This is a genomic window from Streptomyces sp. NPDC043427 (assembly GCF_056436655.1).
This window is the reverse complement of record NZ_JBWKCC010000001.1, coordinates 271,425-329,095: the sequence shown is the minus strand read 5'-3', so window position 1 is coordinate 329,095 and position 57,671 is coordinate 271,425. Positions and strand designations below refer to the sequence as shown.

At 70.4% G+C, this 57,671-nt stretch carries 51 protein-coding genes and 1 riboswitch (1 of these 52 only partly in view); of the genes, 36 read left to right on the top strand and 15 right to left on the bottom strand.

What is annotated here, in order from left to right; all coding sequences use genetic code 11:
- Together AC067M_RS01510 and AC067M_RS01505 are read right to left on the bottom strand one after the other, a co-directional pair.
- Window positions 1–465, bottom strand: partial view of a class I SAM-dependent methyltransferase gene (locus AC067M_RS01510; protein ID WP_478695342.1) — the 5' portion only. The gene continues 240 nt to the left of window position 1, outside the view; only the first 465 of its 705 coding nucleotides appear in the window; the start codon lies at window positions 463–465; the stop codon falls past the left edge of the window.
- Window positions 466–545: 80 nt separating this feature from the next.
- A complete protein-coding gene (locus AC067M_RS01505; RefSeq protein ID WP_478694922.1) occupies window positions 546–1,145 on the bottom strand; it encodes a DUF3043 domain-containing protein in 600 nt (199 codons plus the stop codon).
- A gap of 345 nt (window positions 1,146–1,490) precedes the next feature.
- Here AC067M_RS01505 and AC067M_RS01500 point away from each other — a divergent pair, with 345 nt between their 5' ends.
- From AC067M_RS01500 to AC067M_RS01475, 6 genes are all read left to right on the top strand, one after another.
- Window positions 1,491–2,261, top strand: a complete 771-nt coding sequence (locus tag AC067M_RS01500; RefSeq protein ID WP_478695341.1) for a PspA/IM30 family protein — start codon at window positions 1,491–1,493, stop codon at window positions 2,259–2,261.
- Between the two features lie 44 nt (window positions 2,262–2,305).
- Entirely contained in the window at window positions 2,306–2,584 is a 279-nt protein-coding gene (pspAA, locus tag AC067M_RS01495; protein WP_478694921.1) for a PspA-associated protein PspAA, read from the top strand.
- Window positions 2,585–2,752: 168 nt separating this feature from the next.
- Window positions 2,753–3,973, top strand: a complete 1,221-nt coding sequence (locus AC067M_RS01490; RefSeq protein ID WP_478694920.1) for a sensor histidine kinase — start codon at window positions 2,753–2,755, stop codon at window positions 3,971–3,973.
- Window positions 3,970–4,653, top strand: a complete 684-nt coding sequence (locus AC067M_RS01485; RefSeq protein WP_478694919.1) for a response regulator transcription factor — start codon at window positions 3,970–3,972, stop codon at window positions 4,651–4,653. The genes AC067M_RS01490 and AC067M_RS01485 overlap by 4 nt, the downstream gene beginning before the upstream one ends.
- 159 nt (window positions 4,654–4,812) lie before the next feature.
- Window positions 4,813–7,932 (top strand): efflux RND transporter permease subunit, encoded by a 3,120-nt coding sequence (locus tag AC067M_RS01480; protein WP_478694918.1) that lies wholly within the window; start codon window positions 4,813–4,815, stop codon window positions 7,930–7,932.
- A 119-nt stretch (window positions 7,933–8,051) separates the two neighbouring features.
- Window positions 8,052–10,274 (top strand): serine/threonine-protein kinase, encoded by a 2,223-nt coding sequence (locus AC067M_RS01475; protein WP_478694917.1) that lies wholly within the window; start codon window positions 8,052–8,054, stop codon window positions 10,272–10,274.
- Between the two features lie 30 nt (window positions 10,275–10,304).
- Here AC067M_RS01475 and nadA read toward each other — a convergent pair whose 3' ends face one another.
- A complete protein-coding gene (nadA, locus tag AC067M_RS01470) occupies window positions 10,305–11,489 on the bottom strand; it encodes a quinolinate synthase NadA (protein WP_478694916.1) in 1,185 nt (394 codons plus the stop codon).
- Window positions 11,490–11,730: 241 nt separating this feature from the next.
- Between nadA and AC067M_RS01465 the strand changes: the two genes are divergently transcribed.
- Window positions 11,731–12,090: an iron-sulfur cluster assembly accessory protein gene (locus tag AC067M_RS01465; protein WP_037669012.1), complete on the top strand. Its 360-nt coding sequence runs from the start codon at window positions 11,731–11,733 to the stop codon at window positions 12,088–12,090.
- 87 nt (window positions 12,091–12,177) lie between these two features.
- Here the strand turns inward: AC067M_RS01465 and AC067M_RS01460 are convergent, their stop codons facing one another.
- Together AC067M_RS01460 and AC067M_RS01455 are read right to left on the bottom strand one after the other, a co-directional pair.
- The gene (locus tag AC067M_RS01460) at window positions 12,178–14,328 is read right to left on the bottom strand and encodes a DNA polymerase III subunit gamma/tau domain-containing protein (RefSeq protein WP_478694915.1); all 2,151 of its coding nucleotides are present in this window, start codon (window positions 14,326–14,328) and stop codon (window positions 12,178–12,180) included.
- A 124-nt stretch (window positions 14,329–14,452) separates the two neighbouring features.
- Window positions 14,453–14,662 carry a hypothetical protein gene (locus AC067M_RS01455; RefSeq protein WP_478694914.1) on the bottom strand — a complete coding sequence of 70 codons (210 nt, stop codon included), beginning with the start codon at window positions 14,660–14,662 and terminating at the stop codon, window positions 14,453–14,455.
- A gap of 130 nt (window positions 14,663–14,792) precedes the next feature.
- Between AC067M_RS01455 and AC067M_RS01450 the strand changes: the two genes are divergently transcribed.
- Window positions 14,793–15,767: a carbohydrate kinase family protein gene (locus AC067M_RS01450; protein WP_478694913.1), complete on the top strand. Its 975-nt coding sequence runs from the start codon at window positions 14,793–14,795 to the stop codon at window positions 15,765–15,767.
- Here AC067M_RS01450 and AC067M_RS01445 read toward each other — a convergent pair whose 3' ends face one another.
- Complete coding sequence (locus tag AC067M_RS01445) at window positions 15,768–17,144, bottom strand: aminotransferase class V-fold PLP-dependent enzyme (protein ID WP_478694912.1); 1,377 nt, start codon at window positions 17,142–17,144, stop codon at window positions 15,768–15,770. It abuts the gene before it with no gap.
- 284 nt (window positions 17,145–17,428) lie between these two features.
- Between AC067M_RS01445 and ctaC the strand changes: the two genes are divergently transcribed.
- The 4 genes from ctaC (at window position 17,429) to AC067M_RS01425 (ending at window position 21,910) form a co-directional block, all read left to right on the top strand.
- The gene (gene ctaC / locus AC067M_RS01440; protein ID WP_478694911.1) at window positions 17,429–18,388 is read left to right on the top strand and encodes an aa3-type cytochrome oxidase subunit II; all 960 of its coding nucleotides are present in this window, start codon (window positions 17,429–17,431) and stop codon (window positions 18,386–18,388) included.
- Window positions 18,385–20,121 carry an aa3-type cytochrome oxidase subunit I gene (gene ctaD / locus AC067M_RS01435; RefSeq protein ID WP_478694910.1) on the top strand — a complete coding sequence of 579 codons (1,737 nt, stop codon included), beginning with the start codon at window positions 18,385–18,387 and terminating at the stop codon, window positions 20,119–20,121. Before ctaC ends, ctaD begins: the two co-directional genes overlap by 4 nt.
- Window positions 20,118–20,516: a cytochrome c oxidase subunit 4 gene (locus tag AC067M_RS01430; protein ID WP_478694909.1), complete on the top strand. Its 399-nt coding sequence runs from the start codon at window positions 20,118–20,120 to the stop codon at window positions 20,514–20,516. Before ctaD ends, AC067M_RS01430 begins: the two co-directional genes overlap by 4 nt.
- A 131-nt stretch (window positions 20,517–20,647) precedes the next feature.
- Complete coding sequence (locus AC067M_RS01425; RefSeq protein ID WP_478694908.1) at window positions 20,648–21,910, top strand: L,D-transpeptidase; 1,263 nt, start codon at window positions 20,648–20,650, stop codon at window positions 21,908–21,910.
- A 67-nt stretch (window positions 21,911–21,977) separates the two neighbouring features.
- On the opposite strand, the gene AC067M_RS01420 is transcribed toward AC067M_RS01425, so the two are convergent.
- The gene (locus AC067M_RS01420) at window positions 21,978–22,379 is read right to left on the bottom strand and encodes a response regulator (RefSeq protein WP_478694907.1); all 402 of its coding nucleotides are present in this window, start codon (window positions 22,377–22,379) and stop codon (window positions 21,978–21,980) included.
- A 178-nt stretch (window positions 22,380–22,557) separates the two neighbouring features.
- Between AC067M_RS01420 and ctaE the strand changes: the two genes are divergently transcribed.
- From ctaE to AC067M_RS01390, 6 genes are all read left to right on the top strand, one after another.
- Window positions 22,558–23,178 carry an aa3-type cytochrome oxidase subunit III gene (gene ctaE / locus AC067M_RS01415; RefSeq protein WP_478694906.1) on the top strand — a complete coding sequence of 207 codons (621 nt, stop codon included), beginning with the start codon at window positions 22,558–22,560 and terminating at the stop codon, window positions 23,176–23,178.
- Between the two features lie 77 nt (window positions 23,179–23,255).
- Entirely contained in the window at window positions 23,256–24,068 is an 813-nt protein-coding gene (gene qcrC / locus AC067M_RS01410) for a cytochrome bc1 complex diheme cytochrome c subunit (protein WP_478694905.1), read from the top strand.
- The gene (gene qcrA / locus AC067M_RS01405; RefSeq protein ID WP_478694904.1) at window positions 24,065–25,123 is read left to right on the top strand and encodes a cytochrome bc1 complex Rieske iron-sulfur subunit; all 1,059 of its coding nucleotides are present in this window, start codon (window positions 24,065–24,067) and stop codon (window positions 25,121–25,123) included. Before qcrC ends, qcrA begins: the two co-directional genes overlap by 4 nt.
- On the top strand, window positions 25,120–26,778 hold the full coding sequence (qcrB, locus tag AC067M_RS01400) for a cytochrome bc1 complex cytochrome b subunit (RefSeq protein ID WP_478694903.1): 1,659 nt from the start codon (window positions 25,120–25,122) through the stop codon (window positions 26,776–26,778). The genes qcrA and qcrB overlap by 4 nt, the downstream gene beginning before the upstream one ends.
- A 124-nt stretch (window positions 26,779–26,902) precedes the next feature.
- Window positions 26,903–27,967, top strand: coding sequence for an anthranilate phosphoribosyltransferase (trpD, locus tag AC067M_RS01395; RefSeq protein WP_478694902.1), 1,065 nt, complete (start codon window positions 26,903–26,905; stop codon window positions 27,965–27,967).
- 74 nt (window positions 27,968–28,041) lie between these two features.
- A riboswitch (SAM riboswitch) is annotated at window positions 28,042–28,158 on the top strand.
- 178 nt (window positions 28,159–28,336) lie between these two features.
- Complete coding sequence (locus AC067M_RS01390; RefSeq protein ID WP_478694901.1) at window positions 28,337–29,713, top strand: aminotransferase class V-fold PLP-dependent enzyme; 1,377 nt, start codon at window positions 28,337–28,339, stop codon at window positions 29,711–29,713.
- Between the two features lie 100 nt (window positions 29,714–29,813).
- On the opposite strand, the gene AC067M_RS01385 is transcribed toward AC067M_RS01390, so the two are convergent.
- The gene (locus AC067M_RS01385) at window positions 29,814–30,095 is read right to left on the bottom strand and encodes an Lrp/AsnC family transcriptional regulator (protein WP_037668979.1); all 282 of its coding nucleotides are present in this window, start codon (window positions 30,093–30,095) and stop codon (window positions 29,814–29,816) included.
- On the bottom strand, window positions 30,092–30,844 hold the full coding sequence (locus tag AC067M_RS01380) for a rhomboid family intramembrane serine protease (RefSeq protein ID WP_478694900.1): 753 nt from the start codon (window positions 30,842–30,844) through the stop codon (window positions 30,092–30,094). Before AC067M_RS01380 ends, AC067M_RS01385 begins: the two co-directional genes overlap by 4 nt.
- 202 nt (window positions 30,845–31,046) lie before the next feature.
- On the opposite strand from AC067M_RS01380, the gene AC067M_RS01375 reads away from it, so the two are divergent.
- From AC067M_RS01375 to AC067M_RS01355, 5 genes are all read left to right on the top strand, one after another.
- Window positions 31,047–31,286 (top strand): hypothetical protein, encoded by a 240-nt coding sequence (locus AC067M_RS01375; RefSeq protein WP_478694899.1) that lies wholly within the window; start codon window positions 31,047–31,049, stop codon window positions 31,284–31,286.
- A 37-nt stretch (window positions 31,287–31,323) separates the two neighbouring features.
- Window positions 31,324–32,667, top strand: a complete 1,344-nt coding sequence (locus AC067M_RS01370) for an NYN domain-containing protein (protein ID WP_478694898.1) — start codon at window positions 31,324–31,326, stop codon at window positions 32,665–32,667.
- A 223-nt stretch (window positions 32,668–32,890) separates the two neighbouring features.
- The gene (locus tag AC067M_RS01365; RefSeq protein WP_478695340.1) at window positions 32,891–33,928 is read left to right on the top strand and encodes a C40 family peptidase; all 1,038 of its coding nucleotides are present in this window, start codon (window positions 32,891–32,893) and stop codon (window positions 33,926–33,928) included.
- A 292-nt stretch (window positions 33,929–34,220) separates the two neighbouring features.
- Complete coding sequence (locus tag AC067M_RS01360) at window positions 34,221–35,231, top strand: C40 family peptidase (protein WP_478694897.1); 1,011 nt, start codon at window positions 34,221–34,223, stop codon at window positions 35,229–35,231.
- A 47-nt stretch (window positions 35,232–35,278) separates the two neighbouring features.
- The gene (locus tag AC067M_RS01355; protein WP_478694896.1) at window positions 35,279–36,469 is read left to right on the top strand and encodes a hypothetical protein; all 1,191 of its coding nucleotides are present in this window, start codon (window positions 35,279–35,281) and stop codon (window positions 36,467–36,469) included.
- 226 nt (window positions 36,470–36,695) lie between these two features.
- Here AC067M_RS01355 and AC067M_RS01350 read toward each other — a convergent pair whose 3' ends face one another.
- Window positions 36,696–37,934 (bottom strand): glycosyltransferase 87 family protein, encoded by a 1,239-nt coding sequence (locus tag AC067M_RS01350; RefSeq protein WP_478694895.1) that lies wholly within the window; start codon window positions 37,932–37,934, stop codon window positions 36,696–36,698.
- Window positions 37,935–38,037: 103 nt separating this feature from the next.
- Here AC067M_RS01350 and AC067M_RS01345 point away from each other — a divergent pair, with 103 nt between their 5' ends.
- Window positions 38,038–39,180 carry a glycosyltransferase family 4 protein gene (locus tag AC067M_RS01345; protein ID WP_478694894.1) on the top strand — a complete coding sequence of 381 codons (1,143 nt, stop codon included), beginning with the start codon at window positions 38,038–38,040 and terminating at the stop codon, window positions 39,178–39,180.
- 173 nt (window positions 39,181–39,353) lie between these two features.
- The gene (locus AC067M_RS01340) at window positions 39,354–40,970 is read left to right on the top strand and encodes a GMC oxidoreductase (RefSeq protein WP_478695339.1); all 1,617 of its coding nucleotides are present in this window, start codon (window positions 39,354–39,356) and stop codon (window positions 40,968–40,970) included.
- A gap of 22 nt (window positions 40,971–40,992) precedes the next feature.
- On the opposite strand, the gene AC067M_RS01335 is transcribed toward AC067M_RS01340, so the two are convergent.
- The gene (locus AC067M_RS01335; RefSeq protein ID WP_478694893.1) at window positions 40,993–42,789 is read right to left on the bottom strand and encodes an AMP-dependent synthetase/ligase; all 1,797 of its coding nucleotides are present in this window, start codon (window positions 42,787–42,789) and stop codon (window positions 40,993–40,995) included.
- A 359-nt stretch (window positions 42,790–43,148) separates the two neighbouring features.
- On the opposite strand from AC067M_RS01335, the gene AC067M_RS01330 reads away from it, so the two are divergent.
- The 6 genes from AC067M_RS01330 (at window position 43,149) to AC067M_RS01305 (ending at window position 48,416) form a co-directional block, all read left to right on the top strand.
- The gene (locus tag AC067M_RS01330) at window positions 43,149–43,904 is read left to right on the top strand and encodes a metallophosphoesterase family protein (protein ID WP_478695338.1); all 756 of its coding nucleotides are present in this window, start codon (window positions 43,149–43,151) and stop codon (window positions 43,902–43,904) included.
- A gap of 111 nt (window positions 43,905–44,015) precedes the next feature.
- On the top strand, window positions 44,016–44,456 hold the full coding sequence (locus AC067M_RS01325) for an SRPBCC family protein (RefSeq protein ID WP_478694892.1): 441 nt from the start codon (window positions 44,016–44,018) through the stop codon (window positions 44,454–44,456).
- A 250-nt stretch (window positions 44,457–44,706) separates the two neighbouring features.
- Window positions 44,707–45,879, top strand: coding sequence for an ArsA family ATPase (locus tag AC067M_RS01320; RefSeq protein ID WP_478694891.1), 1,173 nt, complete (start codon window positions 44,707–44,709; stop codon window positions 45,877–45,879).
- 57 nt (window positions 45,880–45,936) lie between these two features.
- Window positions 45,937–46,434, top strand: coding sequence for a DUF5304 domain-containing protein (locus AC067M_RS01315; RefSeq protein ID WP_478694890.1), 498 nt, complete (start codon window positions 45,937–45,939; stop codon window positions 46,432–46,434).
- A gap of 126 nt (window positions 46,435–46,560) precedes the next feature.
- Window positions 46,561–47,514, top strand: coding sequence for an ROK family glucokinase (locus AC067M_RS01310; protein WP_393624598.1), 954 nt, complete (start codon window positions 46,561–46,563; stop codon window positions 47,512–47,514).
- A 143-nt stretch (window positions 47,515–47,657) separates the two neighbouring features.
- Entirely contained in the window at window positions 47,658–48,416 is a 759-nt protein-coding gene (locus AC067M_RS01305) for an endonuclease/exonuclease/phosphatase family protein (RefSeq protein ID WP_478694889.1), read from the top strand.
- Between the two features lie 103 nt (window positions 48,417–48,519).
- Here the strand turns inward: AC067M_RS01305 and AC067M_RS01300 are convergent, their stop codons facing one another.
- Both AC067M_RS01300 and AC067M_RS01295 read right to left on the bottom strand, forming a co-directional pair.
- Window positions 48,520–49,140 (bottom strand): hypothetical protein, encoded by a 621-nt coding sequence (locus tag AC067M_RS01300; RefSeq protein ID WP_478694888.1) that lies wholly within the window; start codon window positions 49,138–49,140, stop codon window positions 48,520–48,522.
- Window positions 49,133–49,912, bottom strand: coding sequence for an alpha/beta hydrolase (locus AC067M_RS01295; RefSeq protein ID WP_478694887.1), 780 nt, complete (start codon window positions 49,910–49,912; stop codon window positions 49,133–49,135). The genes AC067M_RS01300 and AC067M_RS01295 overlap by 8 nt, the downstream gene beginning before the upstream one ends.
- A gap of 146 nt (window positions 49,913–50,058) precedes the next feature.
- Between AC067M_RS01295 and AC067M_RS01290 the strand changes: the two genes are divergently transcribed.
- The 4 genes from AC067M_RS01290 (at window position 50,059) to AC067M_RS01275 (ending at window position 53,943) form a co-directional block, all read left to right on the top strand.
- Window positions 50,059–50,847 (top strand): lysophospholipid acyltransferase family protein, encoded by a 789-nt coding sequence (locus AC067M_RS01290; RefSeq protein WP_478694886.1) that lies wholly within the window; start codon window positions 50,059–50,061, stop codon window positions 50,845–50,847.
- A 34-nt stretch (window positions 50,848–50,881) separates the two neighbouring features.
- Window positions 50,882–52,108, top strand: coding sequence for a MacS family sensor histidine kinase (gene macS / locus AC067M_RS01285; RefSeq protein WP_478694885.1), 1,227 nt, complete (start codon window positions 50,882–50,884; stop codon window positions 52,106–52,108).
- Window positions 52,105–52,782, top strand: a complete 678-nt coding sequence (locus AC067M_RS01280) for a response regulator (RefSeq protein ID WP_478694884.1) — start codon at window positions 52,105–52,107, stop codon at window positions 52,780–52,782. The genes macS and AC067M_RS01280 overlap by 4 nt, the downstream gene beginning before the upstream one ends.
- A gap of 132 nt (window positions 52,783–52,914) precedes the next feature.
- Window positions 52,915–53,943, top strand: a complete 1,029-nt coding sequence (locus AC067M_RS01275) for a 6-phosphofructokinase (RefSeq protein ID WP_478694883.1) — start codon at window positions 52,915–52,917, stop codon at window positions 53,941–53,943.
- Window positions 53,944–53,977: 34 nt separating this feature from the next.
- Here the strand turns inward: AC067M_RS01275 and AC067M_RS01270 are convergent, their stop codons facing one another.
- On the bottom strand, window positions 53,978–55,870 hold the full coding sequence (locus AC067M_RS01270; protein WP_478694882.1) for an anthranilate synthase family protein: 1,893 nt from the start codon (window positions 55,868–55,870) through the stop codon (window positions 53,978–53,980).
- A 127-nt stretch (window positions 55,871–55,997) separates the two neighbouring features.
- Window positions 55,998–56,063, bottom strand: a complete 66-nt coding sequence (locus AC067M_RS01265) for a trp operon leader peptide (protein ID WP_478695337.1) — start codon at window positions 56,061–56,063, stop codon at window positions 55,998–56,000.
- 94 nt (window positions 56,064–56,157) lie between these two features.
- Here AC067M_RS01265 and AC067M_RS01260 point away from each other — a divergent pair, with 94 nt between their 5' ends.
- Entirely contained in the window at window positions 56,158–57,510 is a 1,353-nt protein-coding gene (locus tag AC067M_RS01260) for a class II 3-deoxy-7-phosphoheptulonate synthase (RefSeq protein WP_478694881.1), read from the top strand.
- Window positions 57,511–57,671 lie beyond the last annotated feature (161 nt).

The following is a 57,671-nucleotide window of genomic DNA, read 5'->3' as shown; positions in this document are numbered from 1 at the left end:
GGTGTAGGACACGGTGTCGAAGGCGCCCAGGGTGCCGGCCCAGTCGCCGGACAGGCCCGGCCGCATCGCCAGCGCGTCGCCGTTGCGCACCAGCAGCGACAGCAGCCCGCCCGGGGCGAGCATCCGGGCCAGCCCTGCCAGCAGGGCGTCCGGCTCCTCGACGTACATGAGGACGCCGTGGCAGAGCACCACGTCGAAGCTGCCCGGCAGGAAGTGCACGCCGGTGTCGCGGCCGTCGCCCGCGATGATCCGCATCCGCTCCCGGATGCCCTCCGGCTCACCGGAGAGGGTCTCGCGGGCCGCGGCGATCATCTCGGCGTCCTGTTCGAGACCGGTCACCTGGTGCCCGGCCCGGGCCAGCCGCAGCGCCTGCGTGCCCTGGCCCATCCCCACGTCGAGCACGCGCAGCCGCTGCCCGACCGGATACCGGCCCACAATCTGCTCTTCGAGCTGGCGGGCGACCAGCTCCTGTCGTACGACATCACGCAGCGCGCCCAGCTTGCCGAGCCAGGCCTTGGCCGCGCCCCCGGAGAAAGACGCAGTGCTCAGGGCCGCTCTCCGCGCTTGACCTGCGGCTTGGGCAGCCGGAGCCGACGCATCTGGAGCGAGCGCATCAGGGCGTAGGCGACGGCGCCGCGCCGGTTCTGGCCGGGGAAGCGCTCGGTGAGCTGCTTGCGCAGCCGGAAGCTTGTGACGAACGAGTCGAGCACGATCAGCACGATCACGACCAGCCACAGCAGCAGCGCGATGCTCTGCAGCGAGCCCACCCGCACCATGCTCAGCACGAGGATGACCACGGCCATCGGCAGGAAGAACTCCGCCACGTTGAACCGCGAGTCGATGAAGTCGCGGGCGAACTTGCGGACCGGGCCCTTGTCCCGGGCGGGCAGGAACCGCTCGTCGCCGCCGGCCAGCGCCTGGCGCTGCCGCTCGAGCGCGGCACGGCGCTCCTCGCGCTGCCGCTTGGCCGCGTCCTTGCGCGTCAGCGACGTGTTGGCGACGCTGCGGCGCTGAGACTGGGACTCACTGCGCTTGGGCGTGGGCCGGCCCTTCGGGGCCTGCGGGTCACGGGTCTGCTTGGAGAGGTTCACCTGCGCCTTGTCGGCGACGGTGGCCTTCTCTTCATTGGCACGGCTACGGAACACAAAACCCAAGGGTACGGGGTCGGGGGCATGGACCCCAGCCCCGCGGGGAACGATCCGGCAACACCAGTCGTCCTGTAGGGGGACAGAGGGGACGTTGCGCACACCTCGTGGATTCCCCCGGCGAACGGCAGGAGGCGGCGGGAGACCCCGGGAGACCCCGGGGACCACCTACTCCCTACGCCGGAGCGGGTGCGTACGCACTCGTCCTTGGGGATGAGCGCATCCGTCCCCGAACAGTGCGTCAATGGATGCAGGGCCCGTACTGTGGGTTCTGTCGCAGAGCTGGAGCTGGACGTCAGAAGGGGGCGCGCGAAGCCCATGAGCGGTGTCATGAAGCGTATGGGGATGATCTTCCGCGCGAAGGCGAACAAGGCCCTTGACCGGGCCGAGGACCCGCGCGAGACCCTCGATTACTCGTACCAGAAGCAGTTGGAGCTCCTTCAGAAGGTCCGCCGTGGCGTCGCCGACGTGGCGACCTCCCGCAAGCGCCTGGAACTCCAGCTGAACCAGTTGCAGTCGCAGTCCTCCAAGCTGGAGGACCAGGGCCGCAAGGCGCTGGCGCTGGGCCGTGAGGACCTGGCCCGCGAGGCGCTCTCCCGCCGCGCCGCGCTCCAGCAGCAGGTGACGGACCTCGAGACGCAGCACTCGACGCTCCAGGGCGAGGAGGAGAAGCTCACCCTCGCGGCCCAGCGCCTCCAGGCCAAGGTCGACGCCTTCCGTACGAAGAAGGAGACGATCAAGGCGACCTACACCGCTGCCCAGGCCCAGACCCGTATCGGCGAGGCCTTCTCCGGCATCTCCGAGGAGATGGGCGACGTCGGCCTGGCCATCCAGCGTGCCGAGGACAAGACCGCCCAGCTCCAGGCCCGCGCCGGCGCGATCGACGAGCTCCTCGCCTCCGGTGCCCTGGACGACCCCTCCGGCATGGCCAAGGACGACATCCAGGCCGAGCTGGACCGGCTCTCCGGTGGTACGGATGTAGAGCTGGAGTTGCAGCGCATGAAGGCGGAGCTCGCCGGCGGCTCGTCCGCGGGGCAGCAGGCCATCGAGGGCGGCAACGGCCAGTCGCAGTCCCAGCAGCAGCCGCAGGACACGCCGCGCTTCGACAAGCAGTAGCGGAGCTGTAGACAAGCAGTGAGGGCCCACGCCGAGGAGGCGACATGATCGTACGGATCATGGGGGAGGGGCAGGTGAGGCTGGCCGACGGCCACCTCGCCGAACTGAGCAAGCTGGACGACGAACTCCTGGCCGAGATGGAGAACGGCGACGGCCCCGGCTTCCGCCGCACCCTCCAGGCCCTGCTCACCAAGGTCCACGAACTGGGCGAGCCACTCCCCGACGACTCCCTGGAACCGTCGGAGCTCATTCTCCCGTCCCCGGACGCCACCCTGGAGGAGGTCCGGGAACTGCTCAGCGACGACGGCTTGATCCCGGGGTGACGGAGCCATTGCGGCACAGCTGAGCGGTGTCCAGCCCGTCCGGCGGTTGAGGACGATGCCCGTTCAGCGCCGGAGCGGGGGCCTGGGGGCGGCAGCCGCCAGGGCACCGCACGTCAAGCCACCCCCACACAGGTACCGGCGAGGACAACTCCCCCGTACGGTTCAACCGTGAGCACACTCGAACGCGCCCGGTCCCAGGCCAAGGCACACCCCCTCGCCCTGGACGCGGCCCTGGCGGCCGCCGTCCTCGCGTGCATGGTGGCCGGCTCGTTCGTGGATCCGCACGGGCAGGACGGCGTCACCTGGGGCATGCGCACGCCGGACCCCTTCAGCCTGCTCCTGATGACTCTCGCCGCCGTCGTGCTGATCTTCCGCCGCCGGGCCCCCATGACGGTCCTCGCCCTCACCGGCACCCTCTCGGTCGTCGAGTCCGTCACCGGCGACCCCCGCGCCCCCGTCGCGATGTCCGCGGTCATCGCCCTCTACACCGTCGCCTCCACCACCGACCGCCCCACCACCTGGCGGGTCGGCCTGCTCACCATGGCCGTCCTCACCGGCGCCGCCATGCTCGCCGGACCCCTGCCCTGGTACGCCCAGGAGAACCTCGGCATCCTCGCCTGGACCGGCATCGGCGCCACCGCGGGCGACGCCGTCCGCAGCCGTCGCGCCTTCATCCACGCCATCAGGGAGCGCGCCGAACGCGCGGAACGCACCCGCGAGGAGGAGGCCCGCCGCCGCGTCGCCGAGGAACGCCTGCGCATCGCCCGTGACCTGCACGACGTCGTCGCCCACCACATCGCCCTGGTCAACGTCCAGGCGGGCGTCGCCGCGCATGTCATGGACAAGCGGCCCGACCAGGCCAAGGAGGCTCTCGCCCACGTACGGGAGGCCAGCCGCTCCGCGCTCAACGAACTGCGCGCCACGGTCGGTCTGCTGCGCCAGTCCGGCGACCCGGAGGCGCCGACCGAGCCGGCCCCCGGCCTCGACCGCCTCGACGAACTCGCCGGCACCTTCCGCAACGCCGGCCTCCAGGTGGAGGTCGCCCGCGCCGACCACGACACCACCCTGCCCGCCGCCGTCGACCTGGCCGCCTACCGCGTCATCCAGGAGGCCCTCACCAACGTGCAGAAGCACGCGGGCGCCGAGGCCAAGGCCGAGGTGAGCGTCGTCCGCGTGGGACCGAACATCGAGGTCACCGTCCTCGACGACGGCCGCCCCGGCACGGACGAGGGCCCCGAGGACGGCGGTGGCCACGGCCTGCTCGGCATGCGCGAGCGCGTCACCGCCCTGCGCGGCACGCTCACCACCGGTCCCCGCTACGGCGGCGGCTTCCGCGTGCATGCGATCCTGCCCGTCAAGACCACCTCCGCCACGAAGGATCCCGTATGACGATCCGTGTCCTGCTCGCCGACGACCAGGCGCTGCTCCGCAGCGCCTTTCGTGTGCTCGTCGACTCCGAGCCCGACATGGAAGTGGTCGGCGAGGCGGCCGACGGCGAGGAGGCGGTCCGGCTGGCGAAGCAACAGAACGCCGAGGTCGTCCTGATGGACATCCGGATGCCGGGCACGGACGGGCTCGCCGCCACCCGCCTGATCAGCGCCGACCCCGCACTGGCCCACGTCCGCGTGGTCATCCTGACGACCTTCGAGGTAGACGACTACGTCGTGCAGTCGCTGCGCGCGGGCGCCTCCGGCTTCCTCGGCAAGGGCTCCGAACCCGACGAGCTCCTCAACGCCATCCGGGTCGCGGCGGGCGGCGAGGCGCTGCTCTCCCCGGCCGCCACCAAGGGCCTGATCGCCCGTTTCCTCGCCCAGGGCGACGCGGCGGACGACGACCGTGACCCCGCCCGCGCCGAACGCCTCGAGGCGCTCACCGTGCGGGAGCGCGAGGTGCTCGTCCAGGTCGCCGGCGGCCACTCCAACGACGAGATCGCCGAACGCCTGGAGGTCAGCCCGCTGACGGTGAAGACGCACGTCAACCGGGCCATGGCCAAGCTGGGCGCCCGGGACCGGGCCCAGCTCGTGGTGATCGCGTACGAGTCGGGCCTGGTACGCCCAAGGGTGGAGTGACCTCTACCCGGCCGTACTGCGGCCGGAGTATGCGCCGCATAAGGAAATGGACCTGGGGGCTAGGGATCGGCCTTCCGCCATGGCTCAGGGTGTAGGGGTGGGCGCTGATCTTCGCGCCCACTGCCACTTCTGCCGCTCACAGAAGAGAGACCCTGACGCATGTCCTGGCTGTCAAAATTCAGCCTCGCACAACGGGCCCTGATCGGCCTGATGTCGATCATCGCGCTCGCCTTCGGGGCGATCGCGATACCCCAGCTCAAACAGCAACTCCTGCCCACCATCGAACTGCCCGTGGTCTCGGTCATCGCCCCCTACCAGGGTGCCTCGCCGGACGTCGTCGAGAAGCAGGTCGTCGAGCCCATCGAGGACATGCTCGAGGCCGTCGACGGCATCTCCGGCGTCACCTCCAAGGCCAGTGAGGGCAACGCCGTGATCATGGCGTCCTTCGACTACGGCAACGACACCAAGCAGCTCGTCTCCGACGTCCAGCAGGCCGTCAACCGGGCCCGCGTCCAGCTCCCGGACGAGGTGGACCCGCAGGTCGTCGCCGGTTCGACGGACGACATCCCCACCGTCGTCCTCGCCGTCACCTCCGGCAAGGACCAGCAGGCCCTCGCCGATCAGCTCGACCGGACCGTCGTGCCGGACCTGAAGGACATCGACGGTGTCGGTCAGGTCACCGTCGACGGCGTACGGGACCTGCGGGTCACCGTCACGCCCGACGAGGCGAAGCTGGCCAAGGCGGGCCTGACCACGCAGGACCTCGGCCAGGCCCTGCAGGCGGGCGGCGCGACCGTCCCGGCGGGCTCCTTCGACGAGGACGGCGCCAACCGCACCGTCCAGGTCGGCGGCGGCTTCACCTCCCTGAAGCAGATCCAGGACCTGATGATCACCGGCGAGAAGCCGGTCCGCCTGGGCGATGTGGCCAAGGTCGAGCAGCAGGAGGCCCCGTCCGACTCGATCACCCGTACCGACGGCAAACCCAGCCTCGCCGTGGCGGTCACCATGGACCACGACGGCAGCGCGGTCGCCATCTCGGACGCGGTCGAGGACAAGCTGCCCGACCTGCGCAAGGACCTCGGCGCAGACGCCTCCGTCACCGTGGTCAGCGACCAGGGTCCGGCCGTGAAGAAGTCCATCGAGGGCCTGACGACGGAGGGCGCGCTCGGCCTGCTCTTCGCGGTCCTGGTCATCCTGGTCTTCCTGGCCTCGATCCGCTCGACGCTGGTCACCGCGGTGTCCATCCCGCTCTCGGTCGTCCTCGCCCTGATCGTCCTGTGGACGCGCGACCTCTCCCTGAACATGCTGACGCTGGGCGCGCTGACGATCGCGATCGGCCGGGTCGTCGACGACTCGATCGTCGTCCTGGAGAACATCAAGCGCCACCTCGGCTACGGCGAGGAGCGCGAGTCCGCGATCCTCACCGCGGTCCGCGAGGTCGCCGGCGCGGTCACCTCCTCCACCCTCACCACCGTCGCCGTGTTCCTGCCGATCGGCCTGGTCGGCGGCATGGTGGGCGAGCTGTTCGGCGCCTTCAGCCTCACGGTGACGGCGGCGCTGCTGGCGTCCCTGCTGGTGTCGCTGACGGTCGTCCCCGTCCTGTCGTACTGGTTCCTGCGCACCCCGAAGGGCACCCCCGAGGACGCGGAGGAAGCGCGCCGCACGGCGGAGGAGAAGGAGGCGAAGAGCCGCCTCCAGCGCATCTACGTCCCCGTCCTGCGCTTCGCGACCCGTCGCCGTCTGACCAGTGTGGCGATCGCCGTGGTGGTCCTCGTCGGCACCTTCGGCATGGCGCCGCTGCTGAAGACGAACTTCTTCGACCCGGGCGAGCAGCAGGTCCTCACCGTCAAGCAGGAGCTGAAGCCGGGCACCAGCCTGGCGGCGACCGACGCGCAGGCGAAGAAGGTCGAGCAGCTGCTCGGCGACACCAAGGGCGTCAAGGACTACCAGGTCACCATCGGCTCCTCCGGCTTCCTGGCCGCCTTCGGCGGCGGCACGGACTCCAACCAGGCCTCGTACCAGGTGATGCTGGAGGACTCCGCGTCCTCCGCGGACGTACAGGACAGCATCGAGGAGGGCCTCGGCAAGCTGAAGGGCATCGGCACGACCACGGTCGGCGTCGGTGACGGCTTCGGCAACCAGGACCTCAGCGTCGTCGTGAAGGCGGCCGACGCCGGTGTGCTGCGCAAGGCGTCGGAGGAGGTCCGGGACGCCGTGGCCGGGCTCGACCACGTCACCGACGTGACCAGCGACCTGGCGCAGAGCGTCCCGCGCATCTCGGTCAAGGCCAACGACAAGGCGGCCGCGGCCGGCTTCAACGACCAGACGCTGGGCGCCGCCGTGACGCAGGCGGTACGGGGCACCACCACCGCCAAGGCGATCCTCGACGACACCGAGCGGGACGTCGTCATCACGTCGGCCAAGCCGGCCAGGACACTCCAGGAGCTGAAGAACCTGCGCCTGGGCCCGGTCGAACTGGGCGACATCGCGACCGTGCAGCTGGCGGACGGCCCGGTGTCGATGACCCGGATCGACGGTCAGCGCGCGGCCACCATCAGCGCGAAGCCGACCGGTGACAACACGGGCGCGGTGAGCACGGACCTTCAGGCCAAGATCAACGCCCTGAAGCTCCCGGCGGGCGCCACGGCCGAGATCGGCGGGGTCTCCCAGGACCAGGACGACGCGTTCGCGAACCTCGGCCTGGCGATGCTCGCGGCGATCGCGATCGTCTTCATGCTCCTGGTCGCGACCTTCCGCTCGCTGGCCCAGCCGCTGATCCTGCTGGTCTCCATCCCCTTCGCGGCGACCGGCGCGATCGGCCTGCTGGTCGCCACGGGCACCCCGATGGGCGTACCGGCGATGATCGGCATGCTGATGCTGATCGGCATCGTGGTCACCAACGCCATCGTGCTGATCGACCTCATCAACCAGTACCGGGGGCAGGGATACGGCGTCGTCGAGGCGGTTGTCGAGGGCGGCCGGCACCGGCTCCGCCCGATCCTGATGACGGCCCTGGCGACGATCTTCGCCCTCCTCCCGATGGCGCTCGGCGTCACCGGCGAGGGCGGCTTCATCGCCCAGCCCCTCGCGGTGGTCGTGATCGGCGGCCTGATCACGTCGACCCTGCTGACCCTGCTGCTCGTACCGACGCTCTACGCGATGCTGGAGCTCCGCAAGGAGCGGCGCGCGAAGAAGCGGGCGGCGAAGCGGGCGAAGAAGGCGGGCGTGACCGCCGACACCGCGTCGGCCTCGGACGAGCCGGAGCACGCGCGCGTGTGACGGGCCCGTGAGCCACGGCGGCCGGTTCCCGGACCTCGACAGGTCCGGGCACCGGCCGCCGCCGTGTGTTACGTATCCTGAGCCCTCGAACTGCTTCACGGGGGAAGGGGGTTCGGGCCGTGCCGCTGCACAGGGACGACCCGAGGTCGCTCGGCGGGTACAAGCTGGTCGACCGGCTGGGAGCCGGAGGCATGGGCGTCGTCTACCGGGGCAGATCCCGGTCCGGGCGGGAGGTCGCCGTCAAGGTGGTGCACGCCCAGTACGCCGAGGACGCCGTCTTCCGCACCCGGTTCCGGCAGGAGATCGAGGCCGTCCGCAAGGTGAGCGGCGCCTTCACCGCACCCGTCGTCGACGCCGACCCGGAGGCCGCGCGGCCCTGGATGGCCACGCAGTACGTACCCGGCCGCTCCCTCGCCGAGCGGCTGCGCGACAGCGGCCCGCTGAAGGCCGCCGAACTGCGCCGCCTCGCGCTGGGGTTGGTGGAGGCGCTGCGGGACATCCACCGGGCCGGCGTGGTGCACCGGGACCTGAAACCGGCGAACGTGCTGATGGCCGAGGACGGCCCGCGCGTCATCGACTTCGGCATCTCCCGCGCGGCGGAGAACCACACCCTGACCGAGACCGGCCAGATGATCGGCACCCCGCCGTTCATGTCCCCGGAACAACTCACCGACGCCCGCACGGTCGGCCCGGCCTCGGACGTCTTCTCGCTCGGCGCGCTGCTGGTGTACGTCACGACCGGGCGAGGCCCCTTCCACGCCGACAGCCCCTATCTGACGGCCTACCGGGTGGTCCACAACGAACCCGTACTGGACGGCGTGGGGGAGCCGCTGCGGGAGGTCCTGGAGCGCTGCCTGGCCAAAAAGGCCGCCGAGCGGCCCGGACTCGACGAGCTGGCAGGGGACTTGGCGGCCGCCCTGCCCGAACCGGACCCGGGCGAGTTGCCCACGATGAGCCTGCGCAAGGACCCGCCGGAGACGACGGAGCCCGGCCCGGGGGCCGCCGACCCCGCGCACACTGCCCGCCCCGGCCGTACCCGCCTGCTGGCCGCGACCGGCACGGTCGTCGCGCTCGCCCTCGGCCTGACGGCCTACCTGCTGTTCGGACCCCGACTTCAGGACTCCCGCGACGACTCGGGCTCGTCGCCGTCCGTGTCCTCCAGGTGGGGGACCCTGCCCGACGGCTGGCAACCCTGGCAGACAACGGTGTACGGGACCGCCGCGAGTGGTGTGAAGAAGGCGCTGGACGGCGGCCCCGGCGGCGCGGCCTACGGCGGGCCTCTGTCCTGCGCGCCGGGGGAGGGCGCCCTGTACTGCGGTGGAGACGGCACCCTCCCGGTCCGCGTGGACGGTCTGACGGGCAGGATCGCCTGGCGGGCGGATTCCCAGCCCTCCGGGGTGGAGCGGGGAAGCTACACCAGCGTGGTCCTCGGGGTGCGTGAAGGTGTGCTGCTGTACACCCAGTTGGTCATGAACGACGCGCGGGACGACGAGGTGACCAGTGTCGTCGCCCTCGACACGGACAGCGGCAGGCGGCTGTGGTCACACCCGGTGGACTCGGACAGCCTGGAGACGGCCCTCGTCGGAGACCTGCTCCTGACCCCGGACGGCAACCGTGTGACCGCCCGGTCGCCGCGTGACGGCAAGGCACGCTGGACCGCACCCGTCCCGTCCGGCTACGGCTGCGAGTTCCACGACGTCGACGGGCGCCCCTACGCGGCATGCGCCGACATGACGAAGGAGCCCGCCGACAACGTGCTCTTCGCCTTCGACCTGGCGGACGGCACGACGCGGCGGAAGGACGCCCCGGACATCGACGGCGACCCGCTCGGCACCCTCGACGGTGACCTGGTCTTCGTGGAATACGGCGACCGGGCCCCCACGAGCGCCGAGGAGATCGAGTACACCAACGTCCTGCTGTTGGACCCGGGCACCGGGGCCGTACGGGCGAAGAAGCTGGCGGGCAGCCCGCGCGGGGACGCGACCCTGGTGCACGGCGTACTTCTGTTCGCCTCCTCCAGCGGCCGGATGACCGCCGTGTCGCCCGAGACGGGCAAGCTGCTGTGGCAGACCTCGACGACCCTTCAGCAGCCCGGTACGCCGGTCGCAGACGGGCAGGGGCGCACGGTGTACGTGGCCAGCGCCAGCGGGCGCGTCGCCGCCCTCGACGCCCGCGAGGGCACCCTGCTGTGGGAATCCTCCCCGCGGGCCGACCAGGTCGTCGGCGTTCCCTATGCGTCGAAGGTCTTCCTCGACGAAGGTGCCCTGGTGGTGCTGAACCCCGACGGCACCGTCTTCAGCCTCGACCCCGCTCACCCCGAGCGGAAGCCCGACTCGGGGTGAGGTGGTCGGCCGTGTAGTTGCCCGGACGGGCTACGGCAGCGCCAGCATCCGCTCCAGCGCCAGCTTCGCGAACGCCTCGGTCTCCTTGTCGACCTCGATGCGGTTGACGAGGTTGCCCTCGGCCAGGGACTCCAGGGTCCAGACCAGGTGGGGGAGGTCGATGCGGTTCATGGTCGAGCAGAAGCAGACCGTCTTGTCGAGGAAGACGATCTCCTTGCCCTCGGGGGCGAAGCGATTCGCCAGGCGGCGGACCAGGTTCAGCTCCGTGCCGATGGCCCACTTGGAGCCGGCCGGGGCAGCCTCCAGCGCCTTGATGATGTACTCGGTCGAACCGACGTAGTCCGCGGCGGCGACCACCTCGTGCTTGCACTCCGGGTGGACCAGCACGTTCACGCCAGGGATGCGCTCACGCACGTCCCGCACCGACTCCAGGCTGAAGCGGCCGTGCACCGAGCAGTGACCCCGCCACAGGATCATCTTCGCGGCGCGCAACTCCTCCGTCGTCAGCCCGCCGTTCGGCTTGTGCGGGTTGTAGACGACGCAGTCCTCCAGGGACATGCCCATGTCGCGGACGGCGGTGTTGCGGCCGAGGTGCTGGTCGGGCAGGAACAGGACCTTCTCGCCCTGCTCGAAGGCCCACTCCAGGGCCCGCTTCGCGTTCGACGACGTGCAGATCGTGCCGCCGTGCTTGCCCGTGAACGCCTTGATGTCCGCGGACGAGTTCATGTACGACACGGGCACGACCCGCTCGGCTATGCCCGCCTCGGTCAGCACGTCCCAGCACTCGGCGACCTGCTCGGCCGTCGCCATGTCGGCCATGGAGCAGCCGGCGGCCAGGTCGGGCAGGACGACCTTCTGGTCGTCGCCGGTCAGGATGTCCGCGGACTCCGCCATGAAGTGCACACCGCAGAAGACGATGTACTCGGCCTCCGGCCGGGCGGCCGCGTCGCGGGCCAGCTTGAAGGAGTCACCCGTCACGTCCGCGAACTGGATGACCTCGTCGCGCTGGTAGTGGTGGCCGAGCACGAAGACCTTGTCCCCGAGCTTCTCCTTGGCCGCGCGGGCGCGCTCGACCAGGTCCGGGTCGGACGGGGAGGGGAGGTCGCCGGGGCACTCCACGCCCCGCTCGCTCTTCGGGTCGGCCTCACGGCCGAGGAGCAGCAGGGCAAGGGGCGTCGGCTGTACGTCGAGCTCCTGGGTGGGGGCGGTGGTCACGACACGCACCCTTTCTACTTTTCGTCGAATTGACGTTATCTATCATAACCGCTTCACGTCACTTTGACGATGCCCATTGCGTCGATGTGACATGAATCCCGGCGCCGCCTTCTTGCTCCCCCGCGTGTGTGCGAGCATGAAAGGGAAAAGGGGAAACAAGTCCTCGGCCCGGAATGAATCCGCGGCCCCGACGGTTGCAACCGTCGGCAAGCAGTCTCCGTACAACCCGGGAGAGATGTAGATGTCCGTATCGGACGAGACCAGCACCGTCACCGACGACGGCATCATCCTGTCCGACGCCGCCGCGGCGAAGGTCAAGGCCCTGCTCGACCAGGAAGGCCGCGACGATCTGGCGCTGCGCGTCGCCGTTCAGCCCGGCGGCTGCTCCGGCCTGCGTTACCAGCTGTTCTTCGACGAGCGTTCCCTCGACGGTGACGTGGTCAAGGACTTCGGTGGCGTCAAGGTCGTCACCGACCGAATGAGCGCCCCGTACCTGGGCGGCGCCTCGATCGACTTCGTGGACACCATCGAGAAGCAGGGCTTCACGATCGACAACCCGAACGCGACGGGCTCCTGCGCGTGCGGCGACTCCTTCAACTGAGCCGACCCCGTCGGCTGAACCCAGCTGAACCCATACGAAGGCGGCGGCCCTCTTCGGAGGGACCGCCGCCTTCGTGCGTACCGGGGACTACCGCGCCGACGTCTCCGGCAGCCGCGCCCCGGGCTTCTCCAGCGGGACCGCCTTGCCGTCCGCGCCGACCACCTTCCGGTCGCCGAGCGGCTCGTCCAGCTGCACGGTCTGGTGGAAGACCTTGGCGATCATGATGCAGACCTTGTCCTTGTACGGCGTCGCGGTCACGGTGGCGGTGACCTTGTCCCCGCTCTCCTTCGCCGTCGTCTTGTAGTCCGCGCACACCCCGCCGGTGAAGCTCACCGTCAGCTCCCTGCCCTCGGCCGTGTAACCGTCCACCTGGACGTCACGCGGCGCTCCCGTGGCCTCGTCGCCGGGGCTGCTCGGCCGCGGGCTGGGCTGCCCCGACGGCTCGCTCGTGAGGGTCGAGGTCAGGTACTTCGGGTCGACCGCCGGATACGTCATCGTGTAGACGTCCTCGGACCCCGGCGTGCGAACCTCGAACAGCCACGAGGGCACCAGCGTCTGCTGCCCCCGCGCGGTGTGCGAGGCCAGTCCGAACACGGCGTCCGTGATCGTGGCGGACTCCGTCGCGGGAGCGTCGGCCGATGACCCGCACGGGGCCTCCAGCCGGTCCTTCAGCGGTACGGCGCTGGCGCAGCCGCCGATGCCCATCCGGTGGTCGCCCCCCGGTGCCGTCTTCATCAGGTCGAGCGTCTTCTGCGCGCTGAGCACCGGATACGTGGCTCCCTTCACCGGCGCGTCCAGCTGGCCGCTGCCGCCGACGACCTCGCCCTGCGCGCCGACGGTCAGCCCGGTCGTCCAGCCGTAGGTGGGCAGGCCGTCGACCTGGGGATCGGCGTTCACGACCCGCTGGGCACCCATGACCTGGCTCGCGTCCACCTTCGCGTCGTCCTGGCCCAGTGCCTTGAGAATCGGTGCGGCCGCCTTCTTCGCGGCCTCCACACTCACCGGGTCGACGGCCGGGGCCACCGGATCCTGCGTGCAGACGGCGGCGCCGCCCTTGCAGTTGTCCGTGCCCGGCGCGTACCGGGTGAACGTCCAGGCCCCCGGCGCCTGCCGGTCCACCTGCAGACTCGGCCCCTCGCCGGCCTTCGCCGGACCGGCCTTCCAGACCTCGCCCTCGGCCACCGGCGTCCCGTCGACACCGAGCGCCTCGGCGAGATCGGCCACCTGGTCCTTGGTGACCTGGCCCTTCGCCCAGTACACGGGCGCCGAGTCGGGGCCGTCCGGGAGCTTTCCGTCGACCTTGTACGTCTGGCCGTACGGGTTGGGCTCACCCGGCGCGATGCCGTTGCTGCCGCCGCTCGGGCTCGTCTCGGAGTAGCCGTCCAGCGCGAGCGTCGGCGGAGTGCCGTCCCCACCGGGCGCCCCCGACTCCGTACGGCCCCCGGACCCACCGGACGCGTTCGCCGCGAGATACGCCCCACCGCCCCCGACGAGCAGCACGGCGGCGGCGACGGAGGCGATGATCGCGGGGGAGCGGCGACGGGCGCGCAGGTCGGCGGGGTGTTCGCCGTGGATGACGGAGGGCGCGTCGGACTCGCCGCGACCGACGGTGGGCTCGTCACCGAGCGCGGCGGCGGCAGCAACGCCTTCCTCCGCGCCGGGCGCGGCGGCGGTGGCGTCAGCAGAGGGGGCTTCTTCGGCGCCGGATGCGTCCCTGACCTCTTCGGAGCCGGGCGTGTCCTCGGCCTCTACGGCGCCGGGCGTGTCCTCGGCCTCTACGGTGCCGGGCGCGTCCTTGGCCTCTACGGCGGCGGGTGCGGCAGCCGCTTCCTCGGTGTCGGACGCGTCCTCGGCCTCGTCGGCCTCGGGGGCGGCACCGGTCCGCTCGGCCTGAGCGGCGGGGCCGGCCTCTTCGCTTTGGGGTGCGGCGGCGCTCTCCTCGCCCGCAGGGGTGGTGTCGGCCTCCTCAGCCGCAAGGGTGCCCTCGGCCGCGGTCGCGGGGGTGCCGTCTGCCGCGGGTGCGGCGTCGGTTTCCTCTGCCCCGGAGGCGTCCTCGGTCTCGGCGGCCGCGTCGGTCTTCTCAGCCCTGGAAACGGCCTCGGCGTCTGCCTCGGTCTCCGCCCCGGCCTCGACCTTGCCCTCTCCCGAGCCGACAGCCCCCTTCTCCTCCCGGGCATCCTCCGGAACCAGGCCGGAGGCGCCCGTGGAGTCGTCGTTCTCGGGTCGCTCGGTGTTCACCGCATCGCTCCTTCGGCTGCACTGCTGTCGTATCCCGCATCCTCTTTACGGGGGACAGCGATGGGACGCAGCGGGGGAGCGCACGGTTCCCTCACAAAGCGCCCGTGCCCTCGAAGCGGTCGGCTCAGTCCCCGTAATCCGACATCGCGTCCAGCAGCCGCGCCGACGACGACGGCACCGTCACGCCATGGATGAGCGAGGGGGAGACCGGAGCGGAAACGATCCGGTCGGGAGCCGCCCAGTGCGGAGCCATCCTGGCGCAGTCACCGCGCAACGACGCCAGATCGACCTCGATGTCGACCGGAGCGGGGGCATGGACCGTAAGGTTCGTCATGAGGGAACCGTATGCACGCGGAAGCCTGCGAAGAAAGATCTACTATCGGGTAGTTTTGCCTGCTTCAGAGCCCGGCGCCGACCCGATAGCGTGAACTGTCAATCCGTCTCCCCCCAGGAGAGTCCACGCCGTGCGCATCGCAGTCACCGGCTCCATCGCCACCGACCACCTCATGACCTTCCCCGGCCGCTTCGCCGACCAGTTCGTCGCGGATCAGTTGCACACGGTCTCGCTGTCGTTCCTGGTCGACCAGCTCGACGTACGCCGGGGCGGAGTGGGCGCGAACATCGCCTTCGGCATGGGCCAGCTGGGCACGCAGCCGATCCTGGTGGGCGCCGCGGGCTCCGATTTCGACGAGTACCGCGCCTGGTTGGACCGGCACGGTGTCGACACCGACTCGGTCCGTATCTCCGAGACGCTGCACACCGCGCGCTTCGTGTGCACCACCGACTCCGATCACAACCAGATCGGCTCGTTCTACACGGGCGCGATGAGCGAGGCCCGCCTCATCGAGCTGAAGACGGTCGCGGACCGCGTCGGCGGCCTCGACCTGGTCCTCATCGGCGCGGACGACCCGGAGGCCATGCTCCGCCACACCGAGGAGTGCCGCTCCCGCTCCATCCCGTTCGCCGCCGACTTCTCCCAGCAGATCGCCCGGATGAACGGCGAGGAGATCCGGATACTGCTGGACGGGGCGACGTACCTCTTCTCCAACGAGTACGAGAAGGGCCTCATCGAGTCCAAGACGGGCTGGACCGACGCGGAGATCCTCTCCCGGGTCGGCCACCGGGTGACCACCCTCGGCTCGCGCGGCGTCCGTATCGAGCAGGCCGGCGAGGACCCGATCGAGGTCGGCGTCCCCGACGAGGAGCGCAAGGCCGACCCCACCGGCGTCGGCGACGCCTTCCGCGCCGGCTTCCTCTCCGGCCTGGCCTGGGACGTCTCCCTGGAGCGCGCCGCCCAGGTCGGCTGCATGCTGGCGACTCTCGTCATCGAGACGGTCGGCACCCAGGAGTACCAGCTGCGCCGCGGCCACTTCATGGACCGCTTCGCCAAGGCGTACGGCGACGAGGCCGCCGCTGAGGTCAAGAAGCACCTGAACTGATCAGGACACCCGGCGGACCACGTAGGCCGAGCCCTGGTCCGCCGGTTCCTCACCCACGTACTGTTGCCCCCGCATCTCGCACCACGCCGGGATGTCGAGCCGGGCCGCCTCGTCGTCCGCGAGGACGCGGACCGTGCCCCCGACCGGCACGTCCCCGATGACCTTGGCGAGCTCGATCACCGGGATCGGGCAGCGCTTGCCCAGCGCGTCCACGACGAGGGAGTCCTCGCTCACGACCGTGGCCGGTGCCGGCGCGCCGAGCTTCTCCCGCACCGTGGTCACCGCGTCCCCGAGGACCGAGAGGAACCGCTCGACGTCCTCCGCGGGCGTGCCCGGCGGCAGCGACACCCGTACGTTCCCCTCACTCAGCACCCCCATCGCCTTCAGAACATGACTCGGCGTCAGCGTGCTGCTCGTGCACGACGACCCGGAGGAGACGGAGAAGCCCGCCCGGTCCAACTCGTGCAGCAGGGTCTCCCCGTCGACGTAGAGGCAGGAGAAGGTGACGACCCCGGGCAGCCGCCGCACGGGATCCCCCACCACCTCCACGTCCGCGACCAGCTCCGGCACCCGCGCCCGGATCCGGTCCGTCAGCTCCCGCAGCCGTACCGCCTCGGCCGCCGCCTCCGCGCGCACCGCCCGCAGCGAGGCCGCCGCGGCCACGATCGCCGGGATGTTCTCGAACCCGGCCGCCCGCCCCGACTCCCGCTCGTCCACGGGCCCTTGTGCCGCGAACCGAACCCCCTTGCGCACGACAAGCAGCCCAACCCCTGACGGCCCACCCCATTTATGGGCACTCCCCGTCAAAACCGACCAGCCACCCTCCACTGGCCCCCACCCCAACGACTGCGCCGCGTCCACCAGCAACGGCACGCCCGCCGTCCGGCACACCTCGGCCACCTCCGCCACCGGCTGCTCCGTCCCCACCTCGTGGTTGGCCGACTGAAGACACGCCAGAGCCGTGTCCGGCCGCAGGGCCTCCCGGTACGCCTCGACGGCCACCGCCCCCGTCCGCGACACCGGCACCCGCGTCACCGCCCCGCCGTCCGCCTCGAAGGACTCTGCCGAATGGAGCACCGAGGAGTGTTCGACCGATGACACGATCAGGTGGCGCCCGCTCCGTCGGCGGCCCGCCAACGCCCCGGCGATCCCGCTGTGCACGGCACGCGTACCGGACGGGGTGAACACCAGCTCGTCCGCCCGGCACCCCACCGCCTCGGCGGCGGCCTCTCGCGCGGCGTCAAGCAGCATCCGGGCCCTGCGCCCCTCCCGGTACAGGCGGGCAGGGTCGGCCCACCCTTCGTCGAGTGAGGCCTGCAGAGCCTGCCGAGCAACGGGATGGAGAGGAGCGCTGGAAGCAGCGTCGAAGTAGCCCACACGGCAACGCTAAACCGCCGGTCACCGCAACGTGCAAAAGGGGCGCGGGGCTGGGTACGTATGCGACTCCGCCGCGGGGCGCGACAAGCCACAACGAACCCACGGCCGCCAAACCAGCGAACCACTCCATCCACTAGGCACCCCTCCCCGCGAACCGCCGGATGGCGTCCAGTAGGGTTTGGTCCGCATAAACATCCAAACCCCTGCCCGACGCAGGGCGGCGACCGACCAGCGAGAAGGCCGCAGCTCAATCCGCGCGGGCGAGACTCTCGGGAAGGCGCTACGTGAGTCCCAACGGCTCCGACCGCTCGCCGCGGCGCCCGATGCGGCGGAAGCTGCTGCAGGCAATGACCGCGGGCCTGGTCCTGGCGACCGCCACCGGTTGCACATGGGAGGACTTCCCCCGCCTTGGTATGCCCACCCCCACCACGGAAGAGGCTCCGCGGATCCTCTCCCTGTGGCAGGGATCCTGGGCTGCCGCGCTCGCCGTCGGCGTGCTGGTGTGGGGCCTGATCCTGTGGAGTGCGATCTTCCACCGGCGCAGCCGCACCAAGGTGGAGGTACCTCCGCAGACCCGGTACAACATGCCGATCGAGGCGCTCTACACGGTCGTTCCGATCATCATCGTCTCGGTGCTGTTCTACTTCACCGCCCGCGACGAGTCGAAGCTCCTGAGCCTCGACAAGAAGCCCGACGTCACGGTCAACGTCGTGGGCTTCCAGTGGAGCTGGTGCTTCAACTACATCGAGAACGTCGACGGTTCCACCGGTGACGCGAAGACCGACGAGAACCTGGACGCGATTCCCAACCGGTTCAAGGACCAGTTCCCGGCGGACGCGGGCGGCGTCTACACCTGCGGCACCCCCAATGAGCGGAACCCGCAGACCCACAACCCGGGCCCGACCCTCTGGCTCCCCGAGGGCAAGACGGTCCGCTTCATCCTCACCTCGCGTGACGTCATCCACTCCTTCTGGGTGGTGCCGTTCCTGATGAAGCAGGACGTCATCCCGGGCCACACCAATGCCTTCCAGGTGACCCCGAACAAGCAGGGCACCTTCCTGGGCAAGTGCGCCGAGCTCTGCGGCGTCGACCACTCCCGGATGCTGTTCAACGTGAAGGTCGTCTCCCCCGAGCGCTACGAGCAGCACCTCAAGGACCTCGCCAAGAAGGGGCAGACCGGTTACGTTCCCGCGGGCATCGAGCAGACGAGCCACGAGAAGAACCGGGAGACGAACAACCTGTGAGCATCCTCAACGAACCCCAGGGTGCCGCGGCAGCAGGGTCCCACTACCAGGACGAGCTGCCGGTCCGGCGCCAACGCCGCGGTGAAGTCGTCATCAAGTGGCTGACGACCACGGACCACAAGACGATCGGCACGCTGTACCTCGTCACGTCGTTCGCGTTCTTCGTCATCGGTGGCGTGATGGCGCTGTTCATGCGCGCCGAGCTGGCCCGTCCGGGTCTGCAGATCATGTCGAACGAGCAGTTCAACCAGGCGTTCACGATGCACGGCACGATCATGCTGCTGATGTTCGCGACGCCGCTGTTCGCCGGCTTCACGAACTGGATCATGCCGCTGCAGATCGGCGCGCCGGACGTGGCGTTCCCGCGGCTGAACATGTTCGCCTACTGGCTGTACCTGTTCGGCTCGCTGATCGCGGTCGGCGGATTCCTGACGCCGTCGGGTGCGGCCGACTTCGGCTGGTTCGCCTACTCCCCGCTGTCGGACGCGGTCCGCAGCCCGGGCATCGGCGCCGACCTGTGGATCATGGGCCTGGCCTTCTCCGGCTTCGGCACGATCCTCGGCTCGGTCAACTTCATCACGACGATCATCTGCATGCGCGCACCGGGCATGACCATGTTCCGCATGCCGATCTTCGTGTGGAACGTGCTGCTGACCGCCGTCCTGGTCCTGCTGGCCTTCCCGGTCCTCGCGGCCGCGCTGTTCGCCCTGGAGGCGGACCGCAAGTTCGGTGCCCACGTCTTCGACGCGGCCAACGGCGGAGCCTTGCTGTGGCAACACCTCTTCTGGTTCTTCGGCCATCCAGAGGTGTACATCATCGCCCTACCGTTCTTCGGCATCATCAGTGAGATCATCCCGGTCTTCAGCCGCAAGCCGATGTTCGGTTACATGGGCCTGATCGCCGCGACGATCACGATCGCCGGTCTCTCCGTGACGGTGTGGGCGCACCACATGTACGTCACCGGCGGAGTGCTCCTGCCGTTCTTCTCCTTCATGACGTTCCTCATCGCCGTACCCACGGGCGTGAAGTTCTTCAACTGGATCGGAACGATGTGGAAGGGCTCGTTGTCCTTCGAGACACCGATGCTCTGGGCGACCGGCTTCCTGATCACCTTCACCTTCGGTGGTCTGACCGGTGTCATCCTGGCCTCGCCGCCGATGGACTTCCACGTCTCCGACTCGTACTTCGTGGTGGCCCACTTCCACTACGTCGTGTTCGGTACGGTCGTCTTCGCGATGTTCGCCGGCTTCCACTTCTGGTGGCCGAAGATGACCGGCAAGATGCTCGACGAGCGTCTCGGCAAGATCACCTTCTGGACCCTGTTCGTCGGCTTCCACGGCACCTTCCTGGTCCAGCACTGGCTGGGTGCCGAGGGCATGCCGCGTCGTTACGCGGACTACCTCGCGGCCGACGGCTTCACCGCCCTGAACACGATCTCGACGATCAGCTCCTTCGTGCTCGGCGCGTCGATCCTGCCGTTCTTCTACAACGTGTGGAAGACCGCCAAGTACGGCAAGCCGGTCGGCGTCGACGACCCGTGGGGGTACGGCCGTTCGCTCGAGTGGGCGACCGCCTGCCCGCCCCCGCGGCACAACTTCCTCACCCTGCCGCGGATCCGCAGCGAATCCCCGGCGTTCGATCTGCACCACCCTGAGATCGCCGCGCTCGAGCAGCTGGAGCACAGCGATCACGGTGCGAGCGCCATCGCGGGCAGCAAGGAGGCCGGCAAGTGAAGATCCAGGGCAAGATGTTCATCTGGCTGAGCGTCTTCATCCTCGTCATGGCGATCGTCTATGGCGTGTGGTCGAAGGAGCCCGCCGGTACGACGGCCCTGTTCCTGGCCTTCGGTCTGTCCATCATGATCGGCTTCTACCTGGGCTTCACGGCCCGGCGGGTCGACACGGGCGCCCAGGACAACAAGGAGGCGGACGTCGCGGACGACGCCGGCGAGCTGGGCTTCTTCAGCCCGCACAGCTGGCAGCCGCTGTCGCTGGGCATCGGCGGTGCCCTCGCCTTCCTCGGTGTCGCGGTCGGTTGGTGGCTGCTCTACTTCTCCGCCCCGCTGATCCTGATCGGCGTCTGGGGCTGGGTCTTCGAGTACTACCGCGGTGAGAACCGCACCCAGTAACAAGTGCGGCGCTCTGCGGGAGCCCGGACACTCCGTGAGGAGTGTCCGGGCTCCCGCGTTTGCCGCAAGAACGATCCCTCGTACGGGTTACCCGGCGCGCCGCTCTTGACGAACGTTCCTAGCGTCGAACCATGAGCCACACACCTCGCACCCGCACCGCCGCCGGCTGCACCCTGCTGGTGGTCGCCCTCACCACCGCGGTCCCTGGATGCAGCAGCGACGGCAACCCGCTGTCGGCCGCGCCGTACGACGCGTCGGACCAGATCGCCTTCAACGCCCCCTCAGGGGAAGGCAAGAAGGCCGACCCGGACAAACCCCTGGAGGTCACCTCCGAGGACTCCGACGGGCGCATCACGGACGTCACGGCCATAGACGCCACGGGTCGCTACGTGGCGGGAGAACTCTCCGCCGACGGCGCCCGTTGGCACAGCACCGAACCCCTCGCCGCCAACGCCCACTACACGGTGCGCGTGAGCACGGAGGACGAGGACGGCGCCCCCGGCCGCCGCGTCCTGACCTTCCACACCGGCAAGCCCACCACCAGGAAGACCCTGGACGTCACCTTCGGCCCCAAGTCCGGCACGTACGGCGTCGGGCAGCCCATCACGGCCGAGCTGAACAAGCCCGTCAAGGACGCCGCCCAGCGCGCCGTCGTCGAACGCGCCCTGAAGGTCACCTCGAAGCCCGCGGCACAGGGCGCCTGGCACTGGGTGGACGACAAGAAGCTCCACTACCGCCCCAAGGAGTACTGGCCCACCAACGCCACGATCCAGGTGCGCAGCAACCTGGAGGGCATCAAGGTCGGCGACCGGCTGTGGGGCGGCAAGGCCAAGTCCCTGAAGATCACCACCGGCGACCGGGTCATCGCCGTCACCGACGCCGCGGCGCACTCCATGACGGTCTACAAGAACGACGCGGAGATCAAGCAGATCCCGGTCACCACCGGCAAGCCCGGCTTCGACACCCGCAACGGCGTCAAGGTCGTCCTCGGCAAGGAACGCTTCGTACGCATGCGCAGCAGCACCGTGGGCATCGCCGAGGGATCGTCCGACTCGTACGACCTGCCCGTCTACTTCGCCACCCGGGTCACCTGGAGCGGCGAGTACGTCCACGCCGCCCCCTGGTCCGTGGGCTCCCAGGGCTCAGCGAACGTCAGCCACGGCTGCACCGGCATGAGCACCGAGAACGCCCAGTGGTTCTTCGAGAACATCCGCGAGGGCGACATCGTCCAGGTGGTCAACAGCGCGGGCCACACGATGGAGCCGTTCGGCAACGGCTTCGGCGACTGGAACCTGGCCTGGGAGAGCTGGCGCACCGGCAGCGCCCTGGTGGCCGGCACGCCGAACGCGCCCAGCCCGGCTGACCAGGCCCGGCTGCGGCCCCAGAGCGTCTGAGCGCCCGAGAGAGAACGGCAGAGGCGGCGCAGCCCCGGAGGGGCCGCCGCAGAGCCCGCAGCCCGCCTCAGGCGCTCGCGAGCTTCTTCCGGCGCATCAGGTTGGCCAGGGCGGCCGCGAACTCCACCGGGTCCACCGGAAGCGTCACCGCGGCGTCCGCACGGCTCCAGGTGGCCAGCCACGCGTCCTGCGGGCGGGCGATCAGCAGCAGCACCGGAGGGCAGTTGAAGACCTCGTCCTTGATCTGCCGGCACACGCCCATGCCCCCCATGGGCACGGCCTCGCCGTCCAGGACACAGACGTCGATCCCGCCCCTGTCCAGCTCCCGGATCACGGCGGCGGGCGTGGCGCACTCCAGGAACTCCACCACGGGCACGTCCGGAGCAGGCCTGCGGCCCGTCGCCAGCCTCACCTGTTCGCGGGTGTTGGAGTTGTCGCTGTAGACCAGCACCGTGGCGGTCGGCTGCATTGTTCCTCCGAGACGTCAGCGTCGTACGGACAGGACCGATGCGGCGGATGCTACCCCCTTGGACACCGCGTCAACACCTGCCGGAACGGCACTTCGATGGGCCATACGGGCACTACACACGGTACGGACACCCCCAACGGCACCCCCCGGGGTGAGGGCTGGATAAGCGACCGACATAATGTCGGTCGTGGCGACAGCAACGACGACAGAAACCGGGCACGCGCACCCGTCGGTCAACCGGCCGAACCTCACCAGCGTCGGAACCATCATCTGGTTGAGTTCCGAGCTGATGTTCTTCGCGGCCCTCTTCGCGATGTACTTCACCCTGCGATCGGTGACGGGACCCGATCACTGGAAGGAAATGGCGCACGCCCTGAACTTCCCGTTCTCGGCGACCAACACCACGATCCTGGTGCTCTCCTCCCTCACCTGCCAGCTCGGCGTCTTCGCCGCCGAGCGCGGTGACGTGAAGAAGCTCCGGGGCTGGTTCATCGTCACCTTCATCATGGGCGCGATCTTCATCGGCGGTCAGATCTACGAGTACACCGAGCTGGTGAAGAAGGACGGGCTCTCGCTCTCCTCCGATCCGTACGGCTCGGTCTTCTATCTGACCACCGGCTTCCACGGCCTGCACGTGACGGGCGGTCTCATCGCCTTCCTGCTGGTCCTCGGGCGTACGTACGCGGCCAAGAGGTTCACCCACGAGCAGGCGACCGCTGCGATCGTCGTGTCCTACTACTGGCACTTCGTCGATGTCGTCTGGATCGGCCTCTTCGCCACGATCTACATGATCAAGTAGCAGGGCCCGTTCCCAAGCGCGGTCACGCGCACCTTCCCGAAGCATCGACGCAGAAGATCCTGACACCGGGGTAATCCGTGAAAAAGCTCTCCGCACGACGACGCCATCCGCTGGCGGCGCTCGTCGTCCTACTCCTGGCGCTGGCATGCACTGGGGGGCTGTACGCCGCGTTCGCGCCCGCGAGCAAGGCGAAGGCCGATGACACTGCCCAGTCCCTAGCCATCGACGAGGGCAAGAAGCTCTATGCCGTCGGCTGCGCCAGTTGCCACGGCACCGGCGGTCAGGGTTCGTCCGACGGTCCGAGCCTGGTCGGCGTGGGCGCCGCGGCGGTCGACTTCCAGGTCGGCACCGGCCGTATGCCGGCGGCGACCTCCCAGGGCGCCCAGGTGCCGAAGAAGAAGGTCGTCTACACGCAGGCGCAGATCGACCAGCTGGCCGCGTACATCTCGTCGCTGGGCGCCGGTCCGGCCGTCCCCACCAAGGCCGAGTACGGCCCGGAGGGCGCGGACATCGCCAAGGGCGGCGAGCTCTTCCGCACCAACTGCGCGCAGTGCCACAATTTCACCGGCAAGGGCGGTGCCCTGACCAAGGGCAAGTTCGCGCCGACGCTCGAGGGCGTGGACCCGAAGCACATCTACGAGGCCATGCAGACCGGCCCGCAGAACATGCCCTCCTTCCCCGACACCACGCTGTCGGAGCAGAACAAGAAGGACATCATCGCCTACCTGAACGCGGTCAACGGTGATGAGACGGAGAGCCCCGGCGGTCTCGAGCTCGGCGGCCTCGGGCCGGTCAGCGAGGGTCTGTTCGGCTGGATCTTCGGTCTCGGCGGCCTGATCGCCGTCGCCGTGTGGGTCGCCGCCCGGACCGCAAAGGCCAAGAAGTCATGAGTAGCCAAGACATTCCAGAAGAGAACCTGCCCGCTGAGCAGGACAACGCCCATGGCGGCGTAGGGGTCGTGGACGAGAAGAACCCGTTCGCCGACCCGGGCCTGCCGCCCCACGAGCACCGCGTCCAGGACATCGACGAGCGGGCCGCGAAGCGGTCCGAGCGTGCCGTCGCCTTCCTGTTCACGGTGTCGATGCTGGCCACCATCGGCTTCATCGCCTCGTACGTCGCGATCCCGGCCGACAAGTCGATCTTCGTCTTCCCGCTCGGGCACATCAGCGCGCTGAACTTCGCGCTGGGCCTGACGCTGGGCGGGGCGCTGTTCTGCATCGGCGCGGGCGCGGTCCACTGGGCCCGCACCCTGATGTCCGACGTGGAGATCGCCGACGACCGGCACGCGATCGAGGCGTCCCCCGAGGTCCGCGAGAAGGTCTTCGCGGACTTCCGGGAAGGCGCCAAGGAGTCGGCGATCGGCCGTCGCAAGCTGATCCGCACCACCCTGTTCGGCGCGCTCACGCTGGTGCCGCTCTCCGGTGTCGTCCTGCTGCGCGACCTGGGCCCGCTGCCCGAGGACAAGCTGCGCCACACGCTGTGGGCCAAGGGCAAGCTGCTCGTCAACATGAACACGGACGAGCCGCTGCGTCCCTCGGACGTCGCCGTCGGCTCTCTCACCTTCGCCAAGCCCGAGGGCCTGAAGGAGCACGACGAGGACTTCCAGAACGAGATCGCCAAGTCGGCCCTGATGATCGTCCGGCTCCAGCCGGACAACATCAAGGACAAGCGCGAGCTCGAGTGGTCGCACGAGGGCATCGTCGCGTACTCGAAGATCTGCACCCACGTCGGTTGCCCGATCTCCCTGTACGAGCAGCAGACGCACCACGTGCTGTGCCCCTGCCACCAGTCCACCTTCGACCTCTCCGACGGTGCCCGAGTGATCTTCGGCCCCGCCGGGCACGCCCTGCCGCAGCTGCGCATCGGCGTGAACGACGAGGGCTACCTCGAGGCGCTCGGCGACTTCGAAGAGCCCGTCGGTCCTGCTTTCTGGGAGCGCGGATGAGCACGAACGAGAACACCACGTCGGCATCAGCCGCTGCGGCGGGCCGCTCGCGCGGGAAGGCGCCGGCCGGCGAGCGCGTCGCCGACTGGGCCGACGGCCGGCTCGGGATCTACTCCCTGGCCAAGACCAACATGCGCAAGATCTTCCCGGACCACTGGTCCTTCATGCTGGGTGAGATCTGCCTCTACAGCTTCATCATCATCATCCTCACGGGTGTGTACCTGACGCTGTTCTTCCACCCGTCGATGAACGAGGTGGAGTACCACGGCAGCTACGTCCCGCTGCAGGGCCAGCTGATGTCGGAGGCGTTCAGCTCCACGCTGCACATCTCCTTCGACGTCCGCGGTGGTCTGCTCATCCGGCAGATCCACCACTGGGCGGCGGTCATCTTCCTCGCCGGCATGTTCGTGCACATGATGCGCGTCTTCTTCACGGGCGCCTTCCGCAAGCCGCGTGAGATCAACTGGCTGTTCGGCTTCCTGCTGTTCGTCCTGGGCATGTTCACCGGTTTCACCGGCTACTCGCTCCCGGACGACCTGCTCTCCGGCACCGGTGTCCGCTTCACCCAGGGCGCGATCCTGTCCACGCCGATCGTCGGCACGTACATCTCGATGTTCCTGTTCGGCGGGGAGTTCCCCGGCCACGACTTCGTGGCCCGGTTCTACTCGATCCACATCCTGCTGCTGCCGGGCATCATGCTCGGTCTCGTGGTCGGCCACCTGATCCTGGTCTTCTACCACAAGCACACGCAGTTCGCGGGTCCCGGACGCACCAACAAGAACGTCGTCGGCATGCCGCTGCTGCCGGTCTACATGGCCAAGGCCGGAGGATTCTTCTTCCTGGTCTTCGGCGCCATCGCGGCCCTCGCCGGCATCGCGTCCATCAACCCGATCTGGGCGATGGGTCCCTACCGGCCGGACCAGGTGTCCACGGGCGCCCAGCCCGACTGGTACATGGGCTTCGCCGAGGGCCTGATCCGTGCCATGCCGGGCTGGGAGATCAACCTCTGGGGTCACACGCTCGTCCTGGGTGTGTTCATCCCGCTGGTGCTCTTCGGTCTGTTCCTCGGTGTGATCGCGCTCTACCCGTTCATCGAGTCCTGGATCACCGGGGACAAGCGCGAGCACCACATCCTGGACCGGCCGCGCAACGCCCCGACCCGTACGGCCTTCGGTGTCGCCTGGGTCACCGGCTACATGATCATGCTGATCGGTGGTGGCAACGACATCTTCGCCACCCACTTCCATCTGTCGATCAACGCGGTCACCTGGTTCGTCCGGATCGGCTTCTTCGCCGGACCGGTCCTGGCCTTCGTCGTGACCAAGCGGATCTGCATGGGTCTCCAGCGCCGCGACAAGGACAAGATCCTGCACGGTCGCGAGACCGGCACGATCAAGCGCCTGCCGCACGGTGAGTACATCGAGGTGCACGAGCCGCTCAGCCAGGAGGCGCTGCACACCCTCACGGCGCACGAGCAGTACAACCCGGTCGAGATCGGCCCGACGGTCGACGAGAACGGCGTCGAGCGCAAGGTGAAGGGCTCCGAGAAGCTGCGCGCCAAGCTCAGCGAGGCGTACTACGGCGAGGAGTCCCAGATCCCCAAGCCGACCGCCGAGGAGTACAGGGAGATCACGAGCGGCCACGGCCACCACTGATCGCTGCGGCGTCGCCACGCCACCCGCAAAGGGCCCCGTCCGGTCTTCGGACGGGGCCCTTCGCCGTGCCTTCCGGCTGGATAGGGTGGGATCACACTCTTCTACGACACCCCGGAGCGGCCCCATGAGCGCTGTGACCCCCGCTGGAGGCGACACCGCGGCGGGCCGTTCCTGGCCCAAGCTGCTGAACGGCCTGCTGGACGGCCACGACCTCACCGCGGACGACACCGCCTGGGCGATGGACCTGATCATGCGTGGCGAGGCGACCGACGCGCAGATCGCCGGATTCGCGGTGGCACTGCGCGCCAAGGGCGAGACGGTCGAGGAGATCAACGGGCTCGTCCGGACGATGTACGAGCATGCCAACGTCATCGAGGTGCCGGGGCGGACCGTCGACATCGTCGGCACGGGCGGCGACGGCGCGAAGACGGTGAACATCTCCACGATGTCGTCGATCGTCATCGCCGGCACGGGCGCCAAGGTCGTCAAGCACGGCAACCGGGCCGCGTCCTCCGCGTCCGGCGCCTCGGACGTCCTGGAGAAGCTCGGCGTCAACCTCGAACTGACCCCGCGTCGGGTGGCCGAGGTCGCCGAGGAGGCCGGGATCACCTTCTGCTTCGCGATCAAGTTCCACCCGGCCCTGCGTCATGTGGCCGCCGCCCGCGGACAGTTGGGCATCCGGACGACCTTCAACGCCCTCGGTCCGCTCACCAACCCCGCGAAGGTGAAGGCCCAGGCGGTGGGCGTCGCCGACCCGCGTCTGGCCCCGCTCATCGCCGGCGTCCTCGCCGAGCGCGGCAACTCCTCCCTCGTCTTCCGCGGCGACGACGGTTTCGACGAGCTGACCACGACCGCCACCTCCCGGGTGTGGGTCGTCCGCGACGGCAAGGTGACCGAGGAGACCTTCGACCCGCGGGACGTCGGCATCGAGCTCGTCCCGGTGGAGGCGCTGCGCGGCGCCGACCCGTCGTACAACGCGGAGGTCGCCAGACGGCTGCTGGAGGGCGAGACGGGCCCGGTCCGTGACGCCGTCCTGCTGAACTCGGCGGCGGCCCTCGTGGCCCTCGACCCGGGCCCCGGAACGCTGGCCGAGCAGATCGGCGCCGGCATGGCCAAGGCCGCCGAGTCGATCGATTCGGGAGCGGCGAAGCGGTCGCTGGAGCGCTGGGTGGCTGCGAGCAACGCGTAGGAATTCCGAGGCGCGGTCCCGCGATCCGGACACGAGTTGCGGGACCGCGATCACTTCACGTAGGTTCCTTTTCAGGTCATGAGTGACAGTCATGAGGCCCCGGCCGACTGTCCGGCAACCCTCCGTCCGTGGCGGGGTGCCCCGGGTGAAGACCAGGCCGTAGGCAGCGAGGTCTACGGCAAGCGCGGACCCCTCGCACACTTTCGAAGGTGTGGGGCCAGGGGTCCTGGTCATCGAGGGAGCCTTCTGTGAGCAAGCGAATGCGATAGGGCGTAGAGCCCCGCCTCCGCATACCCCTTTCACCTTTCTCCGTGCTGGAGCCGTACCCGCTCGCACGGCGATTCCGCTTATCCCTCACAGGAGTTCGCCATGTCTGTCGCCACCGCTGCCGCCGCCACATCGGTTTGTGCCCCGCTGCCCGTTCTGGGCCAGGATGTCATCGTCCCGCTCGTCACGGGCGGCGAAGTCACCTACGCCGCGCTCGACTACGCGGCCAGTGCCCCCGCCCTCCAGCGGGTCTGGGACGATGTGGCGGCCTACGCCCCGTACTACGGCAGCGTCCACCGGGGCGCCGGCTACCTCTCCCAGCTCTCGACGGACCTCTTCGAGAACGCCCGCAGGACGGTCGCGGAGTTCCTGGACTGCCGCGCGGACGACCAGCTGATCTTCACCCGCTCGACGACGGACTCCCTCAACCTGCTGGCCCAGGCCCTGCCCGCCGACTGCCAGGTCTTCGTCTTCGAGACCGAGCACCACGCCTCCCTGCTGCCCTGGCAGCACGCCCGGGTCACCTACCTCGACGCCCCGCGCACCCCTCAGCAGGCGGTGGCGACCCTGGAGCGCGCCCTCGCCGACCGCACCGTGTCCAGTGAAGGGGGCCACGGCCCGGCCCTGGTCTGCGTCACCGGCGCCTCCAACGTCACCGGCGAGCTGTGGCCCGTACAGGAGCTGGCCGCCGCCGCCCACGCGCACGGCGCCCGCATCGTCCTGGACGCCGCCCAGCTGGCCCCCCACCACCCGGTGTCACTGCAGGACCTCGACGTCGACTGGGTCGCCTTCTCCGGCCACAAGCTGTACGCCCCGTTCGGCTCCGGCGTCCTCGCCGGCCGCGCCGACTGGCTGCGCGAGGCCGCCCCGTACCTCGCGGGCGGCGGCGCCAGCCGCAAGGTGACCCGGCGCGAGGACGGGGGAGTGGACGTGGAGTGGCACGACAGCGCCGCGCGGCACGAGGCGGGATCGCCCAACGTCATCGGCGCCTACTCCATCGCCTCCGCCTGCAAGGCGCTCACCGCGGCCGGCTTCGACACCCTGGTGGCCCGCGAGCAGCACCTGATCACCAAGGTCCGCGAGGGCCTCGCCGAAGTCCCCGAGGTCCGGATTCTCTCCCTCTTCGGCGACGACGCCCCCCGCGTCGGCGTGATCTCCTTCGTCGTCGACGGCTGGAACAGCTCCCACTTCGCCGCCGCCCTCTCCGCCGAGTACGGCATCGGCGTCCGCGACGGCCTCTTCTGCGCCCACCCCCTCGTCCGCACCCTGCTGGGCAGCGACCCCCAGACGCAGGGTGAGTGCGGTGCCCCCGAGGCGGCACCGGGCGAGAAGTCCCTGAACGCCATCCGCGTCAGCTTCGGCGCGGGAACACCCGACGAGCACGTCGACCGTTTCGTGAGCGCGGTACGGGAACTGGTGAGCAACGGCGCGCAGTGGACGTACAGGACGGAAGACGGCCGCTGCGTTCCGGCGGTGTGATCAGCGCCCAAAGGGGCGCGGGGAACTGCGCGACAAGCCATCGACGGCCCGCACTCGCGCACGACCCGCGCCCCCTACTTGATCAGGCGAGCGAACAGCCTCACGAGTCCAGCCCGATAGCAAACGCAGCCTCAAGATCATGCTGCGAGTACGTCCGAAACGCCACGTGCGTGTCCGTCGCCTCCACCCCGGGGATCTTGCTGATCCGCCCGGGAATGACGTCCGCCAGATCCTCGTGCGCCCGCACCCGCACCATGGCGATCAGGTCATACGTTCCGGTGACGGAGAAGACCTCGCTGACAGACTCCAGCGCGGCGATCGACTCCGCGATCTCGGGAATCCGGTCCACGCTGGTCTTGATCAGGACGATCGCGGTGATCACGGCTGGTTCTCTCCCTCGGGGGCCGGAGCTGGGGCGGGCTTCACTCTAGTCGTCCCGTTGAACCGGGCCCATGCGTAGAGGAAGCCCAGCCCGAAGCCCACCAGATGCGCCAGGTACGCCACCCCCGGCCCCTGGCCGGCCCGCGCCGCCGCCAGCCACTGGACGGCCACCCAGAAGGGCAGCACGACCCACGCGGGGAAGCGCAGGGGCAGGAAGAACAGGAACGGCAGGAGACTGGTCACCCGCGCCCGGGGAAAGAGGTGCAGGAACGCACCGAGGACGGCGGAGATCGCCCCGGACGCGCCGACCAGCGACTGCTCGGAGCCGACGTTGGCGACCGCGTAACCCAGCAGGGCGAGGTAGCCGCAGCCGACGTAGAACAGGGTGAAGTGGACGCGGCCCATCCGTTCCTCGGTCATCGCGCCGAAGACGTAGAGGAAGAGCATGTTGCCCAGCAGGTGCGCCCAGCTGCCGTGGACGAAGAGGGCCGTGGCGGGGGTCAGGGCCGCTCGGGGGGAACCCTCGAACAGTTCTGCGGGGATCACACCCCAGCGCCGGAAGTAGGCCCGCTGCGCCAGGAGCAGCTCCTCGCCGGAGCCGTACGCCGGGCGGAGCCCCGAGGCCGGGCCGACCAGGAAGACCACGCAGCACACGGCGATCAGCGCGTACGTCACCGGCGCGGATGTCCGACGAACCGCCCTGATCGCCTTGGCCGTGCTGCCGAGCGTGACGCTCCAGTTGCTGATCATGACCACAGAGCATGACGTAACGGACGCAGAGGCACAGACCGCCTCGCCGCCGTGGACGCCCGAGCGGCGAGTACCCGCCAGGCCGTAGGGTTACGAGCCACACGGACCGGGGAGCCTTGGGCGCAACCGGACACCGTGAGAACGACGACAGAAGAACGACGACACTAGAACGACGACACTAGAAGGAAGCGGACAAGTCACGATGACGGTTCCCCTGCCGACCGCCACCACGCGGTGGCGCTGCACCCTCTGCGGCAACCTCACCCGGTTCGACGTGACGCGCTCGTCGAAGGTCGTCGAGTACGTCCACCTCGATCTCGCGGGCGAGCCGAAGATCGAGGAGCGCGAGGTGGTCAGTGAGACCATCGAGTCGGTGCGGTGCCGCTGGTGCAACGCCGTGGACCAGGTGGAACTCGTGGACAGGCCGGGCGCCGGCTCCTGACTGGGAGCGGCCCCGCACAGGCATTGGGGTGTGACGGATGGCGGAGACCACGGGCGGGGGGCCGGGCGACGGCGCCGCCGAGGTGCTCGACCGTCCGCTGCCCGACGGCGTGCGGCGCAGGGTCGTACAGATCGTCTCGGACGGGTTCGGCGGGCTGACCGTCGCCGAACTGCCCGCGCAGCTGCGGCAGTACGCGCGCTTCGCGCCCAACCGGCGGGCCAAGTTCGCGGGCAACGCGATGGCGGCCGCGTTGGAGACCGACCCGCTGTTCCGGCAGCGCATCGGGGAGAAGCTCAGAGAGGTCCAGCCGGAGCTCGCCGGCGCCCTGGACTCCGGCTCGCCGCCCCCGGCCGCGGACCCGCTCGACGTGGCGGCCGCGGCCTACGTACTGCGGCCCCCGGCCTGGGTGAAGCTGGTCGCCGCGGCCGGTGAGGAGGCGCAGCGGGCGGACGCCGAGCGCGCCGACGAGGAGAACAGGGCCGAGCTGGAGCGGCTGCGCGAGCAGCTCGCGCACGCCCGTGAGCAGACCCGCACGGAGACCGAGGGGCTGCGCGCCGAGCTGGAGGCGGCGAAGAGGGAAGCGGAATCGCTTCACCGCAAGCTGCGCGCGGCCCTCAGTGACGTCAAGCGCGGCGAGGCGGCCCTGCGCAAGGCCCACGGCGAGCTCGAGGCCGTACGCGCGGAGGGGCAGGCCCACGTGTCCGCCGCGGAGAGCGAGAGCAGGCGGCTCAAGGCGCGGCTCGGGGAGGCGGAGGCCGCCCTGGAGGCCACCCGCAAAGCGGCGCGCGAGGGGCGCAGCGTCGAGGACATGCGCGTACGGCTGTTGCTCGACACCGTGCTGGACGCGGCCCAGGGGCTGCGGCGGGAACTGGCCCTGCCGCCGGTGTCCGTACGGCCCGCGGAGACCGTGGACGCGGTCGAACCGGGACGAATGACCCCGAAGGACATTGCCGCCCGGGCTTTGTCCGAAAATGATCCCGCGATCCTCGACCAGTTGCTCGCGCTGCCGCAGGCGCATCTCGTCGTCGACGGCTACAACGTGACCAAGACCGGCTATCCGCAGATGCCGTTGGAGAAGCAGCGTCTCAGGCTGCTCGGGCAGCTCTCGCAGCTCGCCGCGCAGACCGGCGCGGAGGTCACCTGTGTCTTCGACGGGGCCGAACTGGCCGCTCCGGTACTGCTCGCGCCGCCGAGAGGCGTGCGGGTGCTGTTCTCCAAGCCGGGGGTCACCGCGGACGAGCTGATCCGTCAGCTGGTGCGCGCCGAGCCGCCGGGCCGGCCGGTCATCGTCGCCTCGACCGACCGTGAGGTGGCCGACGGGGTGGCTCGGGCGGGGGCGCGGCCGGTGGCGTCGGCGATGCTCCTGAAGCGGCTGTCCTGAAGCCGTTGTCCCTAAGGTCAACCTCCTCGCCGAATGCCCGAATTGACGGAACTGTCACGCAACGTAGCGTCAACCGCGCGTCACGGCAGGTGAGTTCCGGCAAAGAATGCATCGCGTCAGTGATATTTTCGGTGCCAGGATTTGAACTGATCACGAGTAGGTCACTAGGGTCAGCCATCGAACCTCCGAGCGGGTGATCACTCAGAAGAAGGAGTTCACCTCCGTGGCGTCCCACCGTCGACCCAAGCAGCCGAGCCGAGCGCGCGTGACCGTGCTCACCACCGCCGCCGCTGCTGCCGTAGCCCTGAGTTCGCAGGCCGCCAACGCCGCGCCGAGCGAGAAGCCGAGCAAGGACGAGGTCAAGGCGAAGGTCGACAAGCTCTACGAGGAGGCCGAGCAGGCCACCGAGAAGTACAACGGCGCCAAGGAGAAGCAGGAGAAGCTCCAGAAGGAGATCTCCACGATCCAGGACAACGTCGCCCGCGGCCAGGACGAGCTCAACGAGCTGCGCGACAGCATCGGTCTGGCGGCCGCCGCCCAGTACCGCACGGGCACCATCGACTCCTCCGTCCAGCTGTTCCTGTCGTCGAACCCGGACGACTACCTGGACAAGGCGTCCACCATGGACCAGCTCAGCGCCCAGCAGGTCGAGGCGCTGAAGAAGATCCAGGAGAAGCAGCGCGAGCTCGCCCAGGAGCGCTCCGAGGCCTCCGCCAAGCTCAAGGACCTCGCCTCCACCCGCACCGAACTGGGCAAGAAGAAGAAGGAAGTCCAGGGCAAGCTCGCCGAGGCGCAGAAGCTCCTCAACACCCTGACGGCCAAGGAGAAGGCGGCGCTCGCCGCCGAGCAGGCCCGTTCCAGCCGCGACAGCGAGCGTGACGTCCTCGGTTCCTCCACCGCCGCCTCCGGCCGGGCCGGCGCGGCCTACGCCTGGGCCCAGAGCCAGCTCGGCAAGCCGTACGTCTACGGCGCCACCGGCCTCAGCTCCTACGACTGCTCCGGCCTCACCTCCCGGGCCTACGCGGCGGCCGGCGTGCAGATCCCGCGCACCTCCGAGGCGCAGGCCCAGATCGGCACCCGCATCTACTCGACGAGCCAGCTCCAGGTCGGCGACCTCGTCTTCTTCTTCAACGACCTGCACCACGTGGGCCTCTACGCGGGCAACGGCCAGATCATCCACGCCCCGCGCACGGGCACGGTCGTGCGCTACGAGTCGATGGGCACCATCGGCGGCCCCTTCATGTTCGGCGTCCGGGTCTGACCCGGGCCGCGGGAACCAGACCTTCCGAGAACCGGGACGCCCCAAGATCAAGTCGGCGCACCGCCCGAACGGGCGAATTGCGATGACTCCGAATGACCCCACGCCCCGCCGGTGACCTGCGTCAGCGGCGGGGCGTCACTTTGTGTGCCCACGGAGGTCGTTGGTCGGCACCCCCTGGCGCGGCTACTGTCTGGCGCGTTTCCTGGTCCGCCGGCGTTCGCCGGTGCCTGCCGGCTTCTGCCGGTGTCTGCCGGGTCTGCCAATGTCCGCCAGTGGAAGGAGCGCGGCTTTCGTGGGGTCCCATCGCCGCCTTGTACCGTCCGGGTTCGACCGGGGGGCCGCCGCCCTGTGTGTGTTGTCCGCCGCGGCCGCGGCCCTGGGCACCGTACCGGCGGTGGCCACACCGCACGACGACACCCGCTCCCGGGTGGACCGCCTCTACGAGGAGGCCGAGAAGGCCACCGAGGCCTACAACAAGGCCGACGAGCGCGCCGACGTCCTGCGGGGGCAGGTCGGTGACGCCCAGGACCGGATCGCCCGGCAGCAGGAACGCGTCAACTCCATGCGGGAACAGCTGGGTTCGCTGGCCGGCGCGCAGTACCGCTCCGGCGGGCTCGATCCGACGCTCGCGCTGCTGTTCTCCGACGACCCGGACGACTATCTCGCCAAGGCCTCCGCCCTCGACCGGATCAGCAGCCACCAGGCCGGTGAGCTCAAGGACCTCCAGGACGTGATGCGCCGACTCGCCCAGGAGCGCGCGGAGGCCGCCAGGAAGCTCGGCGAGCTGGAGAAGAGCCGCAAGGCGGTCGCCTCCCACAAGCGGACGGTCGAGAAGAAGCTCGCCAAGGCCCGGCAGCTGCTCAACTCCCTGCCCGACGACGAGCGCGCGGCCTACGACCGGACCTCCCGTTCGGGCCGCGACGACATGCCCGACCTCGGGGGCGCCGTGCCGACCTCGGGACGCGCCGCCGCCGCGGTCGCCGCCGCCCGCTCCGCGCTCGGCAAGCCGTACGTCTGGGGCGCCAACGGGCCCTCCGGCTTCGACTGTTCGGGCCTGATGCAGTGGTCGTACGCGCAGGCCGGCGTCGCCCTGCCACGCACCTCGCAGGCCCAGCGATACGCCGGCCCGCAGGTCCCGCTCTCCCAGGCCCGACCCGGCGACCTGGTCACCTACCGCTCCGACGCCAGTCACGTCGGCATGTACGTCGGCAACGGCCAGGTCATCCACGCCCCCTACCCGGGCGCGCCCGTGCGCTACGACCCGGTGGGCATGATGCCGGGCGCGATGGTCACGAGGGTCTGACGGCAGGGGGCTGACCAAGGAACCGCCGCCCCCGTACGATCGGCAAGATGGCTGGTCGAAGGCGGGCGTCGGGTTCCTCGGTGGTGGTGCTCTGTCTGCTGCTCGTCTCCCTGGTGGCATGCGGCGGCGGGCCCGTCACCGACAGCGCGCGAGCCGGGGTGCAGCGGGTCCTGGACCGGCGTGCCACCGCGGTCCTCGCCCACGACGAGACCGCCTTCCGCGCCACCGGCACCGCCACGGAGTACGCCCGGCTGCGCGCGGTGCCCTTCGCGGACTGGTCGTACCGGGTCACCGCCGTGCACGCCGACGGCGACACCGTGACCGCCGACGCCGAACTGCGCTACCGCGTCCGGGGCTACGACACGGCCCCGGTCACCGTCGGCCGCGCGCTGCGCCTGACCCGTGCCGGGGACGGGCCGTGGCGGGTGGCGTCCGACCGGCCCGCGCGCAAGGCCGGCGACCAGTTGTGGGACCAGGGCACGGTGGCGGTCGTCCGGGGCGAACACAGCATCGTGATGGGCGTCGGGCAGTCCACCGAGCGGCTTCGCTCCTTCGCCGACCTCGCGGACCACGCCGTGCCCGCGGTGTCGCAGGCGTGGGGCACGGACTGGGCGCGGCACGTCGTGGTGCTCGTACCGAATTCCCTGGACGAGATGGCGAGGCTGCTCGGCTCGCCCGCCTCCTCCTACCGGGGCATCGCGGCGGTCACCACCGGTGAGACCGGCGCCCCGGCGAAGGCCCCCGCGGACCGGGTCATCGTCAACCCCGACGCGTACAGCATGCTCGGCCCGCTCGGCAAGCAGGTCGTGCTCACCCACGAGACCACCCATGTCGCCACGCGCGCCCACACCAACGCCGCGACCCCGCTGTGGCTGTCCGAGGGGTACGCCGACTGGATCGGCTACCTGGGCAGCGGGCGCACCCCGGCCCAGGCCGCCCCGGAGTTGGGGCGCTCCCTGGCCCACGGGGACCCGCCGACGGCGCTGCCGACCGACCGGGACTTCGGCTTCGGCGGCGACGCGACCCGGCTCGCCCAGGCGTACGAGGGCGGCTGGATGGCCTGCCGGATGATCGCCGACCACTGGGGCGAGGTCCGCCTGCGCGAGTTCTACCAGGCGGTGGGCACGCACAAGGAGCGGGCGGGGGCGGTCGAGGGCGCGCTGAAGGACGTCCTCGGGACGACCTTGGCGGACTTCACCGCGCAGTGGCGGGCGTATCTGAAAGCTCAGCTCGGCTGACACCTCAGGCCGCCCGGCTGATCGTGAAGGCTCAGCTCGGCTGTTCCAGCAGTCGAGGGCAGCGGCGGGGCGCCGGCGCTGTTGCGGGTGCCCCTGCTCGGCACCGCCGTCCAGCTCCCGCTCGCCCTCGCGCTGTCCGGGCTCGGCCTGCCGGGGGTGTGCCTGGCGCCGGCGCTCGCGATGGCGGTGCGGTGCGCCCTGGCGGGAGTGCTCTTCGGGCCCGGCGTCAGGAGGAGACGGGGGCCTCCTGGGTGCGGGCGGTCTGAGGCGGCAGGGGCGGCGGGCCCGCGATGGGCGGCACCGTCGCCCGCCACAGCCGTACGGCACCCATCACCGAGGCGACGACCAGCAGACCGTTGCGGACGACCAGCAGGGTGATGCCGAGGCCGTCGCTGGCGACGACGTTCGCGAAGTAGACCGGGAACTCCAGCACCGTCACGAAACAGGCCGCCAGGACCAGCAGGGCGGGCAGGCCCATCCGGCTCGTCCGGAAGCACAGGCACACGGCGGCGAGACCCACCAGCCACACCATGTACTGGGGACTGATCACCCGGCTGGTCACGGTGAACATCAGCACCGCCACGAAAGCCGCGTCCGACAGGGTGTGCGTCATGAACCGTTTCGCCAGCCGCCGCCACAGCACCAGCCAGCCGAACGCGGCCCCCGTGAGGAACAGCGCCCCCGTGCTCACCCAGTCCACGTACGGCCCGAGGAACTCCACCGAGCCGTAGTTCAGCAGCACCTGGCCCTCCCAGCCGAAGTGCCGAGCGATGTGGAACACCAGCGAGCCCAGCGACTCCACCTCGGTACCGCGCTCGCGCTGGAACGTGAGGAACGCGAACGCGCCGGGCATCGCCAGGGCGAACAGCCCCGCCACCGCACCGGCGGACACCGCCGCGGCACCCCACGCCCGCCGCCGCACCGCCCCGAGCAGCAGCATCGCCGGCCACACCTTCAGCATGGCCCCGAAGCCCGTCAGCGCCCCCATCAGCCGCGGATGCCGGGCACCCGCGAGCAACGCGGCCACCGCCACGGCGGTCACCATCACGTCGTAGCGCGCGTACACCGTCGGGCCGAGCAGGGGCACCCCCACCACCCACACCCAGGCGCCGCGCAACGACTTCGTCGGGCGCAGGCCCGCGTACAGCAGCAGGCACAGCGCGACCAGGTCGGCGACGAAGGCGAGGACGAAGAACGCGGACGCGTAGTCGAGGAAGGGCAGCAGGCCGGGGGAGAGGATCGCGAGCGCCGCGGCGGGCGGGTACTGCCAGGTGACGTCCTTCTGAGGGAACGTTCCGCTGCTCAGGACGTCGTACCAGCCGTGGTAGATGACCGAGACGTCGCTGGTGACGTCCGGGCCGGGGAAGAGGTACACCTTGAAGACGAAGAGCAGCAGCAACAGCCTGGTCACGCCCCAGGTCCCCAGCAGCCACGGCAGTGACCGCCTCGCGCCCGTCGTCTTCACGTGATCCCCTGCCGTTCGGTCATGTCTTGAGGGGAACATGATGTCCTGCCCTGCTGTGAGCGTGCCATAAACGACGAGAGCGGGTTCGATAAGGTCTGCGGCGATGCACAAGACCCTGATCGTGACCAACGACTTCCCGCCCCGCCCCGGCGGCATCCAGGCGTTCCTGCACAACATGGCGCTGCGCCTCGACCCCGAGCAGCTCGTCGTCTACGCGTCGACGTGGAAGCGGAGCCGGGAGGGCATCGAGGCGACGGCCGCCTTCGACGCCGAGCAGCCCTTCACCGTCGTACGCGACCGTACGACGATGCTGCTGCCGACGCCGGGCGCGACCCGGCGCGCCGTGAGCCTGCTGCGGGAGCACGAGTGCACGTCGGTCTGGTTCGGGGCGGCGGCGCCGCTCGGCCTGATGGCACCGGCGCTGCGCAAGGCGGGCGCGACCCGGCTGGTGGCCACGACCCACGGGCACGAGGCAGGATGGGCCCAGCTGCCCGCCGCCCGGCAGTTGCTGCGCCGGATCGGGGACTCGACCGACACGATCACCTACCTGGGCGAGTACACGCGCTCGCGGATCGCGACCGCGCTGACGCCCGACGCCGCCCGCCGGATGGTCCAGCTGCCCCCGGGCGTCGACGAGAAGACCTTCCACCCGGGCTCGGGCGGCGACGAGGTGCGGGCCCGGCTCGGCCTCACCGACCGCCCGGTCGTCGTCTGCGTCTCCCGGCTGGTCCGGCGCAAGGGCCAGGACACGCTGATCCAGGCCATGCCCAGGATCCTGGCCGCCGAGCCCGACGCGGTACTGCTCATCGTCGGCGGCGGCCCCTACGACGGCGACCTGCGCCGACTCGCCCACGACACCGGCGTCGCCGACTCCGTCCGCTTCACCGGCCCGGTCCCATGGGCGGAACTCCCCGCCCACTACGGCGCCGGCGACGTCTTCGCCATGCCCTGCCGCACCCGCCGCGGCGGCCTCGACGTGGAGGGCCTCGGCATCGTCTATCTGGAAGCCTCCGCCACCGGCCTCCCCGTAGTGGCCGGCGACTCGGGCGGTGCTCCCGACGCCGTACTGGACGGCGAGACCGGCTGGGTGGTGCGGGGCGGCGACCCTGCAGACGCCGCCGACCGCATCATTACCCTCCTGGGAGACCCCGAACTGCGCCACAGGATGGGGGAGCGAGGCCGCCAGTGGGTGGAGGAGAAGTGGCGCTGGGACTTGCTGGCGGAGCACTTGAAAACGCTGCTTTAGTGCAGCATCCCAGGGGCGCGGGGCGGTGCCGAAATGCGGCTCCGCCGCGTGGGCGCGACAAGCCGCACTCAACCCGCAGCCACGCGATACGAGCACCCGGCACTTGGGATGGCACCCAACCCCTAGCCGGAACCGAAAAATCCGCCCATGCTGCGAAAATGACAGCAAACCTGATGCAGCGTCAGCTGACAAGACGTCAGATCTTGGGCATGGCCGCACTGCAAACCGCCGCCACCCTCGGCTTCACCCGCATCAACCTCACCTCCGCCCAAGCCACCGAACCCGCCCCCACCGAACACGCGGAAGCGATAGTCGTCGGCTCCGGCTACGGCGCCTCCGTCGCCGCCCTCCGCCTCGGCCAGGCCGGCATCCGCACCCTCGTCCTGGAGATGGGCCGCCTCTGGAACACCCCCGGCACCGACGGCAAGCTCTTCTGCTCCACCAACGCCCCCGACGAACGCTCCATGTGGTTCCGCACCCGCACCGAAGCCCCGCTCGCCACCTTCCTGTGGCTGGACGTCGTCAATCGGAGCATCGGCTCCTACCCCGGCGTCCTCGACCGCGTCCACTTCGACCACATGTCGGTGTTCGTCGGCCGCGGCGTCGGCGGCGGCTCCCTGGTCAACGGCGGCATGGCCGTCACCCCGCTCCGGTCGTACTTCGCGGAGCAGTTCCCCTCCGTCGACGCCGACGAGATGTACACCACGTACTTCCCGCGCGCCCGTTCCATGCTCGGCGTCAACACCGTGGACCCGGCCTGGTTCGAGTCCACGGAGTGGTACCGCTTCGCCCGGATCTCCCGCAAGCATGCCGAGAAAGCCGGCCTCAGGACCACCTTCGTGCCCAACGTCTACGACTTCGGGTACATGCAGCGCGAGGCCGCCGGCACGGCCACGAAGTCGGCGCTCGCCGGCGAGGTCATCTACGGCAACAACCAGGGCAAGCGCAGCCTCGACAAGACGTACCTCGCCTCCGCGCTCGGCACCGGCAACGTCACCATCCACACCCTCGAGCGGGTGAGGGCGATCAGCCGGGCCGCCGACGGCACGTACGTGCTGACCGCCGACCGGATCGACGTGACCGGCAAGGTCGTCGAGACCCGGCAGTACGGCTGCACCTACCTCTTCCTCGGCGGCGGCAGCCTCGGCACCACCGAACTCCTCGTCCGCGCCCGGGAGACGGGCACCCTGCCCGCGCTGGACGCGAGTGTCGGCGCGGGGTGGGGGACGAACGGCAACGTGATGCTCGGGCGGGCCAACCACCTGTGGGACACCGTCGGGGCCAACCAGTCGACCATGCCGGTCATGGGCATCGACGACTGGGCCAACACCGCCAACCCCGTCTTCGCCGAGATCGCCCCGCTGCCGACGGGGCTGGAGCACTGGGTCAGCCTCTATCTGGCGATCACCAAGAACCCGGAGCGGGCGTCGTTCTCGTACACCAACGGCTCCCTGGCGCTGGGCTGGAGCGCCGCCCAGAGCGCCGTCTCCGTGGCCATGGCGAAGAAACTGTTCGACCGGATCAACGCGGCCAACTCCACCATCTACCGGTACGACCTCTTCGGCTCGTCCAACAAGGTCTTCGCCGACGACTTCACGTACCACCCGCTGGGCGGCTGCGTGCTGGGCAGGGCGACCGACAGCTACGGCCGGGTGAAGGGCTACTCGCGGCTGTACGTAACCGACGGCTCGCTCGTGCCCGGGTCGATCGGCGTGAACCCGTTCGTGACGATCACCGCCCTCGCCGAACGGACGATGGCGCGGGTCCTCGTGGAGGACACCGCGCCATGAGCCGTCGTAGGACCGGGGTGGGCTACTTCTGGTAGATCGCCTCGATCTCGGTCGCGTAGTCCTTCGCCACCACGTTGCGCTTGAGCTTCAGCGACGGCGTGAGGTGGCCCGTCTCCTCCGTGAACTGGGAGGACAGAATGCGGAACTTCCGCACCGATTCCGCCTTCGACACCGCGGCGTTGCCGTCGTCGATCGCCGTCTGGATCGCGGCCAGCAGGTCCGCGTCCTCGCGCAGCGACGCCGCGGTGGAACCCGCCGGCTTGCCGTGGTCGGCGGCCCAACGGCCCAGGAACTCCTCGTCGATGGTGATCAGCGCGCCCACGAACGGCCGCCCGTCGCCCACCACCATGCACTCCGCGACCAGCGCGTGCGCGCGGATGCGGTCCTCGATCACGGCCGGGGCGACGTTCTTGCCGCCCGCGGTGACGATGATCTCCTTCTTACGGCCGGTGATCTTGAGGTAGCCGTCCTCGTCCAGGGTGCCGATGTCACCGGTGTGGAACCAGCCGTCGGCCAGCGCCTCCGCGGTCGCGGCCTCGTTGTTCCAATAGCCCTTGAACAGGTGCTCGCCGTGCAGCAGCACCTCGCCGTCGTCGGCGATGCGGACCACCGAGCCGGGCAGCGGCTGGCCGACCGTGCCGATCTTCTGCCGGTCCCAGGGGTTGAACGCGGTCGCGGCGCACGACTCGGTCAGGCCGTAGCCCTCCAGCACCGTGAAGCCGATGCCGCGGAAGAAGTGACCCAGCCGCTCGCCCAGCGGGGCACCACCGGAGATGGCCGCCTCGCCACGGCCGCCCAGGACCGCGCGCAGCTTGCTGTAGACGATCCTGTCGAAGACCTTGTACTTGACCTTGAGGCCGATGGAGGGGCCCGAGGGGGTGTCCAGTGCCTTGCTGTACGCGATCGCCGTGTCCGCGGCCTTGTCGAAGATCGCGCCCTTGCCGTCCGCCTGCGCCTTGGCGCGCGCCGAGTTGTAGACCTTCTCGAAGACCCGCGGCACGCCCAGGATCAGCGTCGGGCGGAACGCGGCCAGCTCGTCCGTGAGGTTCTTGATGTCCGGGACGTTGCCCAGCTTGATCGGCGCCAGCATCGGCGCGACCTGCACGAGCCGCCCGAAGACGTGTGCCAGCGGCAGGAAGAGCAGCACCGAGCAGTCGCCCGTACGGAACAGGGGGCGCAGCCGCTCCACCACGTTCCCGCACTCGGCGAAGAAGTTGCGGTGCGTGAGGACGCAGCCCTTGGGCCGGCCGGTGGTGCCGGAGGTGTAGACGATGGTCGCCGGGTCGTCGGCCTTGGCGATCGAGCCGCGCTCCTCGACGGTCGCGTCGGACACGTCCCGGCCGAGCCGCACGAGTTCCTCCACGCCCCCGGCCTCGATCTGCCAGACGTGCTTCAGGGCGGGCAGCGTGTCCCGTACCGACTCGACGGCGGCCGTGTGGTTGTCGAGTTCGACGACGGCTGCCGTGGCGCCCGAGTCGGAGAGGATCCACTGCACCTGCTCCGGCGAGCTGGTCTCGTACACCGGCACGGTGACCGCGCCCGCGCTCCAGATCGCGAAGTCGAGGAGCGTCCACTCGTAGCGAGTACGGGACATCAGGGCGACCCGGTCGCCGGGCTGGACGCCGGAGGCGATGAGGCCCTTGGCGGCGGCGTGCACCTCGGCCAGGAAGGTGGCGGCCGACACGTCCTGCCAGGCGCCGCCCACCTTGCGGGCGATCACGGCGACGTCGGGATGCTGCGCGGCGTTTCTGCGGACGATGTCGGTCAGGTTGCCGTCCGCAGGGACCTCGTACAAAGCCGGAAGGCTGAACTCGCGCAAGACTGCTGCTCCTCATAGGGCGCCGGCGCCACGACGTTGTGTGATGCGACGGTCGGTCCAAGGCTGGCTCGGGCAGGTGCTCAGAGGGTTCCCAGGGACCGCTGGACCACTGTTGAAAACCTGAGCACGACTGGACTGCCCGGACGTTACCCGCCGGTATGGCTTCTTCGACAGGGGGTCCCGGCGAGATGTTCGCTGCGTCACACAGATGGGTGTTTCTTACCGCACAGTAGTCGACGCGCTTACTGACTAGCCAGTAACCGCAGGTAGCGCCACCACTGTTCACAAGTGCATCGCTCCACCTACCCTTGATCGCCATGGCCCTCACATCGCCCGCCCGCCGCGGAACACGCGTCCACGTGGTCAGCGACGTTCACGGAAACGCCCGTGACCTGGCCAAAGCCGGCGACGGCGCCGACGCGCTGATCTGTCTCGGCGACCTGGTGCTGTTCCTGGACTACGCCGACCACTCCCGTGGGATCTTCCCCGACCTGTTCGGAGTCGAGAACGCCGACCGCCTTGTGGAACTGCGCACAGCCCGCCGGTTCGCGGAGGCACGGGACCTCGGGGCGCGGCTGTGGGCCGGCGTCGGCGGCGACCGGGCCGCGGTGATCGAGCGGGCGGTGCGCAAGCAGTACGCCGAGATGTTCGCCGCGTTCCCCACACCGACGTACGCGACCTACGGCAATGTCGACATGCCGCCCCTGTGGCGCGAGTACGCCGGGCCGGGCGTGACGGTGCTGGACGGGGAGCGGGTGGAGATAGGCGGCCGTACCTTCGGCTTCGTCGGCGGAGGTCTCCGGACCCCCATGCGCACGCCGTACGAGATCAGCGACGAGGAGTACGCGGCGAAGATCGAGGCGGTCGGCGAGGTGGACGTGCTGTGCACGCACATCCCGCCCGAGGTGCCGGAACTCGTCTACGACACGGTGGCACGCCGCTTCGAACGGGGGAGCCGGGCGCTGCTGGACGCGATCCGTCGCACCCGGCCCCGGTACGCGCTGTTCGGTCACGTCCACCAGCCGTTGGTACGACGGATGCGGATCGGGGCGACCGAGTGCGTGAACGTGGGTCACTTCGCGGGGTCGGGGCGGCCGTGGGCGCTGGAATGGTGAGACGGCGCAGGTAGCGGTGACAGCGGGGCGGGCTGTGCGCGGTAGCCTTCACGCTGCACACACGTGCGCACGAGGATCTACTGGCGGCCCGCATCTGGAGGAGCCACAGCGATGGCGGAATACACCAGCTCGAGCATCACGATCGAGGCGGCACCGGCCGACGTGATGGGGGTGATCTCCGACTTCGCGCGCTACCCGGACTGGACGGGCGAGGTGAAGGAGGCGGAGGTCCTCAAGACCGACGACCAGGGACGCGCCGAGCAGGTCCGGCTCGTCATGGACGCGGGGGCGATCAAGGACGACCAGACGCTTGCGTACACCTGGACCGGGGCGAACGAGGTCTCGTGGACGCTGGTCAAGTCCCAGATGCTGCGGTCGTTGGACGGCACGTACCTCCTCAAGCCGGCGGGTGCGGGGGCGACGGAGGTCACCTACCAGCTGACCGTCGACGTCAAGATCCCCATGCTCGGCATGATCAAGCGCAAGGCGGAGAAGGTCATCATCGACCGGGCGCTGGCGGGCTTGAAGAAGCGGGTGGAGTCGGGCCGGTAGGCCGGTTTCGGGTGCGGGTGGTTGGGGGCGCGCCACCGCAGCTCCCGTCCACCCGTTCGCCCGGCCCAGCCGCGGGCGGTCGTGCCGCCGGGGCGGTGGGGGTCCCTCCGCTCGAGCGAAGCCGAGAGTGGGGGATGAGCGCGGCGGCACCCCGTCAGCGCCGGGCCGCGCGGCCCAGCCCCGCCCAGCACCGGCGCCGGGGGCACCAGGCAACCGGGGGCGACCTCGGCGTCCACTACCGTTCACCCTCATGCGCACCATCCTGATCACCGGCCCGGGCGGCAGTGGTCGTACGACCGTGGCCGCGGCGACTGCTCTGCGGGCCGCCGGTGAGGGCACTCGCACGCTTGTCCTGAGTGCCGACCGCACCGACACACTGGGCGCGGCGCTCGGGGTGGGGACGGGGGCCAGGCCGACCCCGGTCAAGGAACGCCTCACCGCCTGGCGGCCCGACGCCGCCGCCGCGTTCCGCGAGGACCTCGCGGCGTTCCAGGACCGTGCGACCTCCGTACTCGACCTGCTCGGCGCCTCCCGCCTGGACCCCGAGGAGGTCACCCCCCTCCCCGGTGCGGAGGAACTAGCTCTCCTGCGGGCCATCAGGGACGCCGCGCTCTCGGACGCCCACGACCTCCTTGTCGTAGACCTGCCGCCGACCCCCCACGCCCTCACCCTCCTCTCCCTCCCGGAGGAACTCCGCCGCTACCTGCGCCGCCTGCTCCCCTCCGAGCGGCAGGCGGCCCGCGGCCTGCGCCCGGTCCTGGGGCGCCTGGCCGGGGTCCCCATGCCCTCGGAGTGGCTGTACGAGACGGCGGCCCGCTGGGACCTGGAACTCGCCGCGGTGGAAGCCGTCGTCACCGACCGGAACACCGTCGTACGGCTGGTCGCCGAACCCGGCCCGGCCGGCGCCGACGCCGTGCGCACCGCCACCCTCGGCCTCGCCCTGCGCGGCCTGCGCACCGAGACCCTCGTCGCCAACCGCGTCCTGCCCGAGGACGGGGCCGGCACCTGGCTCGCCGCACTCGTCGCCCAGCAGCGCAAGGTCCTGGCGGAGTGGGAGGAGGAGTACGAGGACGTCCGTGCCGTCGGCCACCTCGGCCGCGACCCCCTCGGCGCCGACGACCTCACCACGCTCACCGTCCCCGGCGTCAACCCGGACACCTCCCCGGTCGAGTGGCCCGTCACCGACCGGCTCGCCGAGGACGGCGTCCTCGTCTGGCACGTCCCGCTCCCCGGCGCCCTGCGCGAGGAGCTCGACCTCGTCCGCCGCGGCGACGAGCTCGTCGTCACCACCGGCCAGTTCCGCCGTATCGTCCCGCTGCCGTCGGCCCTGCGCCGCTGTACCGTCGCCGGCGCCGCCCTGCGCGAGGGCGAGCTGCGCGTCCGGTTCGCACCGGATCCGGAGCTGTGGCCGCGGGCCCGGTGAACCACGTAACCCCGTTCGGGTAACGTCGTAGAGACGAACCGTAGTCAGGAGTGCGTCATGAGCGAAGAGCGCCCCGAGCAGGACGCGGTCGACGAGGGCACTCGCGCGACCGACGCCGACGCCTGGGCCACCGCGTGCGCCGAGGACCTGGCAGAGGAGAAGGCCCGTCGCCGCGGCCAGTACGGCCCGCCCCCCGGCTCGGCCGCCGAGGAGCTGCGCAAGCTCGTCGAATCGGTCGCCGACAAGCTGTCCGGCCTGCAGTCCCCGCTCCTCGGCGCGGTCGCGGGACCGGCCGCGCAGCAGGTGGTCCGCCAGGTCGTCGAGCAGGCCAAGGCCGCCGTCGAACCCGTCATGGAGCGCAACCCGGACGTCTTCGACCACCTCGCGGCGGCCGGCAACGAACTCCTCGCCGCCTACCGCTCGGCCGTCCAGGCCCAGGAACAACGCTGGGCGACCCGAGCCGACGACCTGCACCGCCCCGACAAGGCCGCCGACGACGACCCCCGCGACGACGGCGAGGGCACCGGCCCGGGCCAGCGCATCGACTTGGACTGACGGTCTCTCGCGCGGGGACCCCATGGCCCCGTCGCGGGCCCGTCCGCCCGGCGGACGACGGGAATCCGACAGCAGGGCCTCGGGTACGGTTGGCCGTAGCGGGGCTCGACCGAAACTGAGGGATTCATGGGACTCACCATCGGCGTCGACATCGGCGGCACGAAGATCGCGGCCGGCGTGGTCGACGAGGAAGGCAACATCCTCTCGACCTTCAAGGTGCCGACCCCGGGCACGCCCGAGGGCATCGTGGACGCCATCGCCTCCGCGGTGGAGGGCGCGCGCGCCGGGCACGAGATCGTCGGCGTGGGCATCGGCGCCGCCGGCTACGTCAACCGCCAGCGCTCCACGGTCTACTTCGCCCCCAACATCGACTGGCGCCAGGAACCGCTGAAGGAGAAGGTCGAGGCCCGCGTGGGTCTCCCCGTCGTCGTGGAGAACGACGCCAACGCCGCCGCCTGGGGGGAGTACAAGTTCGGCGCGGGCAAGGGCCACCGCAACGTCATCTGCATCACGCTCGGCACCGGCCTCGGCGGGGGCATCATCATCGGCAACAAGCTGCGCCGCGGACACTTCGGCGTCGCCGCCGAGTTCGGTCACATCCGCATGGTCCCGGACGGCCTGCTGTGCGGCTGCGGCTCGCAGGGCTGCTGGGAGCAGTACGCCTCCGGCCGTGCCCTCGTCCGCTACGCCAAGCAGCGCGCCAACGCGACCCCCGAGCGCGCCGAGGTGCTGCTCGGCCTCGGCGACGGCACCCCCGACGGTATCGAGGGCAAGCACATCTCCATGGCCGCCCGCCAGGGCGACCCGGTCGCCGTCGACTCCTACCGCGAACTCGCCCGCTGGGCCGGCGCGGGTCTCGCCGACCTCGCCTCCCTCTTCGACCCCTCCGCCTTCATCGTCGGCGGCGGCCTCTCCGACGAGGGCGACCTGGTCCTCGACCCCATCCGCAAGTCGTACAAGCGCTGGCTCGTGGGAGGCAACTGGCGCCCCGTGGCGGATGTGATCGCCGCCCAGCTCGGCAACAAGGCGGGCCTGGTCGGCGCGGCGGACCTGGCGAGAGAGCCCGACCCGATCATGTGACGTCCGCCGTCCGGCCCACGGCCACTGCGCCGACCCAAGGGGCGCGGGGAACTGCGCGACCAGTCACGTACGACCAGTCGCACGCACCTCGCGCCCCGAGTCATGAGGCCTCCCGAGCCCCACCGCGGCGTAGATTGACCGGCATGGCAACGTCCCACCCGGCGCTCCCCAACTCCCGCACGGAGCCCGACGGTTCCGCCGTCATCCGCGTCCTCAGCTACAACATCCGCTCGATGCGCGACGACACCGACGCCCTCGCCCGCATCATCACCGCCTGTGCCCCCGACCTCGTCCTCGTCCAGGAAGCCCCCCGCTTCTTCCGCTGGCGCAAGAAACTCGCCCGCCTCGCCGCTGCCTCCGGCCAGGTGATCCTCACCGGCGGGGCCACGGCGGCCGGACCGGCGATCCTCTCCTCCCTGCGCGCCACCGTCGAACGCACCGAGGACGTGCTCCTGCCCCTCACCCCCGGCCTGCACCGCCGCGGTTTCGCCACCGCCGTCGTCCGGTTCGGCGGCGCCCGGCTCGGCGTCCTGAGCTGTCACCTCAGCCTGGACAAGGCCGAGCGGTACGACCAGGGCGGCCTCCTCCTCGACCGGCTCGCCGGAATGGGTGTGGAGCACGCCATCGCGGGCGGCGACATCAACGAAGGTCCCGGCGGGCGCACCTTCCGCCGTATCGCCGCCGGCCTCCAGGACGCCTGGGCCACCGCCCCCTGGGGCGGCGAACACACGTGGACACGCACCACCCCCCACAACCGCATCGACGCGATCTTCGCGACGAAGGGCGTCGACGTCCTGGGCTGCGGGGTGCCGCTGGGCCACGTCGGTGTGACCGGGGACGATCTTCAGACGGCCACCGATCACTTGCCCGTGCTGGCCGCACTGCGCGTGCCCGCGACCTGAACCCCGGCCGGCGGACGGAGTCCGGCGCAGCCGCCCGAAGCCTGTGCGGCCCCCCCGGGGGCCGAGCAGTACGAGGGAGGCGTCCCCGTGTCGGCAACAGGTCTCAGACCACAGCTCCGCGGCCCGGGTCGTCGTCCTCCTCGTCCGTTCTCATCCGTACGACGAGCGTGGCGAAGCCGCCGAGGAAGCCGCCGATTCCGATGGTCGCCAGCCACCACGTCATGTCCCAGCTCAGCAGCACCGCGAGCAGGAGCAGGATCGGCCCGCCGATCACACCCAGCCAGGCGAACTTGGCGGTGGTGTCGGCGGCGGGCAGCGGCGGCGGCTCGGGTGGTACGAAGTGACCCTCGTCGTCCTCGTCGAAGTCGCTCTCGCTCGGCTCCGGCGCGGTGTAGTCACGGGGGCCGACGCCGGGTGCGAAGGCGATCGAGCTGCCCAGCGGCTTGGCGGGCTTCTCCTTCGGATCCTTCGACTCGCTCGGTTCCTTCGAGGCCCGCGGTTCCCCGGGCTCGTCGTCGTTCGGCTCGGCCTCGAGCAGTGCCAGGTCCTCGATGGACTTGAACGGCTTGGCGCCGGGCGGGTCCGCCGGCTCCTCGCCGTACCCCGCGACGATCGCCGCCCAGGCGGCATCCTCGTCGAAGGGCACGTGCTGCTCCTCCGGCTGCTCGCCGTCGTCCCGGTGCTCGTCCTCGCGATCCTCGCGGTCGGCGTCGTGCTCAGCCACCTGCCGTCGTCCCTTCTTTGCCGACACTGGGTGCGAGCCGGGCGATGAACGCGTGGCTCTCCTCGAAGATCCGGTCCGCGTCATGGTCCAACGTCGCGACGTGGTAGCTCTGTTCCAGCACGACCTCCCGTACGTCGGTCGACGACACCCGGCTCAGGATCCGGGACGAGTCGGCGGCCGGCACGACATGGTCCGCCGCGCTGCGCAGGAGCAGCAGCGGCTGGGTGACCTGCGGCAGCTCGCGGTCGACCTGACGGAAGAAGGCACGCAGGGAGTGCGCCGCGTGCAGCGGCACCCTGTCGTACCCGATCTCCACCGCGCCCTCCTTCGCGATGTCACTGGTGATGCCCTTCGTGGTCCGCACGACGTGGCGGGCCACCGGAAGGGCGTACGCGGCCAGGCCGTGCACCTTGTTCGCCGGGTTGACGACCATGACACCGCTGACGGCCTCGCCGTGCCGCGCCGCCAGCCGCAGCGCCAGCGCGCCGCCCATCGACAGCCCGGCCACGAACACCTGGGAACAGGTCCGGCGCAGGGCGCGCAGTTCGCGGTCGACCTCCGCGTACCAGTCCTGCCAGCCGGTGAGCTGCATGTCCTCCCAGCGGGTACCGTGCCCCGGCAGCAGCGGCAGCGAGACGGTCAGTTCGCGCGCGGCGAGACGCTCCGCCCAGGGGCGCAGCGACTGCGGGGAACCGGTGAAGCCGTGACAGAGGAGGACCCCCACCTCCCCGCCGTCATGGCGGTACGGCTCGGCTCCAGGAAGGACCGGCACCTTCGGTCTCCTGTTCATGAGAGCGGACGTGGCTTCACCGTACGCGACCGCACTGACACCGACCAGGGCCGTCCGGCTCTTTGACGGCGCTCCGGGTTAAGGTCTGAGCTACACATACAGGAGGCACTCGGTTGTTGTACGGCGCGATGAAGGTTTCCGTCGGGGGGACGCTGAAGCTCGTCTTCAGGCCCTGGGTGGAAGGCCTGGAGAACGTTCCCGCCGAGGGCCCCGCGATCCTGGCGAGCAATCACCTCTCCTTCTCCGACTCGTTCTTCCTGCCGGCGGTCCTCGACCGCAAGGTCACCTTCATCGCGAAGGCCGAGTACTTCACCACGCCCGGAGTGAAGGGACGGCTGACGGCCGCCTTCTTCAAGGGCGTCGGACAGCTCCCCGTCGACCGCTCCGGCGCGCGCGGCGCGGGCGAGGCGGCGATCAAGAGCGGTATAGACGTCCTGGAGCGCGGTGAGCTGTTCGGCATCTACCCGGAGGGCACGCGCTCGCCCGACGGCCGCCTCTACCGCGGCAAGCCCGGGGGCCTCGCGCGCGTGGCGCTCGCCACCGGCGCGCCCGTGATCCCCGTCGCCATGATCGACACGGAGAAGATCCAGCCGCCCGGGAAGGTCGTCCCGAAGGTCATGCGGCCCGGCATCCGCATCGGCAGGCCGCTGGACTTCAGCCGCTACGAGGGCATGGACCACGACCGCTTCGTGCTCCGCGCGCTGACCGACGAGGTCATGTACGAGATCATGAAGCTCTCGGGCCAGGAGTACGTCGACATGTACGCGACCGCCGCCAAACGGCAGATCGCGGAGGCGGCGAAGGCCGAGAAGGAAGCGGACAAGGCGGCCAAGGCCGCCCTCGTGCAGGCGGAGAAGGACCAGAAGGAGAAGGTCGACCAGGCCGAAGAGGCTGAGAAGGACCAGACGGACCAGTAGTCCGCGGGTCCGGGGAGAGCGGGGGGCGGGGGACGTGGCCAAGCGTGAGCGCGTGATGCGCATGTCGGTCGAGCAGCCGTTGTGGCGTGCGCTCGCCGGGTACCGGGTGCTCACGATGCTGTACGCGGTCGGGTTCTTCGCCACCGCCTACGACGGGTTCGTCCGCCCCTGGGTCGCCGTCGGCTACTACTGCGTCCTGTTCGTCTGGACCCTGGCCACCCTGCCCAAGGTCGCGAACGCCGCCAGCTGCACCAAGCGCTTCCTCGCCGCCGACCTCACCATCGCCCTCTCCGGCATCCTGCTCACGTCCGTCGCCGACGCCCACGAGCGGATCCAGTCGGGCGGTCCGACGCTGCCGTCGATATGGACCGCCGGTTCTGTGCTGGCCTTCGCCGTCAAGGGCGGCTGGCGCTGGGCGGCGCTCGCGTCCACCGCGGTCGCCGTGGTCAACCTGGTGCAGCGCGGCACCCCGGCCCGCGACACCGTCCACAACGTGATCCTCGTCTGGGTCGCCTCCATCGCCATCGGCTACGTCGTCGAGGTGGCCCGCGCCTCCGAGCGCACCCTCGCCCGCGCGCTGGAGATCGAGGCCGCGACCCGGGAGCGCGAGCGGCTCGCCCGGGACATCCACGACAGCGTGCTGCAGGTGCTCGCCATGGTGCAGCGGCGCGGCGCGGTCATCGGCGGCGAGGCCGCCGAGCTGGGGCGCCTCGCCGGCGAGCAGGAGGTGGCCCTGCGCACCCTGGTCTCCGGCGGACTCGTGCCGGTCTCCCGGGTCTCGGAGGACGCGGCCCAGGGCGCGCTCGTACGAGCCGTGGAGGAGGCGGAGGACACGGGCGGCTCCGACGGGCCCGTCGACCTCCGCTCGCTGCTCGCGCCGCACGCCTCCGCGCGGGTCAACCTCGCCGAGCCCGGGGCCCCGGTCCTGTTGCCCTCGGCCGCCGCGAAGGAGCTGGCCGCCGCTGTCGGGGCCGCGCTGGACAACGTACGCGAGCACGCCGGGGACGAGGCCCGGGCGTGGATCCTGGTCGAGGACGAGCCCGACGCGGTCATCGTCTCCGTACGGGACGACGGACCCGGCATCCCGGAGGGGCGGCTCGCGCAGGCCGAGGGCGAGGGGCGGCTCGGCGTGGCCCTGTCGATCCGTGGGCGGCTGCGCGACCTCGGCGGCAGCGCCGAGTTGATCTCGACTCCGGGGCAGGGCACGGAGGTCGAGCTGACGGTACCGAAGGTCTCGCGGGACAAGGCGGACAAGCGATGAGCGAACAGCAGGGCACGATCAAGGTCATGGTCGTCGACGACCACCCCATGTGGCGCGACGCCGTCGCCCGCGACCTGGGCGAGTCCGGCTTCGATGTGGTCGCCACGGCCGGCGACGGCGAGCAGGCGGTGCGCCGCGCGAAGGCCGCCGCGCCCGACGTCCTCGTCCTCGACCTGAACCTGCCCGCCAAGCCCGGTGTCCAGGTCTGCAAGGAGGTCGTCGCGGCCAACCCGGCGCTGCGCGTGCTGGTGCTGTCGGCGAGCGGTGAGCACGCCGACGTCCTGGAGGCGGTGAAGTCCGGCGCGACCGGCTATCTGCTGAAGTCGGCGTCGACGGAGGAGCTGTTGGACGCGGTGCGCCGCACGGCGGTCGGCGACCCGGTGTTCACACCCGGCCTGGCCGGTCTGGTCCTCGGCGAGTACCGGCGCCTGGCCTCCGAGCCCGCGCCCGCGCAGGACACCGACGAGCCGAAGGCGCCGCGCCTGACCGAGCGCGAGACGGAGGTGCTGCGGCTGGTCGCCAAGGGCCTGAGCTACAAGCAGATCGCCGAACGCCTGGTCATCTCCCACCGCACGGTCCAGAACCACGTCCAGAACACCCTCGGCAAGCTCCAGTTGCACAACAGGGTCGAACTCGTCCGGTACGCGATAGAGCGCGGACTCGACGACGAGTAGGACCCTCGTCGTCCAGGCGAGCCAGCCAACTGCCCGACAATTCACCGGAACAGCCCTCCGCGCCCATCCCTGTGTGACCTGGATCACCATTAGCGTGGCCTTCACCAGCAACCGCGGCGAAGGGACATTTCCATGCGGGTCGGAGTACTGACCGGAGGCGGCGACTGCCCCGGGCTCAACGCCGTCATCCGGGGCATCGTCCGCAAGGGCGTGCAGGAGTACGGCCATGACTTCGTCGGCTTCCGGGACGGCTGGCGGGGGCCCCTCGAAGGCGACACCGTGCGCCTCGACATCCCGGCGGTGCGCGGCATCCTGCCCCGCGGCGGCACCATCCTCGGCTCCTCGCGGACCAATCCGCTGAAGCTGGAGAACGGCATCCGCCGCATCAAGGAGAACCTCACCAAGCAGGAGGTCGACGCGCTCATCGCCATCGGCGGCGAGGACACCCTGGGCGTGGCCGCGCGCCTCACCGACGAGTACGGCGTGCCCGTGGTCGGCGTACCGAAGACCATCGACAACGACCTCTCCGCCACCGACTACACCTTCGGCTTCGACACCGCCGTCGGCATCGCCACGGAGGCCATCGACCGGCTGCACACCACCGCCGAGTCCCATATGCGGGTCCTGGTCTGCGAGGTGATGGGCCGGCACGCCGGCTGGATCGCCCTCCACTCCGGCCTGGCCGGCGGCGCCAACGTCATCCTCATCCCCGAGCAGCGCTTCGACCTGGACCAGGTGTGCGCCTGGATCACCTCCCGCTTCAAGGCGTCGTACGCCCCGATCGTGGTCGTCGCCGAGGGCGCCATGCCGAAGGACGGCGAGATGGTCCTCAAGGACGAGTCGCTGGACTCCTTCGGGCACGTGCGGCTGTCCGGCGTGGGCGAGTGGCTGGCCAAGCAGATCGAGAAGCGCACGGGGAAGGAAGCCCGCACCACCGTGCTCGGACACGTCCAGCGCGGCGGCACCCCGAGCGCCTTCGACCGCTGGCTCGCCACCCGCTTCGGCCTGCACGCCATCGACGCCGTCCACGAGCGCGACTTCGGCAAGATGGTCGCGCTGCGCGGAACGGACATCGTCCGCGTCCCGATCGCGGACGCCACGGCCAAGCTGAAGACGGTCGACCTGAAGCTGTACCAGGAGGTCGGCGTCTTCTTCGGCTGAGCCGAGGCGCTGAGCGAAGAGAAGGACCGACCGACTACACGACGGGCCGCCGCTCGGACGGGCTGGTGTCGCGCACTCCGCCGACCAGCTCACGGACGACGGCGGCCCCGTTCAACGTCAGCACCGACTCCGGATGGAACTGCACCCCGGCGAACCCCCGCCCGCGCAGCGCGTGCACCTCGCCGGTCCCGCCGCGGCTCACCTCCACGTCGTGCGCGGCCAGTTCAGCGGCCGTCTTGTCGTCGCAGCACGCCACGAAGCTGTTGTAGAAGCCGACGGTCTCGCTCCGCCCGAACAGGTCGATCTCCGTCTGCGCTCCCTGGTACGGGACCTCCTTGCGTACGATCGCCAGCCCCAGCTCGGCCGCGATCAGCTCGTGCCCGAGGCAGACGCCGAGGACGCCGTGCCGGTGTCCCCGGATGACCTCGGCGGTCAGGGACCGCAGGAACCGCATCTTCGGGTCGGCCGTGTCCGACGGGTCGCCCGGGCCCGGCCCCAGCACCACCGGCCCCGCGTGCGCGAGCACCGCCTCGCGCAGCCCCGGCTCGTCGTACCGCCGGACGGTCACCTCCAGGCCGCTCGACCGGAGCACGTGCGCGAGCATCGCCGTGAAGGTGTCCTCGCCGTCGACCACCAGGGCATGGCCGGACAGCTCCCGCGTCGGCTCCTGCATCCGCAGCCAGAAGGGGGCCAGGGACGATCGCCGCCCGTCCAGTGCCTCCCGCACTCGGGGGTCGTCGGCGAGCCGGGGGCGCACCGACTCCTCGCGCGGCCTTCCGGGGCGTACACCCAGCGCCGTCAGCACTCCCGCCGCCTTCGCATGCGTCTCCGCGACCTCGCTCACCGGGTCCGAGCCGCGCACCAGCGTCGCGCCGACCGGCACCCGCAGCCGTCCGGCCGCGTCGATGTCGGCGGTGCGGATGAGGATGGGGGAGTCGAGGGTCTGCGCGCCGCCGGCGTCCCGGCCGAGCAGCGCGAGCGCACCCGCGTAGTAGCCGCGGCCGACACCGTCCCGCCCGAGGGGCTCGTACCGCTCGATGACCCGGCAGGCGTTCTGCACGGGCGAACCGGTGACGGTCGCGGCGAACATCGTCTCCTTGAGGACGTCGCGCACGTCAAGCGAGGACTTCCCGCGCAGTTCGTACTCCGTGTGCGCGAGATGCGCCATCTCCTTCAGCCGCGGCCCGACCACCACCCCGCCCATGTCGCCGACGGTGCACATCATCTTGAGCTCCTCGTCGACGACCATCGACAGCTCCTCGATCTCCTTGCCGTCGGCGAGGAACGCGAGCAGGTGCTCCGGAGTCGGCCCCTCGGCCGGATATCGGTACGTCCCGCTGATCGGGTTCATCACGACCGTGCCGCCGGACATCCGCACGTGCACCTCGGGGCTGGCCCCCACCAGCGTCCGCTCCCCGGTGTGCACGACGAACGTCCAGTACGCGCCCCGCTCGCCCTCCAGCAGCCGCCGGAACAGCGCCAGCGCGTCGGCCCGTCCGAATCCCGGGATCTCACCCTCGTACGTCCGCCGGATGACGAAGTTCGCGCCCTCGCCGCGCCCGATCTCGTCACGCAGGACGCGTCCGACGATCTGCGCGTACGCGTCGTCGTCGACGTCGAAGCCACCCGCGTGGACGCGGACGTCGTGGGCGGGGAGCTGGGCGAGGGCCTCTTCCAGCGTCAGGGTGTGCGTCTCCTCGGGCGTCAGTACCGCGAGCGGCGTCCCGTCGTCGCGGACGTCGAAGCCGCGCTCGCGGATCTGGCGGAAGGGCACGAGCGCGAGGCCCTCGTCGGGAAGGTCGGCGAGGCGGTCGCGGGTTCCCACCGGGCCGAGGAACACCTCCACGAGGTTCTCGTCGTGGCCCGGGGTGCGGCGGCGCAGCAGGGCGAACGGGCGGGGATCGTCGAGCAGGTCGAGCAGATGCATGAGTCCGTTTCCTTCTCGCTTGGAGTTCAGCTCGCAGTTCAGCTGGGATCTCACTGGGAGGAACGGACCCCGGAAACGCCGAAGGCCGCCCCTCGGGCGGCCTTCGCGAAGTCTTGCGTACGCGCAGTCAGTGGGCCGCCGGAAAAGCGGTCCACCACCAGTTCTGGGTCTGCTGGGTCGAAAGCGCGAACATGCGGTGCACCTTACCCCACCCGCCGGATGGACCCCGTGTCTCATTTAGTGGGCATGGCGCAGTAGGCCCGACACGACCCCGTAATGTTGAGGTCGTGACAGCGAACGCTAAGACCAGCCCGAGTGCTGGCAACACCTGGCGAGACCTGCCCGCGGCGCAGCAGCCCGAGTACCCCGACCAAGAGGCCCTGCGCGCGGTGATCGCGGAGCTCGAGTCGTATCCGCCCCTCGTCTTCGCGGGCGAGTGCGACCAGCTGCGCGCCCGGATGGCGGCCGTCGCCAAGGGAGAGGCGTTCCTTCTCCAGGGTGGTGACTGCGCCGAGGCCTTCGACGGGGTGTCGGCCGACCACATCCGCAACAAGCTGAAGACACTCCTTCAGATGGGCGCCGTGCTGACGTACGCCGCGTCCGTGCCCGTGGTGAAGGTCGGCCGTATCGCCGGCCAGTACTCCAAGCCGCGCTCCAAGCCGACCGAGACCCGCGACGGCGTCACGCTCCCGACCTACCGGGGCGACTCCGTCAACGGCTTCGACTTCACCGAGGCCGCCCGCGTCCCGGACCCCGAGCGCCTGAAGCGGATGTACCACGCCTCGGCGTCCACGCTGAACCTGGTGCGCGCCTTCACCACCGGCGGCTACGCCGACCTGCGCCAGGTGCACGCCTGGAACCAGGACTTCGTGAAGTCGTCCCCGTCCGGCCAGCGCTACGAGCAGCTCGCCCGCGAGATCGACAACGCGCTGAACTTCATGCACGCCTGCGGGACCGACCCGGAGGAGTTCAAGACCGTCGAGTTCTACTCCTCGCACGAGGCGCTGCTGCTGGACTACGAGTCGGCGCTGACCCGCGTCGACTCCCGGACCGGTCAGCTGTACGACGTCTCCGGGCACATGGTGTGGATCGGTGAGCGCACCAGGCAGCTGGACCACGCGCACGTCGAGTTCGCGTCGAAGATCCGCAACCCGATCGGCATCAAGCTGGGCCCGACGACGACGGCCGAGGACGCGCTGCAGTACATCGACCGCCTGGACCCGGACCGTGAGCCGGGCCGGCTGACCTTCATCGTCCGCATGGGCGCCGACAAGGTCCGCGACAAGCTCCCCGAGCTGGTCGAGAAGGTCACCGCCTCGGGCGCCACCGTGGCCTGGGTGACCGACCCGATGCACGGCAACACCTTCGAGGCGGCCTCCGGCCACAAGACCCGCCGCTTCGACGACGTGCTCGACGAGGTCAAGGGCTTCTTCGAGGTCCACAAGTCGCTGGGCACCCACCCGGGCGGCATCCACGTGGAGCTCACCGGCGACGACGTCACCGAGTGCGTGGGCGGCGGCGACGAGATCTTCGTCGACGACCTGCACCAGCGCTACGAGACGGCCTGCGACCCGCGGCTCAACCGCAGCCAGTCGCTCGACCTGGCCTTCCTCGTGGCGGAGATGTACAGGGACCAGTGACGGGAACGCCTGTTACAGACATCTGAAGTGGGGGGGGGGGGGGGGGGGGGGCGCGCCCCCCCCCCCCCCCCCTCTTTTTTCTCGTCCCGTCGCAGTTGGTTTGTCCTCCCTCCCCCCTCTGGCGGGGGGGTCTCGGTTCCCCCTCCAGTCGAAAAAGGTCG

Excerpts from the sequence above, each read along its gene's own strand:
- AC067M_RS01275 (WP_478694883.1), top strand. The coding sequence starts at position 52,915 with ATGCGGGTCGGAGTACTGACCGGAGGCGGCGACTGCCCCGGGCTCAAC.
- AC067M_RS01310 (WP_393624598.1), top strand. The coding sequence starts at position 46,561 with ATGGGACTCACCATCGGCGTCGACATCGGCGGCACGAAGATCGCGGCC.
- AC067M_RS01480 (WP_478694918.1), top strand. The coding sequence starts at position 4,813 with ATGTCCTGGCTGTCAAAATTCAGCCTCGCACAACGGGCCCTGATCGGC.
- AC067M_RS01320 (WP_478694891.1), top strand. The coding sequence starts at position 44,707 with ATGCGCACCATCCTGATCACCGGCCCGGGCGGCAGTGGTCGTACGACC.
- AC067M_RS01455 (WP_478694914.1), bottom strand. The coding sequence starts at position 14,662 with ATGACGAACCTTACGGTCCATGCCCCCGCTCCGGTCGACATCGAGGTC.
- AC067M_RS01370 (WP_478694898.1), top strand. The coding sequence starts at position 31,324 with ATGGCGGAGACCACGGGCGGGGGGCCGGGCGACGGCGCCGCCGAGGTG.
- AC067M_RS01315 (WP_478694890.1), top strand. The coding sequence starts at position 45,937 with ATGAGCGAAGAGCGCCCCGAGCAGGACGCGGTCGACGAGGGCACTCGC.
- AC067M_RS01325 (WP_478694892.1), top strand. The coding sequence starts at position 44,016 with ATGGCGGAATACACCAGCTCGAGCATCACGATCGAGGCGGCACCGGCC.
- AC067M_RS01465 (WP_037669012.1), top strand. The coding sequence starts at position 11,731 with ATGTCCGTATCGGACGAGACCAGCACCGTCACCGACGACGGCATCATC.
- qcrB (WP_478694903.1), top strand. The coding sequence starts at position 25,120 with ATGAGCACGAACGAGAACACCACGTCGGCATCAGCCGCTGCGGCGGGC.
- AC067M_RS01355 (WP_478694896.1), top strand. The coding sequence starts at position 35,279 with ATGGCTGGTCGAAGGCGGGCGTCGGGTTCCTCGGTGGTGGTGCTCTGT.
- AC067M_RS01380 (WP_478694900.1), bottom strand. The coding sequence starts at position 30,844 with ATGATCAGCAACTGGAGCGTCACGCTCGGCAGCACGGCCAAGGCGATC.
- AC067M_RS01485 (WP_478694919.1), top strand. The coding sequence starts at position 3,970 with ATGACGATCCGTGTCCTGCTCGCCGACGACCAGGCGCTGCTCCGCAGC.
- AC067M_RS01290 (WP_478694886.1), top strand. The coding sequence starts at position 50,059 with ATGAAGGTTTCCGTCGGGGGGACGCTGAAGCTCGTCTTCAGGCCCTGG.
- AC067M_RS01345 (WP_478694894.1), top strand. The coding sequence starts at position 38,038 with ATGCACAAGACCCTGATCGTGACCAACGACTTCCCGCCCCGCCCCGGC.
- AC067M_RS01420 (WP_478694907.1), bottom strand. The coding sequence starts at position 22,379 with ATGCAGCCGACCGCCACGGTGCTGGTCTACAGCGACAACTCCAACACC.
- ctaE (WP_478694906.1), top strand. The coding sequence starts at position 22,558 with ATGTCGGTCGTGGCGACAGCAACGACGACAGAAACCGGGCACGCGCAC.
- AC067M_RS01500 (WP_478695341.1), top strand. The coding sequence starts at position 1,491 with ATGATCTTCCGCGCGAAGGCGAACAAGGCCCTTGACCGGGCCGAGGAC.
- trpD (WP_478694902.1), top strand. The coding sequence starts at position 26,903 with ATGAGCGCTGTGACCCCCGCTGGAGGCGACACCGCGGCGGGCCGTTCC.
- pspAA (WP_478694921.1), top strand. The coding sequence starts at position 2,306 with ATGATCGTACGGATCATGGGGGAGGGGCAGGTGAGGCTGGCCGACGGC.
- AC067M_RS01425 (WP_478694908.1), top strand. The coding sequence starts at position 20,648 with ATGAGCCACACACCTCGCACCCGCACCGCCGCCGGCTGCACCCTGCTG.
- AC067M_RS01305 (WP_478694889.1), top strand. The coding sequence starts at position 47,658 with ATGGCAACGTCCCACCCGGCGCTCCCCAACTCCCGCACGGAGCCCGAC.
- AC067M_RS01390 (WP_478694901.1), top strand. The coding sequence starts at position 28,337 with ATGTCTGTCGCCACCGCTGCCGCCGCCACATCGGTTTGTGCCCCGCTG.
- AC067M_RS01375 (WP_478694899.1), top strand. The coding sequence starts at position 31,047 with ATGACGGTTCCCCTGCCGACCGCCACCACGCGGTGGCGCTGCACCCTC.
- qcrA (WP_478694904.1), top strand. The coding sequence starts at position 24,065 with ATGAGTAGCCAAGACATTCCAGAAGAGAACCTGCCCGCTGAGCAGGAC.
- AC067M_RS01340 (WP_478695339.1), top strand. The coding sequence starts at position 39,354 with ATGCAGCGTCAGCTGACAAGACGTCAGATCTTGGGCATGGCCGCACTG.
- AC067M_RS01280 (WP_478694884.1), top strand. The coding sequence starts at position 52,105 with ATGAGCGAACAGCAGGGCACGATCAAGGTCATGGTCGTCGACGACCAC.
- AC067M_RS01270 (WP_478694882.1), bottom strand. The coding sequence starts at position 55,870 with ATGCATCTGCTCGACCTGCTCGACGATCCCCGCCCGTTCGCCCTGCTG.